Source organism: Pseudomonas sp. FSL R10-0399 (assembly GCF_009600165.1).
Taxonomy (GTDB): Bacteria; Pseudomonadota; Gammaproteobacteria; order Pseudomonadales; family Pseudomonadaceae; genus Aquipseudomonas; species Aquipseudomonas helleri.
In genome coordinates this window covers 1-55,808 of sequence record NZ_WIWK01000022.1, presented here as the reverse complement: position 1 = coordinate 55,808, position 55,808 = coordinate 1, and the positions used below count along the sequence as shown (strand labels likewise).

Here is a 55,808-nt window from a genome sequence, read left to right as displayed (position 1 = left end):
GTGGTGCGTACTATGAGGTTGTAACTATGAATGCAGTAATTGCCGCGGTCGGCATCATGTTGGTGCTCAGTCTGTTCCGTGTGCATGTGGTCATCGCACTGATTGTGGGTGCGGTGGTAGGCGGGTTGGTGGGCGGCCTGAGCATCGAGGCCACGCTCGAGGCGTTCAACAGCGGCTTGGGCGGCGGAGCCACTGTGGCGTTGTCTTACGCCTTGCTGGGCGCTTTCGCAGTGGCGATCGCCAAGTCCGGGCTGGCTCATGCACTGGCCGACAGAGCCTTGGCGATGGTCAACAAGCAGCAGGCAGTCGGTGGTAATCGGGTCAAATGGCTATTGATCGGGTTACTGTTGGTGGTTGCGATTTGCTCGCAGAACATCTTGCCGATTCATATCGCTTTCATCCCGCTGTTGGTTCCGCCTTTGCTGTATGTGCTGACCAAACTGAAGATCGACCGCCGCCTGGTTGCCTGTGTCATGACCTTTGGCTTGATCACGCCCTACATGTTCTTGCCGGTTGGTTTTGGCAATATTTTCCTCAACCAGATTCTGCTCGCCAACGTCAGCAAAAGTGGCGTTGATATCAGCCAGGTCAATGTCACCCACGCCATGGCTATCCCTGCGCTGGGCATGCTGGTTGGCCTGCTGGTGGCGGTGTTCATCAGCTACCGCAAAAAGCGTGAATATGACCTGGCCAAGATCGAGCAGGTTGAACAGACCGCGATCAACTACAACCCGTTGACCCTGCTGGTGGCCGGGGTCGCGATTGCGTCCGCGTTCATCATTCAGCTGTGGCTGGGTTCGATGATTATCGGCGCCCTGGTCGGTTTTCTGATTTTCTCGGTGTCCGGGATTGTGCGTTGGCGCGAGACCGACGACCTGTTCACCGAAGGCATGAAAATGATGGCCATGATCGGTTTCATCATGATCGCCGCCTCAGGCTTTGCAGAAGTCATGAAAGCCACGGGCGAGGTGAAATCACTGGTTGAAGCCTCGGCGGGCTGGATCAATCACAGCCAGGGAGTAGGCGCGTTGCTCATGCTGCTGGTCGGGTTGTTGGTGACCATGGGGATTGGTTCTTCATTTTCGACGGTGCCGATTCTTGCCGCGATCTTCGTACCACTTTGCGTGCAACTGGGTTTTAGCCCGATGGCGATTGTGTGCATCGTCGGTACGGCAGGCGCGTTGGGGGATGCCGGTTCGCCAGCGTCGGACTCTACCTTGGGCCCGACCTCCGGTTTGAACATCGACGGCCAGCATCACCACATCTGGGACACCGTGGTGCCGACCTTTTTGCATTACAACCTGCCACTGCTGGCCTTCGGCTGGGCCGCCGCGATGATCCTCTAAGGCCGTCTCAGGCCTTCAGGGCAACTCAATCCGGCCGCTCTCGAAAGGGACGGTCGGCCAATCGCCTGCCGCCCAGCGGGCTCTTGCCCGCTCAATCAACTCGCGGTCGCTGGCAACGAAATTCCAGTTCATGCGCCGCGGCCCATCGAGCGGCGCTCCGCCAATCAGCACCGCGTGGCAATCGCTGTCTGCGCTCAGGGTCAGTGCTTCACCCGCCGGCAGCAGTACCAGGCTGTGTGGCTCCAGTGTTTGGCCTTCCAGCTGCATGTCGCCTTGCAACACATACAGCGCCCGCTCCTGATGTTCATCAGGGATCAACAGGGTGGTGGCTGTTTGCATATGGATTTCGGCATACACCGTCGGTGAAAGCACCGGCACCGGCGACTCCAGGCAAAAGCCTGTCCCGGCAATCATTCGTACGCGGACCCCCAGGCTATCGCTCACGGGCAGGCTGTCGGCCGGGTGATGGCTATACGAACCTGCGCCTTGCTCGTGTTCTTTAGGCGACGCCAGCCACACTTGCAGGCCGTGCAAGGTCGAGCCCTGCTCGCGTAGCGGGGCGGGGGTACGCTCAATATGGGCAATCGCGGCGCCTGCGGTCATCCAGCTGACTTCGCCGGGCCCGACCAACTGGTCTGAGCCCAAACTGTCTTTGTGCTGCAAGTGGCCTTCAAACAGGTAGGTGAGGGTCGAAAGACCAATGTGCGGATGCTGTTGGATATTCATCCCGTGACCGGGTGGGTAATCAGTCACCAGCATGTGATCGAAAAAAACAAACGGCCCGACACTGCGGCATTTGGCTGAAGGCAGCGGGCGCAAGATCGGCTGGCCCTCGACGTCTTCGGCGCGCGGGTGAATCACGGTGAATGTCGGCATGGGCCCGTCCAGGCAATTAAGGGAGCGTTGAGCATAACCCAACGCTCGCGAGGCCCGCATTACTGGCTGAAAGCGCCTTCTGACAAGTGCGTTTCGATGGTGACGTCAGCGGTGGTCATCAGTTTGTGCACCGGGCACTTGTCGGCGACCTTATGCAGCTCTTCGCGCTGTTGGTCGGTCAGTACGCCCTTGAGGGTCAGTTTCACGTGCAGCGCGTATTTGCCTTGTTGCTCTTCGCTGGCATCGTGCTTGACCTCAACAGTCACCCCGGTAAGCGGAATGTCTTTCTTTTGCGCATAGAGCTTGAGCGTCAATGCTTTGCAGGCGCCCAGCGCGGCGTCGAAATAATCGTGCGGAGACGGTGCTGAACCCTCGCCACCGATCGCTTTGGGAACATCAGTAAACACTTCGTAATCGTCGATTTTAATGCTGTGACGAAAACCTTCGTGGGACACGGTGTTGACGGTAACGGTCATGGCAAACCTCAGAGTGGAGTGATAAAGGTCCTGATCTTTATAGAGCACTGCACCGGGTTGTACGTTCCATCGGGCAAAAAAAATGCCCCGACCAGGTCGGGGCATTTTCAGTGAGCGGGGGAGGGCTTACTTGCCTTCCCAGCGCTTCAGAACCAGGGTGGCGTTAGTGCCTCCGAAGCCGAAGCTGTTGCTCATCACGGTGTTGATCGTTGCATCTTCACGGGTTTTGGTCAGCACTGGCATGTCGGCAACCGCCGGGTCCAGTTCATCAATGTTGGCGGAGCCCGCAATGAAGTTGCCTTCCATCATCAGCATGCAGTAGATCGCTTCGTGAACGCCTGCGGCGCCCAGGGAGTGACCCGACAGGCTTTTGGTCGAGCTGATAGGCGGTGCCTTGTCTGCGAAGACTTCGCGAATGCCTTTCATCTCTGCCACGTCGCCAACCGGAGTCGATGTGCCGTGGGTGTTGATGTAGTCGATCGGTGCATCGACCGTCGACATTGCCATCTGCATGCAGCGGATAGCGCCTTCGCCGCTCGGAGCAACCATGTCATAGCCGTCAGACGTTGCGCCGTAGCCAACGATTTCAGCGTAGATCTTGGCGCCACGGGCCAGAGCGTGTTCCAGCTCTTCGACCACCACCATACCGCCACCGCCAGCGATGACGAAACCGTCACGGTCGGCGTCGTAGGCACGGGAAGCTTGTTCAGGGGTGTCATTGCGCTTGCTGGACAGCGCGCCCATTGCGTCGAACAGGAACGACTGGCTCCAGTGCTCCTCTTCACCACCACCGGCGAAAACGATGTCCTGCTTGCCCATCTGGATCTGTTCCATGGCGTGACCGATGCAGTGAGCACTGGTGGCGCAGGCAGAAGCGATGGAGTAGTTCAGGCCCTTGATCTTGAACGGTGTCGCCAGGCAAGCGGACACGGTGCTGCTCATGGTCCGCGTTACACGGTATGGGCCGACACGTTTAACGCCTTTTTCGCGCAGGATGTCCAGTGCTTCCATCTGGTTCAGGGTCGACGCACCACCGGAACCGGCGATCAGGCCAGTACGCGGGTTGGAGACTTGCTCCTCGGTCAGGCCCGAATCAGTGATGGCGTCTTTCATGGCCAGGTAGGCGTAAGCCGCTGCATGGCCAACAAAGCGATAAATCTTGCGATCGATCAGCTCTTCGAGGTTCAGGTCGATGGAGCCGGAAACCTGGCTACGCAGACCCATTTCGGCGTATTCCGGGTTGAAGCGGATGCCAGGGCGACTAGCACGCAGGTTAGCGGAGACGGTCTCTTTGTCATTGCCCAGGCACGAAACAATGCCCAGACCAGTGATAACGACGCGGCGCATGCGGATAACCCTTAAAAGTTGTCAGTTGAAGTGAACACGCCGACCCGAAGGCCTTCAGCGGTATAAATCTCGCGACCGTCGACAGTCACCGAACCATCGGCAATGGCCAGGTTCAGCTTGCCCTTGAGGACGCGTTTAATGTGAATGTTGTAGGTGACCTTCTTGGCGGTCGGCAAAACCTGGCCAAAGAACTTCACTTCGCCCGAACCCAGGGCACGACCGCGGCCCGGCAAACCCTGCCAGCCCAGGTAAAAGCCAACCAGCTGCCACATGGCGTCGAGGCCCAGGCAGCCCGGCATCACCGGATCGCCTTCAAAGTGGCAGGCAAAAAACCACAGGTCTGGAGTGATATCCAGCTCGGCGACCAATTCACCCTTGCCGTACTTGCCGCCTTCTTCACTGATATGGGTAATGCGATCCACCATCAGCATGTTAGGGGCGGGCAGTTGCGCGTTACCTGGGCCGAACAGTTCGCCGCGGCTACAGCGCAGCAGATCTTCCCGAGTAAAGGCGTTTTGTTTGGTCATGCGAGCTCCTCAATAATCCCATGCGGCAGGGTGGGGCAAATCTTCCCGACCAACCGAAACATGTTGTCTCAGTTCGCCAGCCTACACATAGACTATTGCGTTGTAGTGAAAGTCACAGCGCAAAGGACAGGAATGTACACTTGTGCACTGAAAATTTAAATCGGGCCGGTTCAGGGGCCCATTCGGGTGCCTAAGACTGCCGCACTTTTGCATTTTACGCCAGTCGCAGGTGGCTCTTTAGCCACAAGTTACTGGACCCAGCACTGCAGAATTTGTTCCAGATCGGTTCGTTTGAACGGCTTTGCAAGGTAATCGTTCATACCGGCTTGCAGGCAGTTTTCCCTGTCTCCCTGTAAGGCGTTGGCGGTCAACGCGATAATGGGCACCGTCCTGCAGCCTGCCAATTGACGAATTTGCCGGGTAGCCTCATAGCCATCAATGATGGGAAGACGGCAGTCCATCAGGATCGCCACATAGTCTTCGGTATTGGCCTGGTGAATGGCTTGTGCACCATCACTGACCACGCACACTTCGTAGCCAAGGCTTCGCAGGGTGGCTTCGATGACCGTCTGATTGACCGGATTATCCTCCACCAACAGCACTTTGCCGCCGTGGCCCGTGGGCGGTTGTGCAGCCAGCGCCGGCGGTTGGCTCAGGGTCACGGGTTGGTGCAGCTCCAGCGGAATTTCCAGGGTGAACACCGAACCTTGGCCTTCCTCACTCTTGGCGCGCAACGTACCGCCCATGCGCTCAGCCAGCGTGCGGGCGATGGGCAGGCCCAGGCCGGTGCCGCCATAACGCCGGGATATCGAACTGTCCGCTTGCTGAAAGGCGTCAAACATGGATTCAAGTTTTTCGTTGCTGATCCCGATTCCGCTGTCGCGCACCGTGCAGGTAAACCAAATCAACTGGTGATCCAGCGGCTGCCATTTAGCTTCAATGCTGACGTTGCCGCGCTCGGTAAATTTCAAGGCATTGCCAATCAGATTGACCAGAATTTGCCGTATCCGGGTCGGATCGCCAAGGACGTGCAAGGCCGACAAGCCTTCAGGCAATGCCAGTTGCAGCAGCAAACCCCGCTGGCCTGCACTGAACTGGAACGTTTGTGCGCAGTTATCGATCAAATCCAGCAAGTTGAACGCAATGTGCTCAAGTTCCAGCGTCGAGCGTTCGATCCTCGAGAAGTCGAGAATGTCATTGATCACCTTCAACAAGTGCTCAGTAGACGCCGAGGCAAGGTCTGCATATTCCTTTTGCTCTTCAGTCATCTCGGTGGTTTCGAGCAGTTGCAGCATTCCCAGCACGCCATTCATGGGCGTGCGCAACTCATGGCTCATCATCGCCAAAAATTCAGTTTTAGCGCGGTTGGCGCTCTCGGCCTCTTCGCGCGCCTGAATCAATTGCGACATAGCTGTCTGCTGCTCACGGCTGGCCTGTTCAAGGCCCGAAGCCAGATTATTGATGTGTTGGGCCAGGCTGCCCAGTTCGCCATCGTCAACCACCGGCAGAGGAGCCTTGTAATCACCGTGCTGGATGGCCTTGACGGTTTTGCTCATGTCGCTGATGGGCTTGGACAGGTTCGCCGCCAGGCGCCGTGCCAAAAGGAAGGTAAAACCCAGGGCAAAGAGCGCAAGAATCACCGCTTTGAGCAGGATCTCTTGCTGGCGCTTGCTGAATGCATCGTTGGACATGCCCACCAGCACGCGGCCCAGGTAATCCTCTTCTGGCGCAGAGGCTTGCAGGTTGTTGCGTAAAAACACATCGCCTGAGTGGCCTCTCTGCCAGCGCACTGGCGCCTGAAAAACCTCAAATTTGGCCCCTTGCGATGGGGAAAACGCCGCTTTTTCAGCGCGAGCCAGCGTCTTGCCGGCACTGTCCTGGATCTGCACAAACTCAACGTGGGGGGTGTTCAGCGAGGCGGTAATCAGGCTTTGCAGGATCACCGCATTCCCGGTAATGACCCCATATTCACTGGCCGGGGCCAATTGGTTGGCAATCAACTGACCGGTGTAGTTCAGCTCCTGGCGCAAGTCCTGGATCCGTACACAGGTGAAAAAACTGATCAGCAGCAGGGTGATCAATAAAGCTGGGCCCAGACTCATCATCTGCGTGCGGGTGTGAATATCCCAGCGACTACGTGTCGTCATGAATGATGAATCCCTTCAGTTGTGCTTCTCAGCGACCTTCAGAGCGGCATGGTAACTGAGCTGTCACACTTTGACAGTCAGGGCCGCCTATTTATCGGGCTTTAAGTGGTCAAAACGAGGGGGCAGGGTGCGCTTCAAAGCAACGGCGCCAGAGCGATGCGCTATGGGGCTGGTCGCAGGGCTGGCGGCCCGTATAATGCGAGCATTGCCACTGTTAGATGGAAGACGGGATTGCATATGACTGAACAGCACGCTATTGCGGTCTTGGGAGGCGGTAGTTTTGGCACCGCCGTGGCCAACTTGCTGGCAGAAAACGGTCACCGTGTGCACCAGTGGATGCGCGACCCCGAGCAAGCCGAGGCGATACGCCTCAATCGAGAAAATCCGCGCTACCTCAAAGGCATCAAAATTCACCCGGGTGTCGAGCCGGTCACCGACCTGCAAGCCACGCTGCAGAGCTGCCAATTGTGCTTTGTGGCGCTTCCTTCCAGCGCGTTGCGCAGCGTGCTGGCGCCCCACGCCGAGCGTTTGAGCGGCAAAATGCTGGTCAGCCTGACCAAGGGCATCGAAGCCCACAGTTTTAAACTGATGAGCGAAATCCTCGAAGAGATCGCCCCTCAAGCCCGCATCGGCGTGTTGTCCGGCCCCAACCTGGCCCGTGAAGTGGCAGAACATGCATTGACCGCCACCGTGGTGGCCAGCGCTGATGAAGCACTCTGCACCCAGGTGCAGAGCGCCTTGCACGGGCGTACCTTCCGCGTCTATGCCAGCGCCGACCGCTTCGGTGTAGAGCTGGGCGGGGCGTTGAAAAACGTCTACGCCATCATCGCCGGCATGGCGGTGGCGCTGGGCATGGGGGAAAACACCAAAAGTATGTTGATTACCCGTGCTTTGGCAGAAATGACTCGTTTTGCTGTCAGCCAAGGCGCTAATCCGATGACTTTTCTCGGCTTGGCGGGTGTAGGCGATTTGATCGTGACCTGTTCATCGCCCAAAAGCCGCAACTATCAGGTCGGGTATGCGTTGGGGCAGGGGCTGAGCCTGGAAGACGCGGTCGCCCGTTTGGGCGAAGTGGCCGAGGGCGTGAATACCCTCAAGGTGCTCAAGGCCAAAGCGCAGGAACTGAACGTTTACATGCCGTTGGTGGCCGGGCTGCATGCCATTCTGTTTGAAGGCCGTACGCTCAACCAAGTGATCGAACTGTTGATGCGCGCAGAACCCAAGACCGATGTCGACTTTATCTCCACCAGTGGTTTCAACTGATCAGCACAGGAGCAGCACATGAGTGACAGCAATAACGCCCCCAAGTACGAATCCATCGTGATACGCGTGCTGTGGATGCTGGTTTTTCTATTGGTCTGGCAAGTCGCGCAATTGGTGCTCGGCGGCCTGGTGCTGGTGCAATTGATTTATCGCCTGGTCTACGGCGCCCCCAATGGCTGTCTGATGAACTTTGGTGACAGCCTGAGCCTTTATCTTGCCCAGATCGGGCGCTTTGGCAGTTTTCACACCGAGCAAAAGCCTTGGCCTTTTGCTGACTGGCCAGCACCGCGTGCGCCAGAAGGTGAAGCCCCTTACGTCGCCCCTTCGAACGGCACCGAGACCAAGCCATGAAGCTGTGGATTTTGCGTCACGGCGAAGCTCAGCCTCACGCCCGACGTGATGCCGAACGCGAACTCACCGCCCATGGTCGTGATCAAGTGCTCTACAGCGCCGCACACTTGATCGGCAAACCCCTGGAGCGCATTTTGGTCAGCCCGTACGTACGGGCTCAGCAAACCGCTGAGTTGGTGCGCGAGGCCCTGGGGTTTACCGGTGAGTTCATCACCGTGCCGTGGCTGACTCCAGAAAGCGAGCCCAAGTTCGCCGCCAGCAAGCTGCCAGACAGTGGCAATGTATTGTTGGTCAGCCATCAGCCTTTCGTGGGTGAGCTGATCAGCCTGTTGCAGCACGGTCATGTGCGTCAGCCGCAGCCGATGCACACCGCCAGCCTGGCGGAGCTCGAAGGGGAGTGGCCGCTGGCCGGCAGCATGACCTTGCTGAGTGTGCATAACCCCCGGTAGGCAAACACCCGTTGTAGCAACAGTTGCAGAATCAGGTCTGTGTGAAAGATAGTTGGGCTCAGGTTGTCGAAAAATCCTACGACAAAATGACAGCCATCACTCACAGAGCAAGGAATGACCCATGAGTTTGTGGACCACCCAGCCGGACCTCGCGCACCTCAACGAGATGCGTAAAAACACCATCTGCGACGTGCTCGACATTACCTTTGATGCCTACGATGACCAGTCGATCACCGCGAGCATGGTGGTGGATCACCGCACTCATCAACCGTTCGGCTTGTTGCATGGCGGGGCTTCGGTGGTCCTGGCCGAAACCCTCGGTTCGATGGCCAGCTACCTGTGCATAGACACCAAAAAGTTCTATTGCGTAGGTCTGGAGGTCAACGCCAACCACCTGCGCGGCGTGCGTAGCGGGCGGGTGAGTGCGGTGGCAAAGCCGGTTCATATGGGGCGCACCACCCACGTCTGGGACATTCGCCTGACCGACGACAACGGCAAACTCAACTGCATTTCGCGACTGACCATCGCCGTCGTCCCGCTGGGCGAAACACCTCCAGCGCGCTGATTCGGCACAGTAATGGCCGTTGTGTCGCCTTTCATGGCGCATACGGTCGTTGTTGTGAGGAATATTCCTACAGACAATAAGGCGTACTTCCTATGTATGGACGCCTTGTATGTCTCGGCAGATTTTCTTCGCCCATGCCAATGGATTCCCCTCAGGCACCTACGGCAAATTGTTTGACGCCCTGGCGCCGGACTTCAGCGTTGCGCGTTTGCCGCAGCACGGGCACGACCCGCGGTTCCCGGTGGACAATAATTGGCGCAATCTGGTCGATGAGCTGATTTATCACCTGCAACAACAAGACGAACCGGTGCTCGGCGTCGGCCATTCGCTGGGCGGCATGTTGCACCTGCACGCCGCGTTACGCTGCCCGCATTTGTACAAAGGCGTGGTCATGCTGGATTCCCCGGTGCTGACAGTGGCCGATCAATGGATGATTCGTGCCGCCAAGCGTTTTGGTTTCATCGACCGCCTCACCCCGGCAGGTCGTACCCTGGGGCGCCGTGAAGAGTTTGCTGACCGCGCAGCTGCACGGGAATACTTCGCGGGCAAGGCATTGTTTCGCAGCTTCGATCCCGATTGTTTTGATGCCTACCTCGAGCATGGCCTGCAAGCCGTTGATGACCGCTTGCGCCTGAGCTTTGATCCGGCCACTGAAATCAACATCTACCGCGGTGTTCCCCACACCAGTCCCGGACGTATCCTGCAATTGCAGGTGCCTTTAACCGTGGTGCGCGGGCAAGACAGCCGCGTGGTCATGCGCCATCATGCCCGCGCCGTGGCGCGTTTGCCCCTCGGTGAGTCGCTGAGCGTGCCGGGCGGGCACATGTTCCCGCTGGAGCAACCGCAAGAAACCGCCCACCTGCTCAAACACATTTTTGCCCGCTGGGAACTGCGTCAACCCGGCCTCTAAAGAGCACCCTGCATGAGCCCTGTGGTTGAAGAAATCCGTCTGAGCCTGCCGCATATCGAACTGGCAGCGCATATATTTGGCCCGCAAGACGGTCTGCCGGTCATCGCCCTGCATGGCTGGCTGGACAACGCCAACAGCTTTGCCCGGCTGGCGCCCAAACTCTCAGGCTTGCGTATCGTGGCAGTGGATTTCGCCGGTCATGGCCACTCGGATCACCGCCCGCGTGGGGCGGGTTATGCGTTGGCCGATTACGCGTTTGACGTGCTGTGTGTCGCCGAGCAACTGGGCTGGAAGCAGTTTGCCCTGTTGGGGCATTCGCTGGGCGCGATTGTCTCGGTGATCATCGCGGGCTCGTTCCCCGAGCGGGTCACCCGGTTGGCCTTGATCGACGGCATCGTCCTGCGCAGCGGCCCCGACATTGACGCGGCCGAGAACATGGGCAAGGCCCTTGAGGCGCAGCTGGCCCATGGGCACAAGCGCAAATCGGTACACCCCACCCTTGATCGAGCCATTGAAGCGCGCATGAAGGGCATGGTGGCTGTCAGTCGCGAAGCGGCCGAACTGCTTGCCCAGCGTGGCTTGATGCCCGTGCCTGGAGGCTACAGCTGGCGCAGTGACAGCCGCTTGACGTTGCCGTCACCGCTTCGACTGACCGATGCGCAGGCCATGTCGTTCGTGCGCCGGGTCACGTGCCCGACCATGCTGGTGGTGGCCGAAGAGGGCATGCTGGCCAGCCACCCTGAGCTGTTGGATCGTCTACCCTTTACCTTGGAACGGTTAGCCGGCGGTCATCATTTGCACCTGAATGACGAGGCTGGAGCAACCCTTGTTGCAGACTGTTTCAATCGGTTCTTCGTCACTCCTTGACTTGCGCAGGCCAACTGTCGAGGCTTGGCGGCTTGAAAGGGGAGACAACCATCATGGATCACTACACCGCTGCGCCCTGCAAAGGCCATCCGCTCTCAACCGTGAGACGCCGATGAACATACCCACTCGTTTTATCTGGGCGCTGGGCCTGAGTTGCCTGAGTACCTGGGCATCGGCTGCGGATGTGCCAGGCAGCCAAGACCTGCAAGGTCTGCCCCGGCTGGCCGACGCGCAAATTGTCGATTACAGCGTAAAGCCCGACATCGAACGCATTTACCCCATGGGCTCAATTCGCAAAATCAGTGGCCGCCTGCGGTTTGAAGGGCAGGTCAACAGCCGTGGTCAAACCACCGCCGTGACGTACGAACTGCCCGCCGAGCATACGGGCTCTGAAGCCTTTACGGCAGCCCGTGAAGCCTTGCAAAAAGAAGGCGCCGAGCTGCTGTTCTGGTGTCAGGGCCGCGATTGCGGTGAAAGCAGCCTGTGGGCCAATGAAGTGTTTGGCAACTCCAAACTCGTGGGGGCGGATGATCAGCAGTCCTACTTGTTGATGCGCCGGGCTGCGCCAGAGCAGAATCAGCTGGTCGCCTTGTATGGCATCAATCGGGGTGGGCGCAAAGCTTATCTGCACGTCGAGCAACTCCAGGCCAGCGCCGATCTTGGCGACCTGCTGCCCACCTCAGCGACCTTGCAACGCCAGTTGAAAAGCACAGGCGAGCTGGACTTCCCGAAACTGACCGGTGAGCCGGACGCACAATGGGTCACCCTGATCGCCCGGGCATTGAACCTTGATGTCACCTCCCGGGTCAGTTTGACCGGCACCCAGGCAGCGGCCTGGCGTGATGCCTTGATCAAAGGCGGTGTGCGCGCCGCTCGCATGGACCTGGGGACCAAACCGGCCAAGGGCCTGCATCTGGAGTTGTTGCGCTAAACCCTGCAAAACGGCGGCTACACTCTGGTAGTCGTCGCTTCTATTCGAAACCTCAATTGTCTGCGGAACCTACATGCTCAATAACGATCGCCTGTTGGTGCAGATCCTGCTCGTGGTGCTGTTCGGCGCCAGCCTGTGGGTGATGGCACCGTTTTGGTCGGCTTTGTTCTGGGGGGCGGTGCTGGCATTCGCCAGTTGGCCCTTGATGCGTCTCTTAACGCGCTGGCTCAACGGTCGCGAGACATTGGCCGCCAGCATCCTGACCGTTGGCTGGATGCTGCTGGTGGCCGGGCCGCTGGTGTGGCTGGGCTTTAACCTGGCAGACCACGTGCGTGACGCCACCACCTTTGTCAAAGATGTACAGCTTGAAGGCTTGCCCGAAGCGCCGACCTGGCTTGCTGGCATTCCGCTGGTCGGTGAGCGGCTGGTCGGCATGTGGAACACCATCGATCAGCAAGGCGCGGCCATGATCGTGGCGGTCAAACCTTACCTGGGGCAGGTGGGTAACTGGCTGCTGGCGCGCAGTGCGCAAATCGGCGGCGGGATTCTTGAGCTGACCCTGAGCATTGTCTTCGTGTTCTTTTTCTACCGGGACGGCCCGCGCCTGGCGATGTTCGTCCATAGCCTGCTGGTGCGGCTGATCGGCGAGCGCGCAGATTACTATCAGGAATTGGTGGCAGGCACCGTGCAGCGGGTGGTTAACGGGGTGATTGGTACGGCAGCAGCCCAGGCCTTGCTGGCGCTGATCGGCTTTTTGATCGCCGGTGTGCCGGGGGCGCTGGTGCTCGGTTTGGCCACCTTCCTGCTTAGCCTGATCCCCATGGGCCCGCCCTTGGTCTGGATCCCGGCCACCGCCTGGCTGGCCTGGAAAGGCGAGTATGGCATGGCGATTTTCCTGGGCATCTGGGGCACGCTGATCATCAGCGGTGTCGACAACGTGCTCAAACCCTACCTGATCAGCCGGGGCGGCAACTTGCCGCTGGTGATAGTATTGCTGGGGGTGTTTGGCGGGTTGATTGCTTTCGGCTTTATTGGCCTGTTTATCGGGCCGACCTTGCTGGCGATTGCTTACAGCCTGCTGGTCGATTGGAGCACCGGCCAGCAGTACGGTAAAAAACCTTAGCCAAATTTGGGGCCGGAACGCGTGTTCTTGCCCTTGGCCAAGCGGTCGTACAACACCACATTGACCGTGGCTGCAAGGTTCATGCAGCCATTGGTCGGGATGTAAATCACATCCTCACACCAGTCCAGCACCTCTTTATCCAGCGAACCGTCTTCGGGGCCAAAGATGTAAATCGCCCGGTCCGGGTGCGTGTACTCGGGCAAAGAGCGCGCGCCCTCGACCAGTTCAACGGCGACCGGGATGCAGCCCAACGGGATGATTTTTTTGAGGTCGTCGATGCCAATCAGCGGAATATCCTGATGGATCTTCTTGGTATCGGTGATGAAGTCGCGGGCGCGCTCATAACGTTTGCCGGTGTAAAACACCGAAGCCACGTTGTAGCAACCAGCAGCACGCATCACCGAGCCGACGTTTTCCGGTGATTTGGGGTTATACAAACCAATGCAGCTGTACCGTTTGTCTGCCACGTGCCGGTGCCTTTCTGAAAAAAGACGCGAGTATACCAGCACATGGCCCGCCCACCGGCCCCAACACCCGGCGACAAGAAACCCTTACTCGTCTTTTTTCATCAAGCCGGCCAGCGCCGCAAACGGGTTATGAGTGGCCTTGGCAACTTTAGGGGTGCTGAGTGAGCTGTCCGAAAAGTACTGCTGGTCGGTGTAGCGCGAGTGTTCGTTGTCGTGGCAGTACAAGCACAGCAGCTCCCAGTTGGAGCCGTCCTGCGGGTTGTTGTCATGGTTGTGGTCGCGGTGATGAACCGTCAACTCGCTCAGGCGCTTGCCAGAGAACTCACGGGTGCAGCGGCCGCACACGTGGGGGTACATTTTCAGGGCTTTGTCGCGATAGCCCATTTCACGGTCACGCTGGGCATCGGCCAGGATGCGGTCCAGCTTGGCGGTGTGGGAGGGTGGGTTTGCTGAACTCATGGGGTTCACCTTAAGACGAATGACGGTTATGTCGTGAAGTTTAGCTGTTGATCAGCCTTTGATTTTTTCCGCAATCCAGATCGTGTGGCGCGTGCCCTTGTTGCCGTGGGCGAAGACTTGTACTTCCTCGGATTTAAAGCCTGCTTTGCGCAGCTTGTCCGAAAACTGCTTGTCTGCGCTTGCCGACCAGACGGCCAGCACGCCTTTGGGGCGCAATGCCTTGGCGCAGGCGCTCAAGCCACCGGCTGAGTACAGCCAACTGTTGGCTTTTTGGGTCAGGCCTTCGGGGCCGTTATCGACGTCGAGCATGATCGCGTCAAAGCCATTGGGTTCGGCTTGCAGCACCTTGGCCACGTCCTCGACACGAATCACCGCACGCGGGTCCTGCAAGGGGTTGCCGGCTTTCTCGCCGAGCGGGCCGCGGTTCCATTCCACAACGCCCGGCACCAGTTCCGCGACCACCACTTCGGCAGTCTTGCCCAAATGTTTGAGGGCCGCAGCCAGGGTGAAGCCCATGCCCAGGCCGCCAATCAGCACCCGTGAGTTCGTGCGACCGGCCACTTTACGGCACGGGATCTCAGCCAAAGCATCTTCAGAACCATGCATGCGGGTGTTCATCAACTGGCCGCCGTCACCCCCCTGGATCTTGATAACGAAGTCTTCACCATACTCAAACAGGCACAAGGCGCCGCCATTTTCGGGGATCGGGGTGGTGTCGAGCAAAACAAAACGTTTCATGGAAGTCTCATAGAAGAGGACAAAATCAGCTGGTTGCGAGTAGCCTGACGGCATACAAGCTGGTCTGGCAACGGAGTCATTGATGAAACGCACTATTCTAACGGCCATTGTGTGGGGCGCGCTCTCGATAAGTGCGGCTCAGGCAGCGGAGTTAACCCCCATTCCGAGTGTCCCGGTGACATCCGCACCGGGTTCGCCGGGCACTGCTACACCTACGCCATACCCGCAGGTCACCCCACGTGCAGCGCCCAAGCCTGCCCCCGGCAACAGCAGCCTTGTGCCGCTGCCGCCGATAGACCTGCCGCAGCCACCGCCCAAAGATCAGCCGATACCCGGGCTTGAAGCCAAAGACCCGAAAGCCAAGATCCCGGCGGACTGACCGCCGTAGTCGCTGCCGCAGGCTGCGAAGGGTTGCAGCGCAACCCGTTGCTTGCAGGCCGACAACCGCAAAGGCTTAAATCCCCAACACCTTAAACACAAACGCATACTCCAGCGCGACGTCGCGCAGGCCCTGATAGCGGCCGCTCATGCCGCCATGGCCGGCTTCCAGCTCAGTTTTAAGCAGTAGCAAATGGTCGTCGGTCTTGGTGGCGCGCAGCTTGGCCACCCATTTGGCCGCCTCCCAATACTGCACACGGCTGTCGTTGTACCCGGCGATCACCAGCATCGCCGGGTACGCCTGCGCCGCCACATTCTCATAAGGCGCGTAGGCCTTGATGCGGTCGTAGACCTCAGGCTCCTGCGGGTTTCCCCACTCGTCGTATTCGGTCACCGTCAGCGGCAAATCCGGGTCGAGCATGGTGTTGAGCACATCAACAAACGGCACTTCAGCAATCGCCGCCTTGAACAGTTCCGGACGTTGATTGAGCACTGCCCCTATCAACAGGCCGCCCGCGCTGCCGCCACTGATCACCAATTGCTCGCTGCGGGTCAGCCCTTGGTCGATCAAATGCTCGGCACAAGCAATAAAATCGCTAAATGTGTTGTGTTTATGCTCCTGCTTGCCCGCGCGATACCACGCCTCGCCCAGCTCGCCGCCGCCGCGCACATGGGCAATGGCAAACGCCACGCCGCGTTCAAGCAAACTCAGGCGTGCGTGGGAAAACCACGGGTCAAGGCTTTCGCCATAGGCGCCGTAACCATACAGATACAGCGGTGTCGGTTTGCCCAGCGCATCACGCTTTACCACCAGGCTAATGGGCACCTGGGTGCCATCCGGCGCAGTGGCCCACAAACGTTGGCTGACGTAGTCATCGGCATTGAACGGCCCGAGTACCGGCGTTTCCTTGAGGACCTTTTGTTCGCCATCGGTCAGCGTCAGCTGGCGGACTTGCGCCGGGCGATTCAGCGACTCGTAACGCAGGCGGATGTGCGCACCCTGGAACTCAAGGTTGTCTTGCACATACAGGCTGTAGGCTGCGTCTGGTAGTTGCACGCGGTATGACGGCAAACCGTTCGGACGGATCTCAATAATCGGTAGGCCGCCTTCGCGCAGGCTCAGGCACAGCGCCTTGGCGTTCAGCGTCAGGCCTTCAAGCATGACCTGGTCGTCATGGGCGATCAGGCGTTGCCACTCACTGCGCTGCGGGGCGTCACCCAGCGCGTAATACAGCGCAAAGTTAATCCCGTCCTGATTGGTGCGGATAAACCACGCCCACTGGTCTTCGTGCAGGCCATGATCGACGCTGTAATCGTGGCCTTCAACCCGTGGCGCCAAACAGCGAAATGCCTGTTGCGGCTGCTCGGCGTCCAGCACCCAGGTTTCACTGGTGGTTTTGCTGTTGAGCAACAGGATGAGTTGGCGTTCGGAACTTGAACGGTAGCAATGCAGGAAAAATCGCCCGTCCGCTTCATGAAACACCTCATGGGCCCCGGTTTCACCCAAGGTATGACGCCACAGTTTGTGCGGGCGATGAGTGTCGTCCAGCGTTGCAAAAAACAGGGTCTGGCTGTCATTGGCCCAGGTCATGCTGCCATCGCAGTCCTCAAAGGGCAGTTCAGTGACGGCGCCAATGGCCAGCTCTTTGACGAACAGGCGGTAGGTTTCTTCGCCGCTGGTGTCCAGGCTATAGGCCAGTCGCTGATGGTCCGGGCTGATACTGAACGCACCCAATGAAATAAACCCGCCATTGGCCAGGGCGTTCGGGTCCAGCAGCAACTGCTCGGCGTTTTCGTCGACCTGTTGGCTGTCATCGGCCGGGCGCGGGCAGCGGTAGTGGCGGGCGTATTCGTCACCGGCCTGGGTGCGGGTGTAATACAGATACGGGCCCCAAGGGGAGGGGAGCGACAAATCTGTCTCGCGAATCCGTCCCTTGATCTCTTGAAACAGCGTTTCGCGCAATTCGGCCTGGTCGGCCAGTTGCGCTTCCTGGTAGTTGTTTTCCGCTATCAGGTAGTCCAAAACCTCTTTGCTATCGCGATTTTGTAACCATGCGTAGGGGTCAGAACCCTCGACCTTATGTGCGATTGGTGCGCTGTTTGCGTAGGCTGATTCGGTCATTGAGCGTTCTCTGAAATCTGAATGAATAGAAGTGACGCTGACGGCGGTGCAGCCGCACTCTCGAAAAGCCGTTATCATAGCGCTTCATTGCCTGCCGACCATGGATACCATGACCGAGAACGACTATCTGATCGCCTGGGGCTTATACGCCTTCGCCGCTTTAGGCTGCCTGCTCGTATGGTGCCGCCTGACCCGCTTTATGTGGCGCTGGTTACGTGAGCCATTACGCATCCTGATGGCGGTGCTGCTGTTCAGCCCGACCATTATTGACCCGGTCAAAGATCAATTCGCCCCGGCGGTGGCCATCTCGGCCCTGGACCTGGCGTTCAAGGTGGGTGACAACGTCTGGCGTGCTGCGTCTGACTTGTTGATGTACACCCTGTTTGCGTTTTGCCTGTACGCGGTGTTTGTGTTTATTCGCTGGCCAATCGAGCGTGCCCGCAAGGCGCGTCAGGCGCAAAGCGCAGTTGCTGAGCAAAACCGCAAAATTGACCCGGAAGATGACCAGCCATTCGGCTCGGCCGGTGATGACCGTTACGGTCGTCCGCCTGCGCCGCGTCCGGCAGGCTCGAACCGGGTTGAACCGCGGGTCTGATTTCTTTTCGTTGAGCTTGAATGCGAGTGTGCGAGCGTGTGTGAATTATTGGGCATGAGCGCCAATGTCCCGACTGATATTGTGTTCAGTTTTACCGGCTTGATGCAGCGTGGCGGGCGTACCGGCCCGCATCGTGATGGCTGGGGTATTGCCTTTTATGAAGGTCGCGGTCTGCGTTTGTTCCAGGACCCGGCCGCCAGTTGCGACTCTGAAGTCGCGTTGCTGGTGCAGCGTTATCCGATCAAAAGCGAAGTGGTGATTGGTCATATCCGCCAGGCCAACGTCGGCAAAGTCTGCTTGTCCAACACCCACCCGTTTGTCCGCGAGTTATGGGGCCGTAACTGGTGCTTTGCACACAACGGCCAATTGGCTGACTTCTCACCGAGCGCCAGCTTCTACCGGCCGATTGGCGACACCGACAGCGAAGCGGCTTTCTGCGATTTGCTCAACCGCGTGCGTGAAGCGTTTCCGGAGCCGGTTGAAGTCGAAGAGCTGATCCCGGTGCTGACCCAGGCCTGCGCAGAATTTCGCAGCAAAGGCGTGTTCAACTGCATGCTCAGTGATGGCGATTGGCTGTTTTGCTACTGCTCAACCAAACTGGTGCACATCACTCGACGCGCACCGTTTGGCCCAGCCAGATTGAAAGATGTCGACGTGATCGTCGACTTCCAGTCAGAAACAACGCCTAACGACGTGGTGACCGTGATCGCCACCGAGCCTTTGACCGAGAACGAAGTCTGGACGCGCTATGAGCCTGGCCACTGGAGCCTTTGGCGCCGCGGTGAGCGCATCAGCCACGGAAAAACTGATTAAGGGACGCGTGTATGTGGCTGAGCTACCTGCGGTTGGTGCTGTTTACGCTGGGCCTGTTACTGGGCGTGCAAGTGCCGGGCTTTATCAACGACTACGCCAACCGCGTGGAAGCGCACCTGATCGAAGCCCAGACCGGGCTGGCCGGTTTCCAGAACACCGCCAACCAATTCTTCAAAGGTGACCTGCACGCCCTGGTGGCGCATTACCAGGCCAGTGACGACCCGGTGTTTCGCAGCGATGCCACCAGCCTGAGCACCTTGCTCAACCGTCAGCGCCTGCTCGACGACCAGTTCCAGGCCATGCAAGGCCCCTGGTACATCCGCGCCCTTCAAGTGGCCTATGCGGCCGACCCGGACATCCGCCAGGAAACGCTCAACGCCTACACCTACCAGGTACTGCTGTCGCCCACCGCCATTGGCTGGGCAATGGCCGGTGCATTGCTGTTTTCCTTCATCATCGAAGGCTTCTTCCGGCTGGTGGACTGGGTCGTGCTGGGCGGCAAACGCCAGCGCGAACGTATCGCCCGCCGCGAACGCAACAGCTAAACCCCGTCCCCCGCTGTTGGAGCGAGCTAGCCTCGCGATCTTTTGATGTTTAAAAAATCGCGAGGCAGCATCAAGCCATCAACTTTTCTTATCCCCATACCCTGCTTTTATTAGTTGGACTAACCGCCTGTTGCTGTCGAAAAATGCCTGCACCTAATTTCTAAAAAGACCACAGGAGCATCACCGTGAGCCGCCTGTTATTGAACTGCGACATTGGCGAAAGCTTTGGCAACTGGACCCTGGGCCTGGATGCCGAGGTGATGCCATTTATTGATTGCGCAAACATCGCATGCGGCTTTCACGCCGGTGATCCGGGCATCATGCGCAAAACTGTGGGCCTGGCGCTGGCGAACAATGTGCTGATCGGCGCGCACCCGGCGTATCAAGACCTGGCGGGCTTCGGTCGGCGCTCCATGGCCCTCTCGGCGCAAGAGCTGCAAGACCTGCTGCATTATCAGATCGGCGCACTGGATGGCATCTGCCGCGCCCAGGGCTCGCGCGTCAGCTACGTCAAACCCCATGGCGCGATGTACAACGACATGATGGCCAACCCCGCGCAGTTGCGCGCCGTGGTTCAGGCGGTCGCCGCCTACGATGTCAGCTTGCCGCTGATGCTGATGGCCACGCGTGACAACAGCGCGGCCCAGGCCATTGGCGATGAGTTTGGTCTGACCCTGTGGTTCGAAGCCTTTGCCGACCGTGCCTACGACAGCGCCGGGCACTTGGTCTCGCGCCAGTTACCCGGCGCCGTGCACCATCAAGCAGATGTCATCGTTCAGCAAGCGCTGACGATTGCCGCAGGCCAGCCCCTGACGGCCAGCGACGGCAGCGCCTTGCACCTGCACGCCACGACCTTGTGTGTACACGGCGACAACGCCAGCTCGGTGGCGGCCGTGCGGCGCATTCGTGAAGCCCTGAACCAGCAGGCGCAGCCATGAAGCCGCGGATTGAAGTCGTGGCCATCGACTGCCTGATGCTGCGTCTGTTCGATGAAATCGCGGAAAGCAACATGCCGTGGATGCTGGCGGCCAGCGAGCGACTGCGCGCTGTATTTGCCGACCATCTGATAGACCTGGTGCCGTCCTACACCACCTTGATGGTGCATTACGACGGCCTGGCGCTGACCCCGGCCGAGGCCCGGGCGTTGATCGACCTGGCCATCACGGAGCTGCGTCCCGAAACGCAACGCCTTGGCCAGCGCCATGTGCTGCCGGTGTGGTACGACCTCAGTGTCGGCCCGGAACTTTCGCTGCTGGCCGCGCGCATTGGCTGCCCCGTGAGTGAGGTGATTCGCCGCCACAGCGAGCGTGAATATCAAGTGTTCGCCTTGGGCTTCGCCCCCGGTTTCGCCTTTATGGGGCTGGTCGAAGAAGCCCTTGCCGCGCCACGCCTGAACACACCGCGCAAGCGTGTGGCCGCAGGCAGCGTGGGCATTGCCGAGCAGCAAACGGCGGCTTACCCGGCGCAATCGCCCGGTGGCTGGAACCTTATCGGCCGCACCCCGAGCGCTCTGTTTGATCGCAATCGAGAGGGCTACAGCTTGATGCAGCCCGGCGATACCGTGCAATTCGAGGCTGTTTCCCACGCAGAATTCATCCGGTTAGGCGGTGACGACACACCTCAGGAGGCTTTTGCATGAGCCGTTTACTGATCAAGGCCAGCAACCCGATGTGTCTGTTGCAAGATGCCGGGCGTTTTGGTGTACGGCATTTGGGCGTGACTCAAGGCGGAGCCGCAGACTGGTTGTCGATGACGTGGGCCAACTGGCTACTGGGTAACGCACCAGGCGCGGCGGTCATTGAGATCAACTTGGGCGGCATGAGCCTGATTGCCCAGAGCGATTGCACCCTGGCGCTGGCGGGCGCCGATCTGGCGGCAAGCGTCGACGGTAAAGCACTGAAGCCCTGGCGGTGTATCGAGTTGAAAAAAGGCCAGACCCTGAGCTTTACCCAGCCACTGTTGGGCGCTCGTGCCTATCTGGCAGCTCCCGGCGGGTTTGTCGCGCCGCAGGTACTGGGCAGCAGTGCAACGGTAGTCCGTGAGCAACTGGGTGGCCCCGATGGTTTCGGTCGTGCGTTGGCCATTGGCGATGAGCTGAATTACACCGCCGAGCCGTCTGCGCTACGTGAAATTCCCCTCGCGCAACAGCCCGGCTTTACCGCCAACCCTTTGTTGGATGTGGTGCTGGGCGCGCAGATCGGCGCGTTTAGTGGGCAAAGCACGTTCGATGCCTTCAATCAGCCGTGGACCCTCGACAGCCGCGCAGACCGCATGGGTATCCGCCTGCAGGGCCCGGCGCTGGAGTATCAGGGTGCGCCGATGATCTCTGAAGGCATTCCGCTGGGCGCCATCCAGGTACCGCCCGATGGCCAGCCGATCGTCTTGCTCAATGACCGGCAGACCATTGGCGGTTACCCGCGCCTGGGGGCATTAACCCCGTTGGCGCTGGCGCGATTGGCACAATGTGTGCCGGGGGAGACCGTCTACTTGCGGCCCGTCACCCAAGAGGCCGCACAGCGCCAGCACCAGGCTTTTATGCAACGCTTCATCTAACCCCGAACCCGTAGGAGCGAGCTTGCCTCGCGATCTTTTGATCTTTTAAAAAGATCGCGAGGCAAGCTCGCTCCTACAAAAAAAACGGGATTACTTAGCCAAAAACCGCATCCCTTCTTCCAGCCCGTCCAGGGTCAGCGGGTACATGCGATCTTCAACCAGGTCCTGCACAATCCCGGTCGATGCCGTGTATTTCCAGGTGTCTTTCGGATACGGGTTAATCCAGATCAGCTTTTTATATTTCTCCATAAAACGCTGCATCCACTTGTAGCCCGGCTCTTCGTTCCAGTGCTCGACACTGCCCCCGGCATGGGTGATTTCATACGGGCCCATCGCTGCGTCACCGATAAAAATCACTTTGTAATCGGCGCCGTAGGTGTTGAGCACATCCTGTGTGGCGATACGTTCGACGTGGCGGCGCTGGTTGTTTTTCCACATCGACTCGTAAATGAAGTTGTGGAAGTAGTAGTACTCCAGATGCTTGAACTCGGTCTTGCAGGCCGAGAACAACTCCTCGCAGGTTTTTACGTGGGAATCCATCGAGCCGCCAATATCAAACAGCAACAACAGCTTGATGTTGTTGCGCCGCTCGGGCCGCATCTGGATATTCAACAACCCGGCATCGCGGGCCGTGTGGTCGATGGTGCCGTCGATATCCAGTTCATCGGCGGCGCCCTGGCGGGCAAACTTGCGCAGGCGACGCAACGCTACCTTGATATTGCGGGTGCCCAACTCGACTTGATCATCGAGGTTCTTGTATTCACGCTGTTCCCAGACTTTCGCCGCCTTGCCCTGACGCGCCCCGGCATCGCCTACTCGAATCCCTTCGGGGTGATAACCGCCCGAGCCAAACGGGCTGGTGCCGCCGGTGCCGATCCACTTATTGCCACCGGCATGGCGTTCCTTTTGTTCCTCAAGGCGCTGTTTGAACGCCTCGATCAACTTGTCCAGGCCGCCCAGCGACTGCAATTGCGCACGGTCTTCGTCACTCAGCGAGCGTTCAAACTCTTTGCGCAACCAGTCCTCAGGGATCAGCGCCTCAAGGTGTTCATTGAGGTTTTGCAGGCCGTTGAAATAGGCGCCGAAGGCACGGTCAAACTTGTCAAAATGGCGCTCGTCCTTCACCAGGATCGTACGCGCCAAGTAGTAAAACTCGTCCATGTCGGCGAATGTCACACGGTTTTTCAGCGCGTTGATCAAGTCCAGCAGTTCGCGCACCGAAACCGGCACCTTGGCCGCACGCATTTCATTGAACAGATTAAGCAGCATGCTTATCGCCTTCTTGAAAAATCAGCGATTGCCGCGACGGCTCATAAACGCCAGACGCTCCAGCAACTGCACGTCCTGCTCGTTTTTCACCAGCGCGCCGGCCAGTGGCGGGATCGCTTTGGTCGGGTCGCGTTCACGCAACACCGCTTCGCCAATGTTGTCGGCCATCAGCAGTTTGAGCCAATCCACCAACTCGGACGTCGACGGTTTTTTCTTCAGTCCGGGTACTTTTCGGACATCGAAGAACACGTCCAGCGCTTCACTGACCAGCTCTTTCTTGATATCCGGGAAGTGCACGTCGACGATCTTCTGCAGCGTGGTGCGATCCGGGAAGTTGATGTAGTGGAAGAAGCAGCGGCGCAGGAACGCATCCGGCAGTTCTTTTTCGTTGTTGGAGGTAATGATGATGATCGGGCGGACCTTGGCCTTGATGGTTTCATCGATCTCGTAAACGTAGAACTCCATCTTGTCGAGTTCTTGCAGCAGGTCGTTGGGGAACTCGATGTCGGCCTTGTCGATTTCGTCGATCAGCAGGATGACCCGCTCTTCGGCCTCAAAGGCTTCCCATAATTTGCCTTTTTTAAGGTAGTTGCGCACATCGTGCACTTTGTCCACGCCCAGTTGCGAATCGCGCAAGCGGCTTACGGCGTCGTACTCATACAGGCCTTGATGGGCCTTGGTGGTGGACTTGATGTGCCAGGTAATCAGCTTGCAGCCAAAGGATTCGGCCAACTGCTCGGCGAGCATGGTCTTGCCGGTGCCGGGTTCGCCCTTGACCAGCAGCGGGCGCTCCAGGGTGATCGCTGCGTTGACCGCCAGTTTCAGGTCATCAGTGGCCACGTAGGCGCGGGTGCCTTCAAACTTCATCTGCAATTCCTCAAACCATGATCCAGGCCTGCAAGGGCAGGGCGGGGGACAAAAAAGTATGTCCGACTATAACGCGACGTCCGCCTCAGGTGAACGCAGACGCCTTATTCAGTCTCTGACTGAGGCGTCACGACTGGACGCGATGAACCGTGAAGCCTACCCTTGGGGCCTTCCCAAAAGGTGCATAAGGACCCCGCCATGAGCCGCATTTTTGCAGATAACGCGCACTCCATCGGTAACACACCTCTTATTCAGATCAACAAAATTGCGCCGCGTGGCGTGACCATTCTGGCCAAGATTGAAGGGCGTAACCCTGGCTATTCGGTGAAATGCCGGATTGGCGCCAACATGATCTGGGACGCCGAGAGCCGTGGCGTGCTCAAGCCGGGCATGACCATTATTGAGCCAACTTCCGGCAACACCGGGATCGGTCTGGCCTTCGTGGCTGCTGCACGGGGTTACAAATTGGTGTTGACCATGCCGTCTTCGATGAGCCTTGAACGGCGCAAAGTGCTCAAGGCGCTGGGGGCTGAGCTGATACTCACCGAGCCGGCCAAGGGCATGAAGGGCGCCATTGATAAAGCTGCTGAAATTCAGGCCAGCAACCCTGAGCAGTACTTTATGCCGCAGCAATTTGATAACCCGGCCAACCCGGCGATCCACGAAAAAACCACCGGCCCGGAAATCTGGAACGATACAGACGGCGATGTGGATGTGCTGGTCGCGGGCGTGGGCACCGGCGGCACCATTACCGGCGTATCGCGTTACATCAAACACACCCAGGGCAAGCCGATTCTGTCGGTCGCCGTTGAGCCGATCACGTCGCCGGTGATCACCCAAGCGCTGGCCGGGGAGGAGATCAAGCCCTCGCCGCATAAAATTCAGGGCATTGGCGCAGGTTTTGTGCCGAAAAACCTCGACCTGTCGATTCTCGACAAAGTTGAGTTGGTTGGCGACGACGAGTCCAAGGCCATGGCTCTGCGCCTGATGCATGATGAAGGCATCTTGAGCGGGATTTCCGGCGGTGCAGCCATGGCCGTGGCCGCACGCCTGGCTGAAACCCCGGAAATGCAGGGCAAGACCATCGTCGTGATCCTGCCGGACTCGGGCGAGCGCTACCTGTCGAGCTTCTTGTTCAGCGACCTGTTCAGCGAACAGGAATTGCAGCAGTAAGACCGAAGGTCCTGTGGGAGCGGGCTTGCTCGCGATAGCCGCAATCGCGAGCAAGCCCGCTCCCACCCGTTACTGATGACTCAAATCAAACGATCTAAACGCCTGCTTATGCATAATTACGCTGTTATTGCGTAGTACTTAAGACTGAATGTTGGAATGCGCGGGTTTTGTCCTGCGTCGGTAGTGTTTATCATGGCGGGCTGCCACGGCGGGCTTTTGGTGCCGCACGGTATTTTCGAGGAGTTGTTGCATGACCTTATCCTTCGCCATCAAGGCAGGGCTCATACTGCTGTTTGTCGGCAGCATCCTGTACGTGCATTTGCGCGGCAAGGCGCGTTTGCCGGTGTTGCGCCAGTTCGTCAACCACTCCGCATTCTTTGCGCCCTACAACGCGCTGATGTACTTATTCTCGGGCGTGCCGTCCAAGCCTTATCTGGACCGCAGCAAATTCCCCGAGCTGGACGTACTCAAAGACAACTGGCAAGCCATTCGTGAAGAAGCCATGCACTTGTTCGACGAAGGCTATATCCGCGCCGCCGAGAAGAACAACGACGCCGGCTTTGGCTCATTCTTCAAAAAAGGCTGGAAGCGTTTTTACCTCAAGTGGTACGACAAGCCGCTGCCATCGGCCGAACTGCTGTGCCCTAAAACCGTAGAGCTGGTCAACAGCATCCCCAACGTCAAGGGCGCGATGTTTGCTTTGTTGCCGGGCGGCAGCCACCTCAACCCGCACCGCGATCCGTTCGCAGGTTCCTTGCGCTACCACCTGGGTCTGTCGACGCCTAACTCCGACGCGTGCCGCATCTTCGTTGATGGCGAGGAATACGCCTGGCGCGATGGTGAAGACGTGATGTTCGACGAGACCTACGTGCACTGGGTGAAAAACGAAACCGACATCACCCGCGTGATCCTGTTTTGCGACGTCGAGCGCCCGTTGACCAGCCGCCTCATGACCCGCATCAATCGTTGGGTCAGTGCGCAACTGGGCAAAGCCACCGCCCCGCAAAACCTCGACGACGAACGCGTAGGCGGCATCAACAAAGCCTACGCCTGGAGCAAAAGCTTCAGTGACCGCTTCAGCGGCGTAGTCAAACAATGGAAACGCCGCAACCCCAAGCTATACCGCATCGCCCGCCCGGTGCTGGCCGTGATCGTGCTGGTACTGCTGTGGCGTTGGTTGTTCGGTTGATTTGAGGCGCGCAATAAAAAACCGCTCTAGATGAGCGGTTTTTTATTGGAGAAATTAAATTAGCGGCCCGCTAAAACACCTGTTGGCTCATTGGCTTTGCTGCCGTTCAACGCAACCTGTAGAAAGCGCTGCTGATGATTTGAAGCAGTAGCCCCCTCTGATTTTCCGTCGGGCCGTGTTTTTAGTGGAGACGGTGTCGGGTTGATTGCTTGCATATTGCCACCGTTTTGGTTGTTTATTGATCAGCGAGATCGATACTAGTCCTAATCCAAGCGTACGACAAGGCGGCTAAATGCATCGAATTGAAACCCCAGGTCGCGATATACCGGTAGCGCACCTTGTGCTGGCTCTTGAATTTCCAGCCATTCGCTGCCGATGAGTCTTGCATACTGTTCAACGGCAATCATAGTCAATGCGGCTATGCGGTTTTTCAGAGGGTGATGGCTGTCAGGTTTGCCTTCGAGTCTGACGATTTTGGTTCGCAGTCGACTTTGATTCGGGTTAGCGAAACAGAGCCCGCACAATTCTGCTCCAGACCATATTGAAAGGTCCAACGACCACGGCTCCCTAGCTTTCCACTCTGGAATTTTCTCCCAGGAAAAATGGACGTTATCGCCCCATTCGACGAGCGCAGCGAGCGCTTCGCTATCAATGGGCTCAAATCTGACTATGCATAGAGCACCATCCTTGGTGACATTTGACTCTGCCAGAATTGAGTGCGCGATGGCTCTGGCCTGTGATTTCAATAATTGATGCTTGAGCCGGATTCTAGGTTTGGGCATAGGTTTTGCTGAATTCTGGGAGTCGATGCGGAGTGCACTGTTGTACTGGACACCGACGTGTTTTAAATCTGTTCAGTCATTGCAATAAGTGTCGAGCGCTGGTTATAGTCAGCGCTCGTTGAGCCAATGGCTCATACCACTCTCTTCAAAAGAATCAGCACATGCCGGTTTCCCTTACTCACAGCGTTGTCGTTCCAGCAGTCTTTGCTGGCGTGGTGCCGTGCGGGGGCAAACAGCCTGTGCAGATCAGCCACTATCCCCCTCCTGTCAGCCGCACCGTGGTGAACGTCGTTGTTTCGCCACCGGGTGTTGGTGTTGCGGGCTGAGCTGAGCTTTCGGCTGCCCGTACCCGTCTAAAAAACCATTGAACTTCAGCTTCGGCTGAGTTGGCTTTTTATGTCTGATGACAGGTGTTACCCATGTTTTCGATTTCTAAAGAGTCCGCGTTTGCGGCGGCGTCCACGAGCCTGTTTGTTCTGCTGTGGAGCAGCGGCGCGATTTTCTCCAAGTGGGGTTTGGCCCATGCTTCGCCCTTTGCCTTTCTGTTGATTCGTTTTGCCATCGCTCTGCTGGCACTGGTGCTGTTGATCCCGTCGATGAAACTGCAGATGCCACGCGGCGCCAAAGCCATTGGTTACGCACTGGCCACCGGGACGGTGCTGCTGGGCGCGTATCAGATTTTTTATCTGCTGGCGCTGGACCTCAAGGTCACGCCCGGCGTCATGGCCACGGTGATGGGTGTGCAGCCGATCCTGACGGCGGTGATTCTGGAGCGTCGTCACTCTTTTAGCCGTTCGTTGGGGCTCATGCTGGGGCTGACTGGCTTGATTCTGGTGGTGTACCAAAACATTGGTCTGGCCGGTTTGTCCTGGGGTGGAATGCTCTGTGCGTTGTTGGCGTTGGCGAGCATGACGGCGGGCACTTTGATGCAAAAACGCATTACCCAGAACCCGCTGGGTACATTGCCGTTGCAATACTTGGCCGGGTTGCTGTTGTGCGCGGTGTTTGTGCCGTTTCAACCGTTCCACTTTGAACACGGCGCAGGCTTTGTGGTGCCGGTGTTGTGGATGGGCTTGGTGGTGTCGGTGCTGGCGACCTTGCTGTTGTACCGGATGATCGCCCGGGGCAATCTGGTGAACGTCACCAGCCTTTTCTACCTGGTACCTGCGGTCACAGCAGTCATGGACTACCTGATCTTTGGCAACAAACTGGCCTTGCTGAGTGTGCTCGGCATGGCCTTGATCATCATCGGACTGGTCTTCGTGTTCCGTAAAACTACCCGTTAACCCGCATCGCCCTGTAGGAGCGAGCTTGCTCGCGATCTTTTGATCTTTTAAAAGATCGCGAGGCAAGCTCGCTCCTACAGGGCATTTTTATTGGGCTTGAGCACCAGCCATAACGCTGCGGCGATCAGCAGCCCGCCGTACAGGTGCGCGATTGACAGCGGTTCGCCCAGAAACAAGGCGCCCCACAAGATCCCGAAGGGCGGGGTCATAAAGGTCACGGTCATGGATTTGACCGGGCCGATGTTGGTCAGCAAACGGAAGAACAAGATGTAGGCAAAGGCTGTGCACACCAGCCCAAGCCCCAACAGCGACAACCATACCCGTGCACCGCCCCAATCGGCTGGTGGTTGATTGAGCAGGCTCAGACCAAACAACGGCAGCAGAAACAAGGTCGCCCCGAGCATGCTGCCCATGGCCGAAAGGCGCGGGTCAAGCCCGCCTTGTTGGTCCAGCCAGCGGCGCGCCAAAAAGCCCGCAAAGCCATAGCAGATCGTCGCCAGCAGGCAGGCAAGGGCGCCCATCAGCAAATTCAGGTCGAAGGCCACCGGCCCGGCACCGGTCAACACGCCGACGCCAAATAACCCGAGAAATACCCCGGCCAGCTTGGTGAGGGTGAGTTGTTCGCTGAAAAACAGTCCGCCAATCAATACGCCCATCAGCGGCGTGGTCGCATTAAAGATGGCCGAATACCCCGCAGGCAGTACTTGCGCCGCAACCGAATACAACGTGGCGGGCAACCCGGAGTTGATCACACCCAGGATCAACACCACCTTCAACTTGCCGCCGAAGTTCCAGCTGACGCGCATCAGCACCAACATCACCAGCAAGCCGGTAGCGGCAATCGAAACCCTGAAAAATGCGGTGGGAATAGAGCCGAGCACTGGCGCGATGATTCGCATAAACAGGAAACTGGCGCCCCAAATGCCGGCCAGCGACAGCATGCGTACAAAATCTGCGAATCTCACAAGGTATCTCTTACAAAGATTAAGCCGCGCAGTGTAGGGGATGCAGCCTGCAAGGCAATGGTTGCGCGCAATTCCTACAGATTCGTGCATAACCGCTTAAATCTGCGACAATCGCCGCCTGCCTTTACCAAGACTTTTGCGCACCTGATGACTGACGAATCGCCTGCTATCAACCAACTGTTGAAAAACCTTGATCACGCCATGATTGCTGACCGCCACAAGCTGCGGCGGCAGTTGCATGAGCTGCGCAAGAAGCCTGATGACGCCAAACTGGCGGCCTGGGCCGAGCGTGTGCAGGCCTCGTGCGCGCAGGTGACTGCGCGGGCGGTCAGCGTGCCGTTGATTCGCTATGACGAAAATCTGCCGATTGCCGCCAAGCGTGACGAGATCAAGGCGGCGTTGCTCAAGCATCAGGTGTTGATCCTGGCCGGTGAAACCGGTTCGGGTAAAACCACTCAGTTGCCGAAAATCTGCCTCGAAATTGGCCGCGGCCAGCATGGGTTGATCGGTCACACCCAGCCTCGCCGGATTGCTGCGCGCAGCGTTGCCAGCCGGGTTGCTGAAGAACTGGGTACGCCGCTGGGGGCGCTGGTCGGCTATCAAGTGCGGTTTGAGGACCAGAGTGACTCCAACACCCTGATCAAGCTGATGACCGACGGCATATTGCTGGCCGAAACTCAGCACGACCGTTACCTCGAGCGCTATGACACGATCATCGTCGACGAAGCCCATGAGCGCAGTCTGAACATCGACTTTTTGCTCGGCTATCTGAAGATCCTGCTGCCACGGCGCCCGGACCTCAAAGTCATCATCACCTCGGCCACCATCGATCTGGAGCGTTTTTCCAAACACTTCAACGATGCGCCGATTGTTGAAGTGTCCGGCCGTACCTTCCCGGTCGAAACCTGGTATCGCCCGCTGACCTCCGAGCAGGACGAAGAGGGCAACAGTGTCGAGGAGGACTTGAGTGTCGACCAGGCGATCATCGCCACCCTCGATGAAATCGCCGCCCATGAGCGCAGCGAGCGTAAAAGCCCCGGCGACGTGCTGGTGTTTTTGCCCGGCGAGCGCGAGATCCGCGATGCCGCCGAGATGCTGCGCAAGGCGCAACTCAAGCACACCGAAATTCTGCCTTTGTATGCGCGCCTGTCTCCGGCCGAGCAACAACTGATATTCCAGTCGCATCCGGGGCGTCGCGTGGTGCTGGCGACCAACGTTGCAGAAACCTCGTTGACCGTTCCGGGCATCCGCTATGTGATTGACAGCGGCACCGCGCGCATCAGCCGTTACAGCTATCGGGCCAAGGTGCAGCGCCTGCCTATCGAAGCTATTTCCCAGGCCAGTGCCAACCAGCGTAAAGGCCGCTGCGGTCGGGTCGAGCCGGGGATCTGCGTGCGCCTGTACGCCGAGGAAGATTTCAACGGTCGCCCGGAATTTACCGACCCCGAGATTCTGCGGACCAACCTTGCAGCCGTTATCTTGCAGATGCTGCACCTGCGTCTGGGCGAAATTACCGCGTTTCCGTTTATCGAGCCGCCGGATGGCAAGGCCATTACCGACGGTTTCAACCTGCTGCAAGAGCTGTCAGCGGTTAACCGCGAGAACCAGCTGACACCGCTGGGCCGCCAGTTGGCGCGCTTGCCGGTGGACCCGCGCATGGGCCGCATGTTGCTTGAAGCCGCCAAGCTGGGCAGCTTGCAGGAAGTGTTGATCGTCGCCAGTGCCATGTCGGTGCAAGACCCGCGTGAGCGCCCGCCCGAGCGTCAGCAGGCTGCGGATCAGGCCCACGCGCAATGGAAGGATGTGGACTCGGACTTTGCCGCGCTGATCAATGTGTGGCGCGGCTTTGAAGAGCAACGCCAGGCCTTGACCGCGAGCCCGCTGCGCAATTGGTGCCGCAAGAACTTCCTGAATTACCTGCGGCTGCGCGAGTGGCGCGATTCGCACCGCCAATTGAGTTTGATCTGCCGCGACATGCAGCTCAGCGTCAATAAAGAGCCGGCCGACTATCCAAAACTGCACAAAGCGGTGTTGTCCGGTTTGCTCAGCCAGATCGGGCAGAAAACTGAAGACGGCGATTACTTGGGCGCGCGTCAGCGTCGCTTCTGGATCCACCCGTCGTCGGGCCTGGGCAAAAAACGCCCGCAATGGCTGATGACTGCCGAGCTGGTCGAAACCACCAAGCTCTATGCGCGAATGGTGGCCAAGATTGAACCTGACTGGATCGAGCCGCTGGCGGGGCACTTGATCAAAAAGAATTACTTTGAGCCGCATTGGGAAAAGAAACGCGGGCAAGTGGTGGCCTACGAGCAGATCACTCTGTACGGCTTGATTGTGGTCGGTCGGCGCGCGGTGCATTACGGCCCGATTGATCCGGTGCTGTCACGTGAGTTGTTTATCCGAGAAGGGCTGGTGCGCGGCGAGATTCAGTCGCGGGCCAAGTGCCTGAGCGCCAACGCCAAACTGCTCGAACAGCTCGATGAGCTGGAAGCCAAGGCGCGGCGGCGTGACATTCTGGCTGACGAAGAAACCCTCTATGCGTTTTACGACGCACGTCTGCCGGCCGAGATTCACCAGACCGCGACGTTTGACAGTTGGTACCGGGTCAATAGCCAAAAAGACCCGCAGTTGCTGATCATGCGCGAAGAGGACGTGCTGGCTCGCGAAGCCACCGAAATCACTGCCAAGCACTACCCGAACACCCTGCACTTGGGGGATTTGACCCTCGAATTGAGTTACCACTTTGAACCCAATCACCCGCGTGACGGGGTGACGGTTAAAGTGCCGGCGCCCTTGTTGCCGGTCTTGCCGCCAGAGCGCCTGGAGTGGCTGGTGCCGGGCATGATCGAAGCCAAATGCATTGCCCTGGTGCGCAGTTTGCCCAAGGCCTTGCGCAAAAACTTCGTCCCGGTGCCGGACTTCGTCAAAGCCGCGCTGCAACGCATGACCTTTGCTGAAGGTTCGCTGCCGCAGGCATTGGGCCGTGAACTGTTGCGCATGACCGGCGCACGGGTGACTGACGAAGCGTGGGCCGAAGCCGCGCAGCAGGTTGAGAGTCATCTGAAGATGAACCTCGAAATTGTCGATGGCGACGGTAAGTTCCTGGGTGAAGGTCGTGACCTTGCCGAACTGACGGCACGCTTTGCACAAGCCAGTCAGGCTGCTTTGGCGGTGCCGCAAACAGCCAAAAGCCAGCAGCCTGTCGAAGCCAAAGTCTTTGCGCCTGTGGCCGAGAAAACCCAGCAAAAGATCGCCGGGCTGTCGATGACCGTCTACCCGGCGCTGGTGGAAGAGGGCAATACCGTCAAGGAAGGGCGCTTCTCAACGCCTGCCGAGGCTGAGTATCAGCACCGCCGGGCCTTGCAGCGTTTGCTGATGCAGCAGTTGGCTGAACCTGCCAAGTTCTTGCGCAGCAAGTTGCCGGGCCAGACCGAACTGGGCCTGTTGTACCGCGAGCTGGGCAGAGTCGAGAGCCTGGTCGAAGACATCCTGTTGGCCAGCCTCGACAGCTGCATCCTTGAGGGCGAAGCGACGTTGCCGCGTGATGGTGCGGGGCTGGCGTCGTTGGCCGAGCGCAAGCGCGGTGCCTTGACCGAGCACGCAGAGAAGCTGGCCAAACTGACGCTGGACATTCTCAAGCTGTGGCACAGGCTGCAAAAGCGCTTCAAAGGCAAGATTGATCTGGCCCAGGCGGTGGCCCTGAATGACATCAAGCAGCAACTGAGCCATTTGGTGTATCCGGGCTTTGTGCGCGAAACCCCGGGGCAGTGGCTCAAAGAGCTGCCGCGCTACCTCAAGGCCATTGAAATGCGCCTGGAAAAACTGCCGGGTCAGGTGCAGAAAGACCGGGTCTGGAGTGCTGAGCTGGCAGGTTTGTGGGCCCAGTACCAGGCGCGTGCTGCCAAGCATGCTCAGGAAGGCAAGCGCGACCCGCAACTGGAGTTCTATCGCTGGTGGCTAGAGGAATATCGCGTGTCGCTGTTTGGCCAGCAACTGGGCACCAAAGTGCCGATTTCGGATAAGCGGTTGAGCAAGCAATGGAGTCTGGTGGACGCTTAAGCTCGATCCTGCCGGATGAGGTGTTTTCATAATTCGGCAAATCAGGCCAAATGTTGCCATTTATGGCAAACTTCGCGGCTATAACTACCTGACACGATTATTTTCGGCTTGAACAGAATAAGAGGAACGACCGTGTATAACGTCGTCATCAGCGGCACCGGCCTGTATACCCCGGCCAACAGCATTTCCAACGAAGAGTTGGTGCAGTCCTTCAACGCGTATGTGCAACAGTTCAACGCCGACAACGCTGACGCTATCGAGGCCGGTGACATCGAGCCTCTGGCCGAGTCCAGCGCTGCCTTTATCGAAAAAGCTTCAGGTATCAAAAGCCGCTTTGTGATGGACAAGGACGGCATCCTTGACCCGCAACGTATGCGCCCGCGTTTGCCTGAGCGTTCCAACGACGAGATGTCCGTGCTCTGCGAAATGGCCGTCGGTGCCGCCAGGCAAGCGCTGGAGCGGGCCGGCAAGACTGCCGCAGATATCGACGGCGTGATCGTGGCCTGCTCAAACCTGCAGCGCCCGTACCCGGCCATCGCCATCGAAGTGCAACAGGCGTTGGGCATTCAGGGTTTCGGTTTTGACATGAACGTGGCGTGCTCGTCAGCGACCTTCGGTCTGCAGACGGCCAGCAACAGCGTGCAACTGGGTCAGGCTCGCGCGGTGCTGCTTGTAAGCCCGGAAGTGTGCACCGGTCACTTGAACTTCCGTGACCGCGACAGCCACTTTATTTTTGGCGATGCGGCCACCGCCATTGTGGTTGAGCGCGCTGATCTGGCGACTTCCAGTCATCAATTCGACATCGTCAGCACCAAACTGCTGACCACCTTCTCGAACAATATCCGCAACAACTTTGGCTTCCTCAACCGTGCTTCGGACGAAAACCCCGACAGCCCGGACAAGCTGTTCGTGCAGGAAGGCCGCAAGGTATTCCGTGATGTCTGCCCGATGGTGGCGGAGCTGATCGGCCAGCACCTGGAAGAAAACAAAGTCGAAGTGGCGGACGTCAAACGCTTCTGGCTGCACCAGGCCAACCTGAGCATGAACCACCTGATCGTCAAGCGCCTGCTGGGCCGCGAAGCGTCGGTTGAAGAAGCGCCGGTGATCCTTGATACCTACGCCAACACCAGTTCTGCCGGTTCCGTGATTGCCTTCCACACTTACCAGGATGATCTGGCCAGTGGTTCGCTGGCGGTACTCAGCTCGTTCGGTGCCGGCTACTCGATAGGCAGCGTGATCCTGCGCAAACGCTGATCCACGCTCAAAGCCACATCCTGTGGGAGCGGGCTTGCTCGCGATTCAGGCAGCTCGGTTTGTCTTGAGCACCGCGTTGTTTGCATCGCGAGCAAGCCCGCTCCCACCAGGGTGGTTGATTCTGCCCCGGGAGCGTTAATGGCTGCTGCTGACGACTCTGAAATACTCCAGCGCCTGCTCGCCGGTGAGCAACAGGCTTTTCGGCAGTTGGTCAGTACCTACCAAGGGGCCATGCTCGCCGTGGCTTATGCGATTGTCGGCAGTCGGCATGCCGATGAAGTCGTTCAGGACGCCTGGTTGTCAGTGGTGCGCAACCTGCGCGGGTTCGAAGGCCGTTCCAGCCTCAAAACCTGGCTGTTGACCATCACCGCCAATGCCGCCAAAACCCGCCTTAAACACAATCGCCGCGAAGTCTTGCTCGACGACCTGCCGTCACCCCACGGTACGGTTGATGATGAGCGTTTTGCCAGCGATGGTCACTGGTTGTTGGGGCCTTATGCCTGGCACCAAGACACCCCGGAAGCGCTGCTTACGGAACAAGAGTTGCGTGAATGCCTTGAGCGCACGCTGCTCAGTCTGCCGCAACTGCAAAGCTCGGTGCTGCTATTGCGTGAACGCCAGGGGCTGGAGTTGGAACAGATTTGTAATCTTCTCGACATATCGCTCTCTAATGCCCGAGTGCTGGTGCATCGTGCCCGGCTTAAAGTCTTTGCGACCGTGGAGCATTTCGAGGAGACCGGCGAATGTTGAGCTGCAAGCAATACGTTGCGCGATCAAGTGACCACATGGACCGGCAGTTGAGTGTTCGTGAGCGTCTGCAGATGCGCCATCATTTGCTGTTTTGCCCCAATTGCCGGCGCTTTATCCGGCAAATGCGCTTGATGAGTGCCACGTTGAAGGCGCTGCCCGAACCGCAGCCCAATGACCTGGACGCGACGGTTGAACGTATGCTGAGCGAGCAGTCGCGTCAGCGGTAGGGCGCAAGCGCGAATGCCGTCGGGGATGTGATGGGGACCGACGGCATTCGCGCACTGCGGGTTAACACAAGCCGGTGAAAGCGTTCAGCGGCTTGTTTGTTGCGTGAAACGGTTTAGAACTTGGCTTCTACGTCCAGTTGCAGCGTGTTGGTGCTGGCATCTTTCTGGGTGGAGGTTGCGTAGTCAGCCTTGGTCAGGAAGTACGTCACGCCGACACCAAAGTTCTTGTCGATTTCGTAACCCACTTTGAACTTGTGACCGCGAGAGCCGGTAGTGCCGTTGGCGAAGTCAGAGTCAGTGAAGGCGCCGACCACAGCGTTACGCTGAACGTCGCGGTAGTTGTAGTCCAGGCTGAAGGCGTTGAGCTTGCTCTTGAAACCCACCAACCAGGCGTCGTCCTGATCGCTGTCGGTCTCGGAGTTGTGCACGTATTGGCCGTACAACGACAGCGGAACCGGCAGGTTGGCGATGTCGACCTGACCGAAGCCTTCCCACAGGCGGAACTCGCTGGTGCTGTTGCCGTTAACGGCCAGGGCGCACGGCGTGGTCTTGGTGCCGGTGGTTGGGCAGCGGCTGTCTTCGTCGTTGTGGAAGCCGTAAACGCTACCACCCAGGGTCACTTTCAGGCTGTCGGTCGGTGCGAAACGTGCACCCAACTGGCCGGCATACATGCTCAAGTCATTTTTGAACTGCACGCCATCGCCGTTCACGTTGTCTTTGAGGGTGTAGTAGCCGGTGCTGCCGAACACTTCGACGCCGCTGCTGCCCAGGTTGGTTTTGTAGGAGGCAGACACACCTTCAGGGTTGATGTCGCTATCCCAGATCACGTCGCCCATGCTGACCCACTGTTGTGGCATCTTGCCGCCCACCAGGTGCAGGTTTTTGATCGCTGTCGGGTGATAGTCAACGTAAGCCATGTCCAGCCACAGCTGCTTCTTGTCGAAGTAGTTGTCCAGGTCCTGGTTGGTGGAGCGTGCGTCGTCGCTGCCGCCGGTGGCGATACGGATGCCGGTGTTCACTTGCGGGTTGATTTCGGTGTAAGCACCCAGGCGAGCACGAATACGTTGGCGGTCACGGTTTTTGCCATCGGATTCGCCATCAATTTTGACGGTTTCCTGACGGACCCGAACATCGCCCTTGAATTCGGTTTTGGCAGCCCAGGCCACTTTTTGTTCGAAAGCGCTGAGGTCAGATTTTTTAACCTGGTCTGCAGCGGCTTCTTGTTGAGCTTGTTTCTCGCTGGTCAACTCGGTTTGCAGTTCGGCGTACTGCGCCGCAGAAATAGAGCCGTTTGCCTTGAGCATTTCCAGTAGTTTTGCATCAACGCCAGCGCTTGCTGGAACACTCATGCCTAATACCAGCCCGCCACACAGTCCCGCCGCAATCCGTGTAGAAACAAGACGCATATGAATCTCCCAGTAGTGAGATGGACGTTGCCACCCCAAAAACACTCGGCCCTTATGGGCTCGCTAATATGATGTTTACGTGGGTTGATAAGCGCTCACTCATAACCCCGACTTCTAAGAAGCGGCGCCAGTATCACGATTGGATATGACAGAAAAGTGGCACAGTGATAGCAACTCTGTGACAACGCACTCTCGAGCTGAATCGACTCATCTGCAGGCGTGGGTTTCTAACGGGTTCAGCCATTGTGTGGAAATGTAAAAGGCGCAGTGTCATAAGCGGGTGCTAACATCGCCGTTCTAACGCAATAGCCCGGGGCTTTTGAATGCCGTTACAACGTCTGGATAGCCTGTCCTCCATCTCGGCCGAGCAATGGGATGCGCTGGTGCCGGTGGCGCAACCGTTCCTTCGCCATGGATTCCTCAGTGCACTGGAGGACAGTGGCAGCCTGGGCCCGCACTCCGGCTGGCAGTCTGAACACCTGCTGCACGTTGAAAACGATCGCGTGCTGGCGGCATTGCCCAGTTACCGAAAATGGCATTCCTACGGCGAATACGTGTTCGATCACGAATGGGCAAATGCATGTGAACGGGCCGGGATCGAGTACTACCCCAAACTGCTGACCGCAGTGCCTTTCAGCCCGGTCAGTGGCTCGCGATTGCTGGCCGCACGGCCTGAAGACGGTTTTGAATTGTTGGCCGCTTTACCCGGTTATCTGGAGATCGAAGGGCTGTCCAGCGCGCACATCAACTTCACCGATGCGCTGGCGGATACCGCGTTGGCGCAACAGCCCGGCTGGTTGCAACGGTTGGGCTGTCAGTTCCATTGGCAAAACCGCGAGTACCGCGATTTTCAGGATTTTCTCGACGTTCTGAGTTCGCGCAAGCGCAAGCAGATGCGCAAAGAGCGCGAACAAGTGGCGGGGCAGGGCTTTGAGTTTGAATGGTTGGAGGGCCGGCAGGTGACCGAGGCGCAGTGGGATTTTGTCTACGCCTGTTACGCCAACACCTATGCGGTGCGACGCCAGACGCCGTACCTGACCCGTGACTTTTTCAGCTTGCTGGCCGAGCGCATGCCCGAAGCGATTCGCGTGGTCCTGGCCAAACAAGGCTCAACCCCGGTGGCCATGGCTTTTAGCCTGATCGGGGGCGGCAGCTTGTATGGTCGTTACTGGGGCTGTCTGGCCGAGTTCGACCGTTTGCATTTCGAAACCTGTTTTTACCAGGGCATGGATTACGCCATCGCTCACGGCATCCAGCGGTTTGATGCCGGCGCTCAGGGCGAGCACAAGCTGATACGCGGCTTTGAACCGGTGATTACGCATTCCTGGCATTACCTGCGCCATCAGGGCTTGAAAGCCGCCGTCAGTGATTTTCTGGCGCGTGAGCGAGAGGGCGTGCTGGCCTATGCCGAAGAGGCGAGAACGGCGCTGCCATACCGGCAGGCCTGATTCTCGCCGGTTTTGCGGTTAAACGTGTTCGCTGGCCAACGGCGGCTGGCTCGTCTGCAATGACACATCAACAGACCCCAGCCAGCGGTATGTCAGGGCACCGATGGCCGCACCGATCAATGGCGCCAACCAGAACATCCACAACTGCTCAAGTGCCCAGCCGCCCACTATCAACGCCGTGCCGGTGCTGCGCGCGGGGTTGACCGAGGTATTGGTCACCGGGATCGAGATCAGGTGAATCAGGGTCAAGGCCAGGCCAATGGCAATCGGTGCCAGGCCGGGCGGCACCCGTTTGTCAGTGGCGCCCATGATGATCAGGATAAACATCGCACTCATGACCACTTCGCACATCAGCCCCGAGACCATTGAGTAACCACCGGGCGAGTGGTCGCCATAACCGTTGGCGGCCAGGCCACTGGCTGCCAGATCAAAGCCTGGCTTGCCGCTGGCAATGAAGTACAACAGAGCTGCCGCGAAAATCGCGCCCAGTACTTGGGCGACGATGTAGGCGGGCAACTCTTTGGCAGGAAATCGGCCACCCACCCACAGCCCAAATGACACCGCGGGGTTGAGGTGGCAGCCCGAGATGTGCCCGATGGCAAATGCCATGGTCAGCACGGTCAAGCCAAAGGCCAGGGCAACACCGAGCAGGCCGATGCCCATATCGGGAAAAGCGGCTGCCAGCACCGCGCTGCCACAACCGCCAAGTACCAGCCAGAAAGTACCCACCAACTCCGTTGCCGAACGTTTGAACAAGTTCATTTAAGGATCCAGGATAGATAACTCTATCGATCAAAAAACACGATTGTGCATCCTGCAATTGACGACAAGATTCATCTGAATCTTTACTTCATTACAGCAGGCGACCGGGTATTTTCCAGACCTTAAAAAAACGCCAGAGCCCTTTAACCACGGGCTCTGGCGATGTGTTGCGCGGGCTTTACAGGTTGTGTTTTTTTGGATCAGTCGAGGCCGACAAATCCACCCGTTTGGTGTTGCCACAGACGGGCATACAAACCGCCATGGGCGAGCAGTTCGGCGTGGGTGCCGGACTCGGCAATCTGACCTTTTTCGAGGACGACCAAACGGTCCATACGGGCGATGGTCGAAAGCCGGTGAGCGATGGCAATCACGGTTTTACCTTGCATCAAGGTTTCGAGACTTTCCTGGATCGCGGCTTCGACTTCGGAGTCCAGCGCCGAGGTCGCTTCGTCCATGATCAGAATCGGCGCATTCTTCAGTAACACCCGTGCTATAGCGATGCGCTGGCGCTGACCACCTGACAATTTGACCCCGCGCTCGCCCACATGGGCGTCAAAACCGGTACGTCCCTGAGCATCGGAAAGTGCAGGAATAAACTCATCGGCACGGGCTTTTCGCACGGCTGCCCAGAGTTCATCGTCGGTGGCGTCCGGCTTGCCATACAGCAAGTTGTCGCGGATCGAACGGTGCAGCAAAGACGTGTCCTGAGTGATCATTCCTATCTGTTCGCGCAGGCTTTCTTGCGTCACTTCGGCGATATTCTGACCGTCTATCAGAATTTTCCCGCCTTGCAGGTCATACAGGCGCAAAAGCAGGTTTACCAGCGTCGATTTGCCCGCCCCGGACGGTCCGATCAAGCCGATTTTTTCGCCGGGTTTGATCACCAGATTCAGGTCGCTAATGATCCCGCTCTGTTTGCCGTAGTGAAAGTCCACGTGTTCAAAACGCACTTCACCGCGATCGACCTTCAGGCGTGGCGCGTTGTCCTTGTCCTTGACCGTAACGGGTTGGGCGATGGTCTGCAGACCGTCCTGGACCATGCCGATGTTTTCAAAAATGCCGTTGACCACCCACATGATCCAGCCAGACATGTTGACGATACGAATCACCAGGCCAGTGGCCAGCGCAATGGCGCCTACGCTGATCAGTGACTGGCTCCACAACCACAGCGCAAGGCCGCTGGTGCTGACAATCAGCAGACCGTTCATGGAGGTGATGGTCACGTCCATGCTGGTCACGACGCGGCTGGCCAATTGGGTTTTTTCGGTTTGCTCGATGATCGCTTCGCGGGCGTACTGCTGCTCGTAATTAGTGTGGGCAAATAGCTTGAGGGTGGTGATGTTGGTGTAGCCGTCAACGATCCGGCCCATCAATTTAGAGCGCGCATCCGAAGACACCACCGAGCGTTCCTTGACCCGTGGCACGAAGTAATACAAGGCGCCGATGTAGAGCACGATCCAGGTCAGCAGCGGGATCATAAGCCGCCAGTCCGCTTCGGCAAACAGCACCAGCGAACTGATGGCGTAGATCAACACGTGCCACAACGCATCGACGGCCTGCACCGCAGAGTCACGCAGCGAGTTGCCGGTTTGCATGATGCGCTGGGCAATACGCCCGGCGAAGTCGTTCTGGAAAAAGTTAAGGCTTTGTTTCAGCACATAGCTGTGGTTTTGCCAGCGGATCATGCTGGTCATGCTCGGGCTTAAGGTCTGGTGCACAAGCAGATCATGCAGGCCGAAGAATACCGGGCGAATGATCAGCGCCACCACGGCCATCCAGATCAGCTCACCGCTGTGAATGCTGAAAAATTCAGTGTTGGGCGTACCCTGGGCCAGATCGATCAGGGTGCTCAAGTAACTGAACAGCGAGACTTCAATCAAGGCGGCGACCAGCCCGACGACCAGCAAGGCGGCAAACAGTGGCCAGACCTGGCGCAGGTAATAGATGTAAAACGCCCAAACAGTGTTGGGCGGTTCGGCGCTGGGGGCTTCGCGAAAAATATCGATCAGTTGTTCAAAACGACGATAAAGCATGGTCACTGACGCCCGCTGAGCGGGCTCTCCTTTAGTGGTGTGACCGGCCTGGGCCGGTCAAGCTCCCCGCAGCATTCGAAGCGATTAGGCTTAGTCGATGCGTTTGGCAGACTTGATGTAGATAGGGTCAATCGGCACATCGCGCATGCCGGATTTGCTGGTGGTCTGGGTGTTGACGATGTTGTCCACCACATCCATGCCTTTTACGACTTTGGCAAATACGGCATAACCGGCATCACGGCCCGGATCGAGCATCGCGTTGTCGACCACGTTGATAAAGAACTGGCTGGTCGCGGAGTCCGGGTTGGAGGTGCGTGCCATCGACAAGGTGCCGCGCACGTTATGCAGGCCGTTGCTGGCTTCGTTCTTGATCGGGTCGCGGGTTGTTTTCTGCACCATCTGCCCAGTGAACCCGCCGCCCTGAGCCATAAAGCCCGGGATCACGCGGTGGAAAATGGTGTTGTTGTAAAAGCCGCTATCGACATAACTCAAAAAGTTTTTGCTGCTGATCGGTGCTTTTACCGGGTCCAGTTCGATTTCAATCGGGCCGAAGCTGGTGTCCAGCAGCACGTGAGGGGCTTTTTGAGCAGGTGGGGTTTGCGCGTTTTTGTTTGCTGCAGGCGTCGCAGCCATCAGGTTGGCGGCGAAGAGCAGGGCACTGGCAGCAAAAACAATTTTTTTCAACATAAGTCAAAAGTCCTGAAAAGTAGAAGCAGCTGCGTCAGAGAACGCACGCGCTGTGTGTTGAATAGGTGACGGGATGAGGTTGGCACTGATGAATGGCCAGCCGCGAAGCTTGGACAGGATATTCGGGATCGATGTTCCTGCCCACCGCTGTCATGGCTGCAATCTTTGTTTTATGCCTGCTCAGGGGCAGCAAAGGCTGCGTCCAGGGGGGCGGTATCAAAGGTGCGCAACAACTCCACCAGTATTTGCGTCGCCGGGCCCAACGGTTTGTCCTTGTTGGCGTACAGGTAGAACACCGGGTGGCGGTCACCGCCCTGATCCAGTGGCAACGCTTTGAGCACACCCTCTTTGAGTTCGCGCTCGATCATGTGCCGGGGCAGCCAGGCAAAACCCAGGCCACTGCCCACAAAGGCGGCGGCCGTGGCCAGGCTGCCGACCGTCCAGCGTTGCTCAGAGCCCAGCCAGCCTACGTCGCGGGGTTGCTGGCGGCCCGAGTCGCGAATCACCACTTGCAACTGGCTTTCAAGGTCCTGGAAGTGCAGCACCCGTTGCATGCGATGTAAGGCGTGATCGGGATGGGCCACGGCAATGAATTCGACGGTGCTCAGTTCTGTGCCCAGGTAGCCCGGAATATTGAAACTGCTGATGGCCAGGTCGGCCACGCCTTCCAGCAACACTTCTTCGACGCCCGACAGGACTTCTTCGCGCAGCCGCACACGACAGCCACGGCTCTGCGGCATAAAAGCGGTCAAGGCGCGCACCAGCCGTGCATTCGGGTAGGCGGCATCAACCACCAGCCGCACTTCGGCTTCCCAGCCTTGCTCCATGTGGTGGGCGAGGTCTTCAAGCTGGCTGGCTTGTTTGACCAACTGGCGCGAACGCCGTAATAAAACGCCGCCGGCTTCGGTGAGCACGGCTTTGCGCCCGTCGATGCGTAACAGCGGCACGCCGAGTTGGTCTTGCATGCGAGCGACGGTGTAACTGACAGACGACTGCGAGCGATGCAGCACCTCAGCAGCTTGCGCAAAGCCACCGTGGTCGACCACCGCTTGCAGCGTGCGCCATTGGTCAAGGGTCACGCGGGGCGCTTTCACGTTGTATTCCTTTGGTAACGAGTCGTTGTGTGGCCGCAGCCTGTTGTACAGGGTACTCATTAATAAACAAATTTATAGATAGGTTGTAGCAGATATTTACGCTTTTTCATCAATGAAATGCCCTCTAGGATTCACTCCATCGCCTTACAGCATTCACAGATGGAGCCTACCGCCCATGTCTAATGTTCTGATCATCGAAAGCAGCGCTCGCCAACAGGATTCCTTTTCCCGCGAGCTGACACAGCAGTTCATCAGTCACTGGAAAACCCTTCATCCGGCTGATCGCCTGACCATTCGCGATGTGGCTGTGAACCCGGTTCCGCATCTGGACGCCGATTTGCTGGGCGGCTGGATGAAGCCCGAGGCGCAGCGTAATGCCGCTGAGCAGGCTTCCTTGCAGCGCTCCAATGAGCTGACCGACGAGCTGCTGGCGGCTGACGTGCTGGTACTGGCGGCGCCGATGTACAACTTTGCGATCCCCAGCACCCTCAAAGCCTGGCTGGACCATGTGTTGCGCGCCGGCCTGACTTTCAAATACACCGACACCGGCCCCCAGGGTCTGCTCACCGGTAAAAAAGCATACGTGCTCACTGCGCGCGGCGGGATATATGCGGGTAGCACCGCAGACCACCAAGAACCGTACCTGCGCCAGGTACTGGCCTTTATGGGCATTCATGACGTGACCTTTATCCATGCCGAGGGCATGAACCTGGGCGGCGACTTCCAGGAAAAAGGGTTGAACCAAGCCAAAGCCAGGCTTTCAGATGTGGCCTGAGCCGGTCTGTTAATCAACAGATAATCGTTGCATGGCTTAATTCGCTTCACTGCTCCTTCAAGCAAGCGGTTCGCGCATCGAACCTCCCTTGGCACTTTCTTTGAGTGCTATCGCCCGATCAGCCCTGCGCTGGATCGGGTTTTTTTTGCCTGCGGTTTACGGGCCGATAGCGCAGCGTGCTGAAAAACCGCTAAGGTCGCGTCCACTCAATACCGGGCGAGAGATTTATGGGTTATTTGCTAGTTGTGACGCTGATTCAGGCGTTTTCCTTCAGCCTTATTGGCGAGTATCTGGCGGGGCACGTCGACAGTTACTTCGCCGTGCTGGTGCGTGTGGTGCTGGCCGGTCTGGTCTTTATCCCGCTGACACGCTGGCGCCAGGTCGAACCCGGCTTTATGCGCGGCATGCTGCTGATTGGCGCCCTGCAGTTTGGTATCACCTACGTCTGCCTGTACCTGAGCTTTCGCGTGCTCACGGTGCCCGAGGTGCTGCTGTTCACCATCCTTACGCCGCTGCACGTCACCCTGATTGAAGATGCGCTAAACCGGCGCTTTAATCCGTGGGCGCTGGTCGCCGCGCTGGTGGCCGTTGGCGGGGCTGCGGTGATTCGGTTTGACAGCATCAGCCCGGACTTCTTCAAAGGCTTCCTGCTGCTGCAACTGGCCAACTTTACGTATGCCGCTGGTCAGGTGCTGTACCGGCGTCTGGTGCTGCGCTATCCGAGTGAGCTGCCGGGCTACCGGCGGTTCGGGTTCTTTTATGTCGGCGCCCTGATTGTGGTGTTGCCGGCTTTCCTGCTGTTTGGCAAAGCGCACTTTTTGCCCGACGCACCGTTGCAGTGGGGCGTGTTGCTGTTTCTGGGCCTGGTGTCGACGGCGCTGGGCATGTACTGGTGGAACAAAGGCGCGTGCCTGGTCAGCGGCGGCACCCTGGCAGTGATGAACAACCTGCATGTACCGGTGGGTTTGCTGCTGAACCTGCTGATCTGGAACCAGCACGAACCGTTGGGCAGGTTAATGTTGGGCGGCACGGTGATTCTGCTGGCCGTGTGGATCAGCCGGCTAGACCGCAAGGCTATCAGGGGCTAAGGTCCTTAAGGCCCAAGGTCTGTTGACGTCTCGTCGCGACCGCAATGAAACGTCAACAGACCCAATCTAACGCCTTAAAGGGGAGTGGGAATGACAGTCAAAGTGTTGATCTTGCCGGGCCTGAATAATTCGGGGGAAGATCACTGGCAAACGCGCTGGGAGAAGAACTACAGCGGTCTGAAACGGGTCAAGCAAGACGATTGGAACACGCCGGTGTGCGCTGACTGGGTTCAGCGATTACACGACAAAGTCACTTCCAGCCAGCGACCGGTGGTGTTGGTGGGGCACAGTCTGGCGTGCAACCTGATTGCGGCGTGGTCGCAGCAGTACCCCACAGATGCCAAAAACCGTGTTCGCGGCGCGCTACTGGTAGCCCCCAGCGACACCGAAGCGCCGAGTTATCCGCAAGGCACGTCAGGGTTTTCACCCATGCACTTGGGGAAACTGCCCTTTGACTCGATAACCGTGGCCAGCACGGATGATCCCTATGTCAGCGTCGAGCGCGCGACAGCCTTCAGCGAGGCGTGGGGCAGTGAATTGGTGTGGTTGCAACAAGCCAGGCACATCAACCATGAGAGTGGCCTGGGTGACTGGCCCGAAGGCATCAAGTTGTTATTCGAACTGACCGGTGACCCGCAGTTCAAACACAGCTAACGCTGCCCAAGCAAGGGGCTGCGATCTACTCATACACAGTGGCTAGCAGCCTTTTGCTTATTGTTCGCCGACTTCCAGCGGCACGCCTGAGGGAGTTGGTTTCAACTTGTGCACCCTGCACATCATATTCGGCTAGATCTGGACGAGGCTTTTCTTGCCGGGCAGTAGAAACTGCTTACATGAAGAGCGCAAGAGTTCTTCCGAACGAAGAAATATATTCACTCAAGATCATTCAGACGATCATGCTCGTGATAGCTATCTAAACTCCTAGGGCCATGAAAGGATTGGAGTAGGAGATGCGCTGGCGCATGGTAATTCTTGCGATAAGAGTGATGTGGTTCAAGTACTTTTAGGAGGGCATCATCGTCTTTAATGCAGGGATTCTGAAGGTGTGTGTACTGGCCGCTTATTGTTTGGGGAGCTAGCTTGGCTCATTAGAACTAGCCGCCAAAAGCGATTGAGTGATTGAGATAGATTAGCTCGAAATTCTGCATATTTCGACTTGGTAGCCCATCGCGGCCAAGCGTTGGGCGAACTGCCTGAAGTTTACTTTTGAGAAGAACGGCATATGCAGCATGTCGTGGGGTTGCATGATAGCGAATACGATTTTATTGCGAGGCTGGGTGGCCGGATCGAAGACGAACTGGAAATCGCCCATATCTGCAAGATGAGCATTTACCTGCGTTGTCACATCTACTTCGTTGATTAATGCCTCAGCAGATACATATGCTTGTGAGAAGAGATGACTAAGCACGCTTGACGATGAGTATTTTTTGACATGAATGATATGGTTGTCTGGAGTTAATAGATCACAGAATTCAAATGGGCTGGAGGCATTACTTAGCCTCACAAGCTTCTGGTCGAGCAAATAGAAGTTCTCATTGTCAGCAATACGCCGCAGGTACGGACCCTCGTGTTCTGTACCGTATCGAGGAAACTGCAGGTTGCATGGAGTGGCTGCTTCAAAGAAACGATTCACCTGTTCGGTGTAATCCCGGTCGATTTGATACCAGTCACCTTCGGTCAGCAGATAAATTTTCTCATCATGCTCAATTTCAGCTTCAAGACAGGTGTACAACGGCCAAGCTTGGATTCTTTGTTCATCAGATCCGTAGAGATAGATGCGCTCACTCATCAGAGACTGCCGGGTAACGGCTCCCAGTATATGCTTCGCCAAAAGGGCCTGTCGAAGGTCTAGGTCAAATGCTAGAGTGGGGCCGTTACGTGATCGAGCGCTGTGTCGAACATAGCCAAATCCGCTAAAGTCGTTGCTATGAAGTTCGGGCGAAGCCGCTCGGATACGGTCAAACTGCTCACCATTCATTGCTTCAACGAGAAGTTCATTCAACTGGTCCAGAAGCACGGAGTCGCGTACCGGCACGATGTAGTCCATCCAAGGATATTTTTCCTTGCAGCGGTCGTCTTCGTAGGCCGTCAATAGCCGAAGCGCGATTTCGGGAAACTCTTCAAGATTTACATCAGAATGCAATGCCAGTGAGTCAGAGCCACTGACGTACTCTTCCTCGTCCTGATCGTTTTCGACGATACCCGTCAGTGACTTCAGGATCTCTGAGTCAAATTTGAAGTCGAACTCCGATATCGACAAATGCTTGGATGATTGAGCCTTTGAGCGTAGTGGAGTCCTGTCAATATTGGATTTTTCTACGGACTTGATTACCAGGGGGTCGGTTAAGGTAAGCGCTGTACGGAGGCCGAAATAGCGCTCTATGGCTAGGGGATTGATCAAGTGGCGCGCATGACCAAAGGTGAAGCAGAACACTCTGTCTCTAACTGCCATTACCAGCAGCGCCTTAAGGGACCTACCAGTTAGGTCTAGTTGTGCCACCTCTTGGATATAAGTGAAAAGCTGAGTCCATTTAGGATGTGATGAGTTTTTCTGATGGTAGAAAAGACAATCGACTTCATTCAGTGAAAAGGCGATAGGTGGCAAATTGAAGTCATCAGACAGCGCGTCCTGTAAAGCTCGGCCCTCTTTGAGCAAGAACACGTTGATAGTGATCTTCACACAGTCACTCCTTGACTTCTGTCTTTGATATTAAATTGGCATCTCTCTGGCATTCCGTCAAGGTGGCGCCGTTTGGGCCCAGAGCTCGTAGCGATCGATGGATAGGCGGCGTATCCGCATTGATGTGCACTATCGAGTGGTTTGTTGCGCTCGAATGAGCAAGTAGGGACTGAGAAAGTTTGAAAGACTCAGGTCCTGTATACCTACAGAAGTCAGTTCTATCTTTGGTAAGAATGTATTTGGTCTGGTTGAGAGGTGATTTACTGACCCTCACTTTGTTTTGTGTGGCTTCAGCAGGCCTACTGCTGGCATCTGTGTTACTTCTTTCACAAACTTCCTGTTATTTCCACGAACCAGGCTACGCTTTAGCGTTTTATCGCACACGCAGACAGGGATAGTCCTTACGTGAAGCGCCTACTTCTTTTGAGCGGCCCTATGGCTTGCGGCAAAACCTCGATTTCCGAAAGCTTACAAGCTCGCTATGGTTTTCTGCCCATCAGTAGCGGGGCCTACTTGCGCGGGGTGCTGATCGGTCGTAACCAAGTGCTTGATCGGCATAACTTGCAGGAGCTTGGGGATGCATTGGATAGGGAAACTGGTTTTTCCTGGCTTGTTGAAGCTGTAGCCATGCCCGCAATCAAGGCTCGTCCGGACATCGAGAACTGGCTACTTGACGCTGTCCGCAAGCCCCAGCAAGTAGAGCTATTTCGGCTTCGTTTCAAGGGCGCAGTCAAGCACGTGCATATCGTTGCGCCAGAAGTAGTGTTGGAGCAAAGATACGCCTCCCGAAACCCCCTCACTCTCCAGCATTACCAAGCGAGCGTGATGCACCCCAATGAGCAGAGTGCTCGCTCCGTGGCCCCCTTGGCTGACTACATCCTAGATGCCGAGGAGCTAACCCCATCCGCAATCGCTGATCAGATCATAGGAATCTGGGAGTAATAATGCATGGAAACTCGGCAGATCGTAGTTATTAGTGGGAAGACCTGTAGCGGGAAGAGTGGTTTGTCCCATTTGCTGGCAAGGGAGTACGGCTTCGAGGTCGTTTTTGATCGTCGAGCATTCCAAGATTTAGGCTGGTATTTACAGCTTGATCAGCCAGCCATACTTGATAGGCGACGTGAGCTTGAGGCGGCTGACAATGAACATTGGATGCTCCATGAGATCAAGACGAGGTGCGCAAAAGATGCAAAGGGCCCATCGTTAGTTGTCGATCACCTGAATACGCTGGAGCAGGTGCTGGAGTTTCGAAAGACCTTCGGGGCAAACCTTATCCATGTCCATCTTTATGCAAGTGATCGAACGCTTCAAAATCGCTATGCGGAGAGAGTTAAGGATCAGACAGATCCAGTCCCTTATGATCAGGTCAATCAACTTCGGGATCAGGCTCAAATTGAACTGCTGAAAGCCGACGCTGACGTCCGTATCTATACCGAAAGGTCTGACTCTAACGACACACTGGTGCGAGTCGCAGCCCGCTTGCATCTATTTACGCCACCCGAAATTAGGTGTGTGGATGTGCTGATCGGCGGGCAGTACGGGAGCGAGGGCAAAGGCAACATAGTGTCCTACTTGGCGCGTGAGTACGACGTGATGGTTCGTGTTGGAGGGCCGAATGCTGGGCACACCGTAGCTAGCCCTCTAGGCCCTTACACCTATCACCACCTGCCTTCAGGTTCGCGTGACGTAACCGCGAGGCTACTTTTGGGTCCTGGGATGACGATTCGTTTAGAAGGCCTTTTGAAAGAAATTGAGGAGTGCAGTATCACCCCGGATCGCTTGTTCATCGATCCTCAAGCCACGATCATCGAAGACGAAGATCTTGAAGCAGAGCATGCTCATTTGGTCTCAACCATTGCTTCCACGGGTAGTGGGAGCGGCGCTGCGGCGGCACGGCGTATTCTAAACAGGGGTAAAAAAACGATCAGGCTTGCCCGGGATGTCGAGGAGTTGCGGAATTACGTCGGTACACCGGGTAACTATCGTGGCTGCACTACAGACCGCTTGGAAGAGGCCTACCGGTGTGGTCACTCCATATTGCTGGAAGGCACACAGGGAAGCGGTTTGAGTATTTTTCATGGGGACTACCCCCATGTGACTTCCAGGGATACCAATGTCGCGGGGTGCCTTGCTGAGGCAGGGATATCACCCAGTCGCATACGGAAAATTCTAATGGTTATTCGGCCAATGCCAATCCGTGTTGGGGATCCTGACGGAGACCAAGGCCACACTTCCGGACAGCTTAAACATGGGACGACCTTCAGCGATATTGCCGAATTTGCAGGTCTCAAGGGTGAGACCCTGAATGCCGTTGAAAAGACGTCGACCACACGTCGGAACCGACGTGTGGGTTGGTTTGAGTGGGATCAGTTTCGAAAAGCGTGCGCCCTTAACGCACCCACTGACATTGTTTTGACTTTCGCGGATTACCTTAGCTCCGCGAACAGCCAGGCGCGTCGGTTCGAGCAGCTTGATCCGGAAACGATCAAGTTTGTGGAGGAGTTGGAGCGCGTTTCTCAAGCACCGGTCTCACTAATCAATACTCGATTTTCCCGGGACGCGGGGGCTAGCGATCTGCGCTCTTTGATCGACCGACGTAATTGGACTGCACGATCTGGTAGGAAGTAATAGATGAACTTAGAAAAGCTGATTGAGTTGTACCCGCGAATCTATCACATGGCAGAGCGCGGAACTTGGGACAGTATCCGCACCCGCGGGCTGATGAGCACAACAGCCGTGCTCGACCATCTTGAGGTCGTAAAGCGGGATCGTGCGCGTTTCGAAACGGAGCACCGCGATCAGAAGATGGATGTGAGGGCAGGGCACCCGACAAATATTGTTCTTCGGGATCAAAAGCCAATGCCCGAGGGGCGTCTGCTTCAAGCGCTTACGGATGGAACAACGCCAACGCAGTGGTACAAGCTGATCAACGAGAAAGTCTTTTTCTGGGTTGAAGAGGAACGGTTGCATCGTTTGCTGGGCGCTCGTGATTACCGGAATCTCGAACACGATGTATTGACTCTGGACTCAGCGGCTTTCATCCCTGCCTATGCTGAAAAAATATGGCTCTGCCATATGAATTCCGGTAACACGTGGCCCATTCCCCATCGTCGTGGCACCGATGTGTTCCGCAGAATCGAGGATTACCCAGTGAAGAGTTCAGGCAAGCCAGTCAAGGCTGTTGTCGAGCTGGTGGTTGATTATGCAGTGCCTAACATTGGGGATTATGTTGTAGAGGTTCGCCGTATGAAAGGCAGTGAGGTCTTGGGAGTTATTGGGTAACGGCTCGATTTCAAAAAATGCGCTAATCGGAGCTGCTGTACCAGCAGAATGAACTATCCCTTCTTGCTTCTGTTTGCGCCTTCAAGCCGCCGTCAATAATTCCTGCCGCTGGAGTACAAGGAGCCTATTGTTCCAACTGAACCAAACACAGCTAACGCTGCCACGTCGCCGCAGTCATCACTGGCTGCGGCGACTTACACGTGACTCAGTCTTCAAGCGCCACGTGCGGCGGGTTGATCTTGTTCATCAGCCCTTGACGCAAGTCATTGCCACTTGGTTGTTGATACACGCTCAAGCCAAACTCCGGCAAGACCGACAATAAGTAGTCGAAAATATCGCCCTGGATTTGCTCGTACTCGTCCCACACCGTGGTGCGGGTGAAGCAGTAGATTTCAAGTGGCACGCCCTGGGGGGTGGCTTGCATCTGGCGCACCATGCAGGTCATGTTGGGCTGGATCATCGCGTGGCTTCGCAGGTAGGCCAGTGCGTAGGCGCGGAAGGTGCCTATGTTGGTCATGCGCCGACGGTTGGCTGACATCGCCGCGACGTTGCCCTGGGCTTCGTTCCAGCTCTTGAGTTCGGCTTTTTTGCGTGCCAGATAGTCGCTCAGCAAGCGTACTTGCTCCAGGCGCTGCTCCTGTTCGTCGGTCAGAAACCCGACGCCTGCGGCATCAATGAACAGGCTGCGCTTGATCCGTCGACCGCCGGATTGCTGCATGCCGCGCCAGTTTTTAAACGACTCGGACATCAAGCGCCAGGTCGGGATTGAGACAATGGTCTTGTCGAAGTTCTGCACTTTGACGGTGTGCAGCGTGATGTCCATGACATCGCCGTCGGCGCCCACTTGCGGCATTTCGATCCAGTCGCCCACACGCAGCAGGTCGTTGCTGGTCAACTGAACGCTGGCGACAAAAGACAGCAGGGTGTCTTTGTAGACCAACAAAATAACCGCAGACATGGCGCCCAGACCCGAGAGCAACAGCATCGGCGAGCGGTCGATCAGGGTGGCGACAATGATGATCGCGGAGAACACATACAGCAGCATCTTGCCCAGCTGTATATAGCCCTTGATGGGCCGGGTCTTGGCGTAGTTGGTGCGTGCGTAGATGTCGAGCAAGGCATCGAGCAGGGCGGTGATGACCCGCGTCAACACAAAAATAGTGATGGCCAGGGCCAGGTTGCCGAGGAATTGGCGACCGTTGTCGCTCAGGTCCGGGACCAAGTTGCGGCCAAACTGGATCATCAGTGACGGCGTCATTTGCGCCACGCGATGGAACACTTTGTGTTCGCGCAAATCGCTGACCCAGTGCAGGGCTGGCTGGCGGGCGAGCATTTTGGTGACGCGCAAGATGATGATGCGGGCAATGTGACCGGCGAGCAGGGCGACGCTCACCAATACGATCAGTCCCAAAACGGACGACAGCCAAGGATAGTGATCCAGGTTGGCCCAAAGGCGTTCAAATTCGCTCCAGAGTGTTTGAGTATCCATAAGTTAAAGCGTTATCCCAAAAGAAATGGCCATGGGATTAGACCATCTCAAGACGATTTAGGGGCTGTCTTTGGACTAAAGACCCTAAAAAAGCATTTGTTTCGCGCCGTTGGTGCAAAGAAACTCGGCCTGAGCGCTCGAAACCGTTACTCTATGCCGCTGATTTTTCGCATTTCTTCGAGGTAGCACCCGTGTTTTCCGATTTCGCCCTGCACGAACGCCTGCTTAAAGCTGTGGCCGAGCTTAAATTTGTCGAGCCTACGCCTGTGCAAGCAGCGGCCATCCCGCTCGCGCTCGAGGGGCGTGACCTGCGGGTTACAGCTCAAACCGGGAGTGGCAAAACCGCTGCTTTCGTTCTGCCGATTCTCAATCGCCTGATTGGCCCAGCCAAAATCCGTGTCAGCATCAAAGCGTTGATTTTGCTGCCGACCCGCGAGTTGGCGCAGCAAACCTTGAAAGAAGTTGAACGCTTTTCGCAGTTCACGTTCATCAAGTCCGGCCTGATCACCGGCGGTGAAGACTTCAAGGTACAGGCCGCCATGTTGCGCAAAGTGCCTGACATCCTGATCGGCACCCCAGGCCGTTTGCTGGAGCAACTGAACGCCGGCAACCTGCAACTCAACGAAGTTGAAGTGCTGGTACTCGACGAAGCCGACCGCATGCTCGACATGGGCTTTGCCGAGGACGTGCAGCGTCTGGTTGACGAATGCCCGAACCGTCAGCAAACCATGTTGTTCTCGGCCACCACCGGTGGTTCGGGCCTGCGTGAGATGATCGGCAAAGTCTTGAACAACCCTGAGCACTTGCAGCTCAACCAGGTCAGCCAGCTGAACGCTACCACGCGTCAGCAAGTGATCACCGCTGACCACAACCAGCACAAAGAACAAATCGTGAACTGGTTGCTGGCCAACGAGACTTATCAAAAAGCCATCGTTTTCACCAACACCCGCGCCATGGCCGACCGCATTTACGGGCGTCTGGTGGCTCAGGAGTACAAGGCGTTTGTCTTGCACGGTGAGAAAGATCAAAAAGACCGCAAGCTGGCCATTGATCGCCTGAAGCAGGGCGGCGTGAAAATTTTGGTCGCTACCGACGTGGCCGCCCGTGGTCTGGACGTTGAAGGTCTGGATCTGGTGATCAACTTCGACATGCCACGCAGCGGCGACGAATACGTTCACCGCATTGGCCGTACTGGCCGTGCCGGCAACGACGGTCTGGCGATCTCGCTGATCTGCCACGGTGACTGGAACCTCATGTCCAGCATCGAGCGTTACTTGAAGCAAAGCTTCGAGCGTCGCGTGATCAAAGAAGTCAAAGGCACCTACAGCGGGCCGAAAAAGGTCAAGGCTTCGGGTAAAGCCGTTGGCGTGAAGAAGAAAAAGATTGACGGCAAAGGCGACAAGAAAAAGACCGGCGCCAAGGCCCCGACCAAGCGCAAAATCGCCAACCGCCCAAAGACCGACGCCCTGTCGCTGGTCAGCAAGGACGGCATGGCGCCGCTCAAGCGCCGCAAGCCAGAAGCCCCGGCTGCTGAGTAAGGTTTACGGATAAGGTTTGCCTCTCGGTCTTTTAAGAGCAAAAGATCGCGAGGCAAGCTCGCTCATAAGACCTTGTAGGAGCGAGCTTGCTCGCGATCTTTTGATCTTGATCTGGTTTTTGATCTTGATCTAAGCCGTAAGAGGCTCCGTTAAACCACGCAGGCCGATCGCAGCCTTCGTACCTCGTCAGCGACTACAGTGGCCTGTTTGATGCGCGACAGCGCGGCGTCGAAGACGGGACGGCTTTGTGATCCCCTCTCTCAATAAAACGTACGTTCAGCCTTGAACGTCAGTAACCCATCGCATTGCGGGTTTTGCCCCGAGTACGCCGAGCAATCGCCGCCATCGAGGCTGGAGTCGCTGTAGATCACGTTCAGGTTCACGCCCATCCAGGGCCGTGAGAAGGTGATCGACCAATCATTGAACGTACGCACGCTGCCGCCATCGGCGATGGATACCGGCGTGCCCAGTTGGTGGGTGGTGTATTTCAGGCTGACCCCGACGCCCAGCGTGCGATTGGCGCCCAAATCGGCAAACACGGTGCTGTCGCGTCGATCCGGGTCATTGCTGAACGCTGCGCCAAAGCGCGTGCCCAACACTGTCAGCCCCGCATAAAATTGCTGGCTGTCCATGGGGCTGACTTTGGGGTAGCTGTAATGAATCATCCCCAGTTCATAGCTCAGGGTCTGGTCAAACGGGTGTTTGTAACCGAGGTAGGAATCGACTTCCAGATTGCTGCCGGGCTTGAGGCCCATAGTGGGCGCCCATTGGCCGACATACCAGCCGCTGTTGTGCGTGAGGTCCAGGCCGCCATGGAAGGTCGAACCCGGGCTGGTCGGCTTGACCAGGCCTTGGGCCATGCTGCGGCTGGGCTGGGTGCCCATTCTGAGGTCGAAATCGCCCAGCTCGCGTGAAAACACCTGTGCGTTGACAGCCGCGCTGGACAGCAATGTGCCGGTGAGCAGTAACGCTCGTGTGAGCATAGGTCACTCCCTTGACAACTGGATGCAGTGATTGGCTCGAAGGCTTGGTTTAGAGAGGTTCAAGCATACGGATGTATGCCGGCAGATGGGGGCCGTTCGTCGATTTCTTGAGGGGAGGTGGGTCAGGAGTCCCAGCGCTTTGGAAGGCAAAGCGCATCAGGACCACTATAAAGCGGGGGGTATTACTTTTTACCCAGCGAAATCTGTTTGGATGCGCCGAAAGTTTGGCCGCTGACGCCTTTGTCAATTTGCTGGATCTCGCCACCGGACTTCAAGAATGCGGCAATTTGCGCATTGATTGAATCACTGGTTTCAACGGCGGGAGCTGGCTTTACTTTGCTGGCGGATGCTTTTACACGCATGGCGGCTATTCACCTGTAGAAAATAACTTGGCCAGCGATAGTAACTGAAATACTTGACAATTGCTTGTTAAATATCCTCCTGAAATATTATAAGCACCTTGGCATTGCACATAATCAACACTGTATGCGCCGGCTAACCCGCTGTTTTAATTCATATCATCGGGTTGTTTTTGGGCTATTCGGCAAGGCCTTGAGGGCGCGCCGGGCTGACGAGTGGTCCCTGGGTCGAGGCAAAAATCCTTGATAAATCAGGCCTTTTGTAAAAAATGTGAAAGCCTTGCTGCGCGGCTCCAATTTGCCGGGCCAAACTCGGGTAGAATGCTGCCCACGTAATGAGGGTATTGGACATGGCTTTAATCGGTCGCTACAACAGTTTGCAAGTGGTTAAACACACTAACTTCGGTTTGTATCTGGATGGTGGAGCTGACGGGGAAAGGCGGTCTCAAGGAGCAAGTGCAACAGTCAGTTAATTTTCTGAGCTTGCTAAGCGAAACAATCCCGCTTCCAAAACA

General features: G+C 57.3%; 55 protein-coding genes and 1 pseudogene. 33 read left to right on the top strand and 23 right to left on the bottom strand.

The window, feature by feature from the left end; all coding sequences use genetic code 11:
• Positions 1–26: 26 nt before the first annotated feature.
• Complete coding sequence (locus tag GHO41_RS09175; protein ID WP_153433400.1) at positions 27–1,346, top strand: Na+/H+ antiporter family protein; 1,320 nt, start codon at positions 27–29, stop codon at positions 1,344–1,346.
• Positions 1,347–1,361: 15 nt separating this feature from the next.
• Here the strand turns inward: GHO41_RS09175 and GHO41_RS09170 are convergent, their stop codons facing one another.
• The 5 genes from GHO41_RS09170 to GHO41_RS09150 all read right to left on the bottom strand — a co-directional run bounded on the left by GHO41_RS09170 (position 1,362) and on the right by GHO41_RS09150 (position 6,719).
• A complete protein-coding gene (locus GHO41_RS09170) occupies positions 1,362–2,222 on the bottom strand; it encodes a pirin family protein (protein WP_153433399.1) in 861 nt (286 codons plus the stop codon).
• Between the two features lie 59 nt (positions 2,223–2,281).
• Positions 2,282–2,698: an OsmC family protein gene (locus GHO41_RS09165; RefSeq protein WP_048371605.1), complete on the bottom strand. Its 417-nt coding sequence runs from the start codon at positions 2,696–2,698 to the stop codon at positions 2,282–2,284.
• A gap of 126 nt (positions 2,699–2,824) precedes the next feature.
• Positions 2,825–4,045, bottom strand: a complete 1,221-nt coding sequence (gene fabB, locus GHO41_RS09160; protein WP_048371603.1) for a beta-ketoacyl-ACP synthase I — start codon at positions 4,043–4,045, stop codon at positions 2,825–2,827.
• A gap of 11 nt (positions 4,046–4,056) precedes the next feature.
• A complete protein-coding gene (fabA, locus tag GHO41_RS09155) occupies positions 4,057–4,572 on the bottom strand; it encodes a 3-hydroxyacyl-[acyl-carrier-protein] dehydratase FabA (RefSeq protein WP_032859207.1) in 516 nt (171 codons plus the stop codon).
• A 248-nt stretch (positions 4,573–4,820) separates the two neighbouring features.
• Complete coding sequence (locus tag GHO41_RS09150; RefSeq protein WP_153433398.1) at positions 4,821–6,719, bottom strand: ATP-binding protein; 1,899 nt, start codon at positions 6,717–6,719, stop codon at positions 4,821–4,823.
• A 237-nt stretch (positions 6,720–6,956) separates the two neighbouring features.
• On the opposite strand from GHO41_RS09150, the gene GHO41_RS09145 reads away from it, so the two are divergent.
• The 8 genes from GHO41_RS09145 to GHO41_RS09110 all read left to right on the top strand — a co-directional run bounded on the left by GHO41_RS09145 (position 6,957) and on the right by GHO41_RS09110 (position 13,178).
• A complete protein-coding gene (locus GHO41_RS09145) occupies positions 6,957–7,982 on the top strand; it encodes an NAD(P)H-dependent glycerol-3-phosphate dehydrogenase (protein WP_153433397.1) in 1,026 nt (341 codons plus the stop codon).
• 18 nt (positions 7,983–8,000) lie between these two features.
• Entirely contained in the window at positions 8,001–8,333 is a 333-nt protein-coding gene (locus GHO41_RS09140; RefSeq protein ID WP_048371599.1) for a DUF4389 domain-containing protein, read from the top strand.
• The gene (gene sixA, locus GHO41_RS09135; RefSeq protein WP_048371597.1) at positions 8,330–8,782 is read left to right on the top strand and encodes a phosphohistidine phosphatase SixA; all 453 of its coding nucleotides are present in this window, start codon (positions 8,330–8,332) and stop codon (positions 8,780–8,782) included. The genes GHO41_RS09140 and sixA overlap by 4 nt, the downstream gene beginning before the upstream one ends.
• Before the next feature lie 121 nt (positions 8,783–8,903).
• Positions 8,904–9,347 carry a hotdog fold thioesterase gene (locus GHO41_RS09130; RefSeq protein ID WP_048371594.1) on the top strand — a complete coding sequence of 148 codons (444 nt, stop codon included), beginning with the start codon at positions 8,904–8,906 and terminating at the stop codon, positions 9,345–9,347.
• Between the two features lie 109 nt (positions 9,348–9,456).
• Positions 9,457–10,257 (top strand): alpha/beta fold hydrolase, encoded by an 801-nt coding sequence (locus GHO41_RS09125; protein WP_048371593.1) that lies wholly within the window; start codon positions 9,457–9,459, stop codon positions 10,255–10,257.
• A gap of 12 nt (positions 10,258–10,269) precedes the next feature.
• A complete protein-coding gene (locus GHO41_RS09120; RefSeq protein WP_048371591.1) occupies positions 10,270–11,124 on the top strand; it encodes an alpha/beta fold hydrolase in 855 nt (284 codons plus the stop codon).
• 112 nt (positions 11,125–11,236) lie between these two features.
• Entirely contained in the window at positions 11,237–12,055 is an 819-nt protein-coding gene (locus GHO41_RS09115) for a DUF4892 domain-containing protein (protein ID WP_048371589.1), read from the top strand.
• Between the two features lie 73 nt (positions 12,056–12,128).
• Positions 12,129–13,178: an AI-2E family transporter gene (locus GHO41_RS09110; protein ID WP_048371588.1), complete on the top strand. Its 1,050-nt coding sequence runs from the start codon at positions 12,129–12,131 to the stop codon at positions 13,176–13,178.
• On the opposite strand, the gene GHO41_RS09105 is transcribed toward GHO41_RS09110, so the two are convergent.
• The 3 genes from GHO41_RS09105 to GHO41_RS09095 form a co-directional block, all read right to left on the bottom strand.
• Positions 13,175–13,645, bottom strand: a complete 471-nt coding sequence (locus tag GHO41_RS09105; protein ID WP_048371586.1) for an RNA methyltransferase — start codon at positions 13,643–13,645, stop codon at positions 13,175–13,177. The genes GHO41_RS09110 and GHO41_RS09105 overlap by 4 nt on opposite strands.
• 84 nt (positions 13,646–13,729) lie before the next feature.
• A complete protein-coding gene (locus tag GHO41_RS09100; RefSeq protein WP_048386174.1) occupies positions 13,730–14,104 on the bottom strand; it encodes a YajD family HNH nuclease in 375 nt (124 codons plus the stop codon).
• Positions 14,105–14,155: 51 nt separating this feature from the next.
• The gene (locus GHO41_RS09095) at positions 14,156–14,842 is read right to left on the bottom strand and encodes a spermidine synthase (protein WP_048371582.1); all 687 of its coding nucleotides are present in this window, start codon (positions 14,840–14,842) and stop codon (positions 14,156–14,158) included.
• A gap of 82 nt (positions 14,843–14,924) precedes the next feature.
• Here GHO41_RS09095 and GHO41_RS09090 point away from each other — a divergent pair, with 82 nt between their 5' ends.
• On the top strand, positions 14,925–15,221 hold the full coding sequence (locus GHO41_RS09090) for a hypothetical protein (RefSeq protein WP_048371580.1): 297 nt from the start codon (positions 14,925–14,927) through the stop codon (positions 15,219–15,221).
• 75 nt (positions 15,222–15,296) lie between these two features.
• Here the strand turns inward: GHO41_RS09090 and GHO41_RS09085 are convergent, their stop codons facing one another.
• Positions 15,297–17,342 carry a S9 family peptidase gene (locus tag GHO41_RS09085; RefSeq protein ID WP_048371578.1) on the bottom strand — a complete coding sequence of 682 codons (2,046 nt, stop codon included), beginning with the start codon at positions 17,340–17,342 and terminating at the stop codon, positions 15,297–15,299.
• 100 nt (positions 17,343–17,442) lie between these two features.
• Here GHO41_RS09085 and GHO41_RS09080 point away from each other — a divergent pair, with 100 nt between their 5' ends.
• The 6 genes from GHO41_RS09080 to GHO41_RS09055 all read left to right on the top strand — a co-directional run bounded on the left by GHO41_RS09080 (position 17,443) and on the right by GHO41_RS09055 (position 21,848).
• Positions 17,443–17,937 carry a hypothetical protein gene (locus GHO41_RS09080; RefSeq protein WP_048371644.1) on the top strand — a complete coding sequence of 165 codons (495 nt, stop codon included), beginning with the start codon at positions 17,443–17,445 and terminating at the stop codon, positions 17,935–17,937.
• Positions 17,938–17,973: 36 nt separating this feature from the next.
• Positions 17,974–18,750, top strand: a complete 777-nt coding sequence (locus tag GHO41_RS09075) for a class II glutamine amidotransferase (protein WP_048371577.1) — start codon at positions 17,974–17,976, stop codon at positions 18,748–18,750.
• Between the two features lie 11 nt (positions 18,751–18,761).
• The gene (locus GHO41_RS09070; RefSeq protein ID WP_048371575.1) at positions 18,762–19,295 is read left to right on the top strand and encodes a DUF2937 family protein; all 534 of its coding nucleotides are present in this window, start codon (positions 18,762–18,764) and stop codon (positions 19,293–19,295) included.
• 185 nt (positions 19,296–19,480) lie between these two features.
• On the top strand, positions 19,481–20,233 hold the full coding sequence (locus GHO41_RS09065) for a 5-oxoprolinase subunit PxpA (protein ID WP_323370811.1): 753 nt from the start codon (positions 19,481–19,483) through the stop codon (positions 20,231–20,233).
• Entirely contained in the window at positions 20,230–20,934 is a 705-nt protein-coding gene (locus GHO41_RS09060; protein WP_153329291.1) for an allophanate hydrolase subunit 1, read from the top strand. Before GHO41_RS09065 ends, GHO41_RS09060 begins: the two co-directional genes overlap by 4 nt.
• Complete coding sequence (locus tag GHO41_RS09055) at positions 20,931–21,848, top strand: biotin-dependent carboxyltransferase family protein (protein ID WP_153329293.1); 918 nt, start codon at positions 20,931–20,933, stop codon at positions 21,846–21,848. The genes GHO41_RS09060 and GHO41_RS09055 overlap by 4 nt, the downstream gene beginning before the upstream one ends.
• A gap of 90 nt (positions 21,849–21,938) precedes the next feature.
• Here GHO41_RS09055 and GHO41_RS09050 read toward each other — a convergent pair whose 3' ends face one another.
• Together GHO41_RS09050 and GHO41_RS09045 are read right to left on the bottom strand one after the other, a co-directional pair.
• The gene (locus GHO41_RS09050; RefSeq protein WP_048386160.1) at positions 21,939–23,117 is read right to left on the bottom strand and encodes a VWA domain-containing protein; all 1,179 of its coding nucleotides are present in this window, start codon (positions 23,115–23,117) and stop codon (positions 21,939–21,941) included.
• 21 nt (positions 23,118–23,138) lie between these two features.
• Positions 23,139–23,984 (bottom strand): MoxR family ATPase, encoded by an 846-nt coding sequence (locus GHO41_RS09045; RefSeq protein WP_123751986.1) that lies wholly within the window; start codon positions 23,982–23,984, stop codon positions 23,139–23,141.
• A 198-nt stretch (positions 23,985–24,182) separates the two neighbouring features.
• On the opposite strand from GHO41_RS09045, the gene cysK reads away from it, so the two are divergent.
• Positions 24,183–25,157 carry a cysteine synthase A gene (gene cysK, locus GHO41_RS09040; RefSeq protein WP_048371564.1) on the top strand — a complete coding sequence of 325 codons (975 nt, stop codon included), beginning with the start codon at positions 24,183–24,185 and terminating at the stop codon, positions 25,155–25,157.
• Positions 25,158–25,407: 250 nt separating this feature from the next.
• Positions 25,408–26,346: an aspartyl/asparaginyl beta-hydroxylase domain-containing protein gene (locus GHO41_RS09035; RefSeq protein ID WP_048371563.1), complete on the top strand. Its 939-nt coding sequence runs from the start codon at positions 25,408–25,410 to the stop codon at positions 26,344–26,346.
• Between the two features lie 59 nt (positions 26,347–26,405).
• Here the strand turns inward: GHO41_RS09035 and GHO41_RS30070 are convergent, their stop codons facing one another.
• Positions 26,406–26,561 carry a hypothetical protein gene (locus GHO41_RS30070; protein WP_153329295.1) on the bottom strand — a complete coding sequence of 52 codons (156 nt, stop codon included), beginning with the start codon at positions 26,559–26,561 and terminating at the stop codon, positions 26,406–26,408.
• Positions 26,562–26,609: 48 nt separating this feature from the next.
• Positions 26,610–27,128, bottom strand: a complete 519-nt coding sequence (locus GHO41_RS09030; protein WP_153329296.1) for a hypothetical protein — start codon at positions 27,126–27,128, stop codon at positions 26,610–26,612.
• A gap of 161 nt (positions 27,129–27,289) precedes the next feature.
• Between GHO41_RS09030 and GHO41_RS09025 the strand changes: the two genes are divergently transcribed.
• Entirely contained in the window at positions 27,290–27,454 is a 165-nt protein-coding gene (locus GHO41_RS09025; protein ID WP_153433396.1) for a hypothetical protein, read from the top strand.
• 93 nt (positions 27,455–27,547) lie between these two features.
• A complete protein-coding gene (locus GHO41_RS09020; RefSeq protein WP_153433395.1) occupies positions 27,548–28,414 on the top strand; it encodes a DMT family transporter in 867 nt (288 codons plus the stop codon).
• A 74-nt stretch (positions 28,415–28,488) separates the two neighbouring features.
• Here GHO41_RS09020 and GHO41_RS09015 read toward each other — a convergent pair whose 3' ends face one another.
• The gene (locus GHO41_RS09015) at positions 28,489–29,355 is read right to left on the bottom strand and encodes a DMT family transporter (RefSeq protein WP_153329334.1); all 867 of its coding nucleotides are present in this window, start codon (positions 29,353–29,355) and stop codon (positions 28,489–28,491) included.
• 171 nt (positions 29,356–29,526) lie between these two features.
• On the opposite strand from GHO41_RS09015, the gene hrpA reads away from it, so the two are divergent.
• From hrpA to GHO41_RS08995, 4 genes are all read left to right on the top strand, one after another.
• Complete coding sequence (hrpA, locus tag GHO41_RS09010; protein ID WP_153433394.1) at positions 29,527–33,438, top strand: ATP-dependent RNA helicase HrpA; 3,912 nt, start codon at positions 29,527–29,529, stop codon at positions 33,436–33,438.
• A gap of 132 nt (positions 33,439–33,570) precedes the next feature.
• Complete coding sequence (locus GHO41_RS09005) at positions 33,571–34,692, top strand: beta-ketoacyl-ACP synthase III (RefSeq protein ID WP_178110053.1); 1,122 nt, start codon at positions 33,571–33,573, stop codon at positions 34,690–34,692.
• A gap of 138 nt (positions 34,693–34,830) precedes the next feature.
• Positions 34,831–35,442, top strand: a complete 612-nt coding sequence (locus GHO41_RS09000; protein ID WP_153329304.1) for an RNA polymerase sigma factor — start codon at positions 34,831–34,833, stop codon at positions 35,440–35,442.
• Positions 35,436–35,669, top strand: coding sequence for an anti-sigma factor (locus GHO41_RS08995; RefSeq protein ID WP_153329306.1), 234 nt, complete (start codon positions 35,436–35,438; stop codon positions 35,667–35,669). Before GHO41_RS09000 ends, GHO41_RS08995 begins: the two co-directional genes overlap by 7 nt.
• Before the next feature lie 113 nt (positions 35,670–35,782).
• Here GHO41_RS08995 and GHO41_RS08990 read toward each other — a convergent pair whose 3' ends face one another.
• On the bottom strand, positions 35,783–37,075 hold the full coding sequence (locus GHO41_RS08990) for a putative porin (protein ID WP_048371551.1): 1,293 nt from the start codon (positions 37,073–37,075) through the stop codon (positions 35,783–35,785).
• Between the two features lie 323 nt (positions 37,076–37,398).
• Here GHO41_RS08990 and GHO41_RS08985 point away from each other — a divergent pair, with 323 nt between their 5' ends.
• Positions 37,399–38,523 (top strand): GNAT family N-acetyltransferase, encoded by a 1,125-nt coding sequence (locus GHO41_RS08985; RefSeq protein WP_153329308.1) that lies wholly within the window; start codon positions 37,399–37,401, stop codon positions 38,521–38,523.
• An 18-nt stretch (positions 38,524–38,541) separates the two neighbouring features.
• Here GHO41_RS08985 and aqpZ read toward each other — a convergent pair whose 3' ends face one another.
• From aqpZ to GHO41_RS08965, 4 genes are all read right to left on the bottom strand, one after another.
• Positions 38,542–39,285 (bottom strand): aquaporin Z, encoded by a 744-nt coding sequence (aqpZ, locus tag GHO41_RS08980; RefSeq protein ID WP_153433393.1) that lies wholly within the window; start codon positions 39,283–39,285, stop codon positions 38,542–38,544.
• Between the two features lie 200 nt (positions 39,286–39,485).
• Positions 39,486–41,318, bottom strand: a complete 1,833-nt coding sequence (locus GHO41_RS08975) for an ABC transporter ATP-binding protein (RefSeq protein ID WP_123751996.1) — start codon at positions 41,316–41,318, stop codon at positions 39,486–39,488.
• Between the two features lie 90 nt (positions 41,319–41,408).
• Positions 41,409–42,005: a peptidylprolyl isomerase gene (locus GHO41_RS08970; RefSeq protein WP_153329312.1), complete on the bottom strand. Its 597-nt coding sequence runs from the start codon at positions 42,003–42,005 to the stop codon at positions 41,409–41,411.
• A 170-nt stretch (positions 42,006–42,175) separates the two neighbouring features.
• Entirely contained in the window at positions 42,176–43,099 is a 924-nt protein-coding gene (locus tag GHO41_RS08965; protein WP_048371541.1) for a LysR family transcriptional regulator, read from the bottom strand.
• Positions 43,100–43,274: 175 nt separating this feature from the next.
• On the opposite strand from GHO41_RS08965, the gene GHO41_RS08960 reads away from it, so the two are divergent.
• The 3 genes from GHO41_RS08960 to GHO41_RS08950 all read left to right on the top strand — a co-directional run bounded on the left by GHO41_RS08960 (position 43,275) and on the right by GHO41_RS08950 (position 45,616).
• Entirely contained in the window at positions 43,275–43,874 is a 600-nt protein-coding gene (locus tag GHO41_RS08960) for an FMN-dependent NADH-azoreductase (protein ID WP_153329316.1), read from the top strand.
• Between the two features lie 227 nt (positions 43,875–44,101).
• Positions 44,102–44,962, top strand: a complete 861-nt coding sequence (locus tag GHO41_RS08955; protein ID WP_153329318.1) for a carboxylate/amino acid/amine transporter — start codon at positions 44,102–44,104, stop codon at positions 44,960–44,962.
• 90 nt (positions 44,963–45,052) lie between these two features.
• Complete coding sequence (locus GHO41_RS08950) at positions 45,053–45,616, top strand: alpha/beta hydrolase (RefSeq protein ID WP_153329320.1); 564 nt, start codon at positions 45,053–45,055, stop codon at positions 45,614–45,616.
• 475 nt (positions 45,617–46,091) lie between these two features.
• Here the strand turns inward: GHO41_RS08950 and GHO41_RS08945 are convergent, their stop codons facing one another.
• Complete coding sequence (locus GHO41_RS08945; RefSeq protein ID WP_371928879.1) at positions 46,092–47,642, bottom strand: TIGR04141 family sporadically distributed protein; 1,551 nt, start codon at positions 47,640–47,642, stop codon at positions 46,092–46,094.
• A 405-nt stretch (positions 47,643–48,047) separates the two neighbouring features.
• Between GHO41_RS08945 and GHO41_RS08940 the strand changes: the two genes are divergently transcribed.
• Genes GHO41_RS08940 through GHO41_RS08930 form a run of 3 tightly spaced genes read left to right on the top strand, consistent with a single transcriptional unit; the run spans position 48,048 to position 50,924 of the window.
• Complete coding sequence (locus GHO41_RS08940) at positions 48,048–48,584, top strand: hypothetical protein (RefSeq protein ID WP_371928878.1); 537 nt, start codon at positions 48,048–48,050, stop codon at positions 48,582–48,584.
• Between the two features lie 6 nt (positions 48,585–48,590).
• Positions 48,591–50,270: an adenylosuccinate synthetase gene (locus tag GHO41_RS08935; protein ID WP_153433392.1), complete on the top strand. Its 1,680-nt coding sequence runs from the start codon at positions 48,591–48,593 to the stop codon at positions 50,268–50,270.
• Between the two features lie 3 nt (positions 50,271–50,273).
• On the top strand, positions 50,274–50,924 hold the full coding sequence (locus GHO41_RS08930) for a hypothetical protein (RefSeq protein WP_153433391.1): 651 nt from the start codon (positions 50,274–50,276) through the stop codon (positions 50,922–50,924).
• A gap of 205 nt (positions 50,925–51,129) precedes the next feature.
• Here the strand turns inward: GHO41_RS08930 and GHO41_RS08925 are convergent, their stop codons facing one another.
• On the bottom strand, positions 51,130–52,413 hold the full coding sequence (locus GHO41_RS08925) for a mechanosensitive ion channel family protein (protein ID WP_153433390.1): 1,284 nt from the start codon (positions 52,411–52,413) through the stop codon (positions 51,130–51,132).
• Between the two features lie 191 nt (positions 52,414–52,604).
• On the opposite strand from GHO41_RS08925, the gene GHO41_RS08920 reads away from it, so the two are divergent.
• Positions 52,605–53,951 carry a DEAD/DEAH box helicase gene (locus GHO41_RS08920; protein WP_371928876.1) on the top strand — a complete coding sequence of 449 codons (1,347 nt, stop codon included), beginning with the start codon at positions 52,605–52,607 and terminating at the stop codon, positions 53,949–53,951.
• Positions 53,952–54,211: 260 nt separating this feature from the next.
• On the opposite strand, the gene GHO41_RS08915 is transcribed toward GHO41_RS08920, so the two are convergent.
• Both GHO41_RS08915 and GHO41_RS08910 read right to left on the bottom strand, forming a co-directional pair.
• Entirely contained in the window at positions 54,212–54,934 is a 723-nt protein-coding gene (locus tag GHO41_RS08915; RefSeq protein WP_048371529.1) for a TorF family putative porin, read from the bottom strand.
• Between the two features lie 182 nt (positions 54,935–55,116).
• On the bottom strand, positions 55,117–55,296 hold the full coding sequence (locus GHO41_RS08910; protein WP_048371526.1) for a hypothetical protein: 180 nt from the start codon (positions 55,294–55,296) through the stop codon (positions 55,117–55,119).
• 347 nt (positions 55,297–55,643) lie between these two features.
• Between GHO41_RS08910 and GHO41_RS08905 the strand changes: the two are divergent.
• Positions 55,644–55,730, top strand: a pseudogene (locus tag GHO41_RS08905) (S1-like domain-containing RNA-binding protein); the annotation flags it as partial.
• Positions 55,731–55,808: the final 78 nt, after the last annotated feature.

What these genes read in the sequence shown, in the direction of transcription:
- GHO41_RS08925 (WP_153433390.1), bottom strand. Translation starts at nt 52,413, where the DNA reads ATGGATACTCAAACACTCTGGAGCGAATTTGAACGCCTTTGGGCCAAC.
- GHO41_RS09080 (WP_048371644.1), top strand. Translation starts at nt 17,443, where the DNA reads ATGGATACCATGACCGAGAACGACTATCTGATCGCCTGGGGCTTATAC.
- hrpA (WP_153433394.1), top strand. Translation starts at nt 29,527, where the DNA reads ATGACTGACGAATCGCCTGCTATCAACCAACTGTTGAAAAACCTTGAT.
- GHO41_RS09170 (WP_153433399.1), bottom strand. Translation starts at nt 2,222, where the DNA reads ATGCCGACATTCACCGTGATTCACCCGCGCGCCGAAGACGTCGAGGGC.
- GHO41_RS09035 (WP_048371563.1), top strand. Translation starts at nt 25,408, where the DNA reads ATGACCTTATCCTTCGCCATCAAGGCAGGGCTCATACTGCTGTTTGTC.
- GHO41_RS09115 (WP_048371589.1), top strand. Translation starts at nt 11,237, where the DNA reads ATGAACATACCCACTCGTTTTATCTGGGCGCTGGGCCTGAGTTGCCTG.
- GHO41_RS09090 (WP_048371580.1), top strand. Translation starts at nt 14,925, where the DNA reads ATGAAACGCACTATTCTAACGGCCATTGTGTGGGGCGCGCTCTCGATA.
- GHO41_RS09120 (WP_048371591.1), top strand. Translation starts at nt 10,270, where the DNA reads ATGAGCCCTGTGGTTGAAGAAATCCGTCTGAGCCTGCCGCATATCGAA.
- GHO41_RS08915 (WP_048371529.1), bottom strand. Translation starts at nt 54,934, where the DNA reads ATGCTCACACGAGCGTTACTGCTCACCGGCACATTGCTGTCCAGCGCG.
- GHO41_RS08975 (WP_123751996.1), bottom strand. Translation starts at nt 41,318, where the DNA reads ATGCTTTATCGTCGTTTTGAACAACTGATCGATATTTTTCGCGAAGCC.
- GHO41_RS09165 (WP_048371605.1), bottom strand. Translation starts at nt 2,698, where the DNA reads ATGACCGTTACCGTCAACACCGTGTCCCACGAAGGTTTTCGTCACAGC.
- sixA (WP_048371597.1), top strand. Translation starts at nt 8,330, where the DNA reads ATGAAGCTGTGGATTTTGCGTCACGGCGAAGCTCAGCCTCACGCCCGA.
- GHO41_RS09045 (WP_123751986.1), bottom strand. Translation starts at nt 23,984, where the DNA reads ATGAAGTTTGAAGGCACCCGCGCCTACGTGGCCACTGATGACCTGAAA.
- GHO41_RS08950 (WP_153329320.1), top strand. Translation starts at nt 45,053, where the DNA reads ATGACAGTCAAAGTGTTGATCTTGCCGGGCCTGAATAATTCGGGGGAA.
- GHO41_RS30070 (WP_153329295.1), bottom strand. Translation starts at nt 26,561, where the DNA reads ATGCAAGCAATCAACCCGACACCGTCTCCACTAAAAACACGGCCCGAC.
- GHO41_RS09015 (WP_153329334.1), bottom strand. Translation starts at nt 29,355, where the DNA reads ATGCTGTCGCTGGCCGGCATTTGGGGCGCCAGTTTCCTGTTTATGCGA.
- GHO41_RS09025 (WP_153433396.1), top strand. Translation starts at nt 27,290, where the DNA reads ATGCCGGTTTCCCTTACTCACAGCGTTGTCGTTCCAGCAGTCTTTGCT.
- GHO41_RS09030 (WP_153329296.1), bottom strand. Translation starts at nt 27,128, where the DNA reads ATGCCCAAACCTAGAATCCGGCTCAAGCATCAATTATTGAAATCACAG.
- GHO41_RS09125 (WP_048371593.1), top strand. Translation starts at nt 9,457, where the DNA reads ATGTCTCGGCAGATTTTCTTCGCCCATGCCAATGGATTCCCCTCAGGC.
- GHO41_RS09145 (WP_153433397.1), top strand. Translation starts at nt 6,957, where the DNA reads ATGACTGAACAGCACGCTATTGCGGTCTTGGGAGGCGGTAGTTTTGGC.
- GHO41_RS09095 (WP_048371582.1), bottom strand. Translation starts at nt 14,842, where the DNA reads ATGAAACGTTTTGTTTTGCTCGACACCACCCCGATCCCCGAAAATGGC.
- GHO41_RS08970 (WP_153329312.1), bottom strand. Translation starts at nt 42,005, where the DNA reads ATGTTGAAAAAAATTGTTTTTGCTGCCAGTGCCCTGCTCTTCGCCGCC.
- GHO41_RS08935 (WP_153433392.1), top strand. Translation starts at nt 48,591, where the DNA reads ATGGAAACTCGGCAGATCGTAGTTATTAGTGGGAAGACCTGTAGCGGG.
- GHO41_RS09020 (WP_153433395.1), top strand. Translation starts at nt 27,548, where the DNA reads ATGTTTTCGATTTCTAAAGAGTCCGCGTTTGCGGCGGCGTCCACGAGC.
- GHO41_RS08990 (WP_048371551.1), bottom strand. Translation starts at nt 37,075, where the DNA reads ATGCGTCTTGTTTCTACACGGATTGCGGCGGGACTGTGTGGCGGGCTG.
- GHO41_RS09070 (WP_048371575.1), top strand. Translation starts at nt 18,762, where the DNA reads ATGTGGCTGAGCTACCTGCGGTTGGTGCTGTTTACGCTGGGCCTGTTA.
- GHO41_RS09100 (WP_048386174.1), bottom strand. Translation starts at nt 14,104, where the DNA reads ATGAGTTCAGCAAACCCACCCTCCCACACCGCCAAGCTGGACCGCATC.
- aqpZ (WP_153433393.1), bottom strand. Translation starts at nt 39,285, where the DNA reads ATGAACTTGTTCAAACGTTCGGCAACGGAGTTGGTGGGTACTTTCTGG.
- GHO41_RS08995 (WP_153329306.1), top strand. Translation starts at nt 35,436, where the DNA reads ATGTTGAGCTGCAAGCAATACGTTGCGCGATCAAGTGACCACATGGAC.
- fabB (WP_048371603.1), bottom strand. Translation starts at nt 4,045, where the DNA reads ATGCGCCGCGTCGTTATCACTGGTCTGGGCATTGTTTCGTGCCTGGGC.
- GHO41_RS09050 (WP_048386160.1), bottom strand. Translation starts at nt 23,117, where the DNA reads ATGCTGCTTAATCTGTTCAATGAAATGCGTGCGGCCAAGGTGCCGGTT.
- cysK (WP_048371564.1), top strand. Translation starts at nt 24,183, where the DNA reads ATGAGCCGCATTTTTGCAGATAACGCGCACTCCATCGGTAACACACCT.
- GHO41_RS09175 (WP_153433400.1), top strand. Translation starts at nt 27, where the DNA reads ATGAATGCAGTAATTGCCGCGGTCGGCATCATGTTGGTGCTCAGTCTG.
- GHO41_RS09150 (WP_153433398.1), bottom strand. Translation starts at nt 6,719, where the DNA reads ATGACGACACGTAGTCGCTGGGATATTCACACCCGCACGCAGATGATG.
- GHO41_RS08910 (WP_048371526.1), bottom strand. Translation starts at nt 55,296, where the DNA reads ATGCGTGTAAAAGCATCCGCCAGCAAAGTAAAGCCAGCTCCCGCCGTT.
- GHO41_RS08930 (WP_153433391.1), top strand. Translation starts at nt 50,274, where the DNA reads ATGAACTTAGAAAAGCTGATTGAGTTGTACCCGCGAATCTATCACATG.
- GHO41_RS08960 (WP_153329316.1), top strand. Translation starts at nt 43,275, where the DNA reads ATGTCTAATGTTCTGATCATCGAAAGCAGCGCTCGCCAACAGGATTCC.
- GHO41_RS09110 (WP_048371588.1), top strand. Translation starts at nt 12,129, where the DNA reads ATGCTCAATAACGATCGCCTGTTGGTGCAGATCCTGCTCGTGGTGCTG.
- GHO41_RS09060 (WP_153329291.1), top strand. Translation starts at nt 20,230, where the DNA reads ATGAAGCCGCGGATTGAAGTCGTGGCCATCGACTGCCTGATGCTGCGT.
- GHO41_RS09055 (WP_153329293.1), top strand. Translation starts at nt 20,931, where the DNA reads ATGAGCCGTTTACTGATCAAGGCCAGCAACCCGATGTGTCTGTTGCAA.
- GHO41_RS09000 (WP_153329304.1), top strand. Translation starts at nt 34,831, where the DNA reads ATGGCTGCTGCTGACGACTCTGAAATACTCCAGCGCCTGCTCGCCGGT.
- GHO41_RS09140 (WP_048371599.1), top strand. Translation starts at nt 8,001, where the DNA reads ATGAGTGACAGCAATAACGCCCCCAAGTACGAATCCATCGTGATACGC.
- GHO41_RS08955 (WP_153329318.1), top strand. Translation starts at nt 44,102, where the DNA reads ATGGGTTATTTGCTAGTTGTGACGCTGATTCAGGCGTTTTCCTTCAGC.
- GHO41_RS09085 (WP_048371578.1), bottom strand. Translation starts at nt 17,342, where the DNA reads ATGACCGAATCAGCCTACGCAAACAGCGCACCAATCGCACATAAGGTC.
- fabA (WP_032859207.1), bottom strand. Translation starts at nt 4,572, where the DNA reads ATGACCAAACAAAACGCCTTTACTCGGGAAGATCTGCTGCGCTGTAGC.
- GHO41_RS08985 (WP_153329308.1), top strand. Translation starts at nt 37,399, where the DNA reads ATGCCGTTACAACGTCTGGATAGCCTGTCCTCCATCTCGGCCGAGCAA.
- GHO41_RS09130 (WP_048371594.1), top strand. Translation starts at nt 8,904, where the DNA reads ATGAGTTTGTGGACCACCCAGCCGGACCTCGCGCACCTCAACGAGATG.